40 protein-coding genes and 1 pseudogene (2 of these 41 running past the window's edge) are annotated in these 57,671 nt (G+C 67.6%); 24 read left to right on the top strand and 17 right to left on the bottom strand.

Annotated features, from left to right (window positions below):
• The 3 genes from ACZ6TD_RS37645 to ACZ6TD_RS37635 all read right to left on the bottom strand — a co-directional run.
• Window positions 1-328, bottom strand: the 5' portion of a protein-coding gene (locus tag ACZ6TD_RS37645) for a VOC family protein (protein WP_020867395.1). 59 nt of this gene lie to the left of the window's left edge; only the first 328 of its 387 coding nucleotides appear in the window; its start codon is at window positions 326-328; the stop codon falls past the left edge of the window.
• A 10-nt stretch (window positions 329-338) separates the two neighbouring features.
• Window positions 339-1,247, bottom strand: coding sequence for an LLM class flavin-dependent oxidoreductase (locus ACZ6TD_RS37640; protein ID WP_471345277.1), 909 nt, complete (start codon window positions 1,245-1,247; stop codon window positions 339-341).
• Window positions 1,248-1,387: 140 nt separating this feature from the next.
• Window positions 1,388-2,125, bottom strand: coding sequence for an SDR family oxidoreductase (locus tag ACZ6TD_RS37635; protein WP_471345275.1), 738 nt, complete (start codon window positions 2,123-2,125; stop codon window positions 1,388-1,390).
• Between the two features lie 147 nt (window positions 2,126-2,272).
• Between ACZ6TD_RS37635 and ACZ6TD_RS37630 the strand changes: the two genes are divergently transcribed.
• Together ACZ6TD_RS37630 and ACZ6TD_RS37625 are read left to right on the top strand one after the other, a co-directional pair.
• The gene (locus ACZ6TD_RS37630; RefSeq protein WP_471345273.1) at window positions 2,273-2,737 is read left to right on the top strand and encodes a MarR family winged helix-turn-helix transcriptional regulator; all 465 of its coding nucleotides are present in this window, start codon (window positions 2,273-2,275) and stop codon (window positions 2,735-2,737) included.
• A 590-nt stretch (window positions 2,738-3,327) separates the two neighbouring features.
• Window positions 3,328-3,972 carry an integrase core domain-containing protein gene (locus ACZ6TD_RS37625; protein ID WP_471345271.1) on the top strand — a complete coding sequence of 215 codons (645 nt, stop codon included), beginning with the start codon at window positions 3,328-3,330 and terminating at the stop codon, window positions 3,970-3,972.
• 154 nt (window positions 3,973-4,126) lie between these two features.
• Here the strand turns inward: ACZ6TD_RS37625 and ACZ6TD_RS37620 are convergent, their stop codons facing one another.
• Genes ACZ6TD_RS37620 through ACZ6TD_RS37605 form a run of 4 tightly spaced genes read right to left on the bottom strand, consistent with a single transcriptional unit; the run spans window position 4,127 to window position 18,538 of the window.
• Window positions 4,127-5,464, bottom strand: a complete 1,338-nt coding sequence (locus ACZ6TD_RS37620) for a condensation domain-containing protein (RefSeq protein WP_471345270.1) — start codon at window positions 5,462-5,464, stop codon at window positions 4,127-4,129.
• A complete protein-coding gene (locus ACZ6TD_RS37615; RefSeq protein ID WP_471345268.1) occupies window positions 5,461-10,635 on the bottom strand; it encodes an amino acid adenylation domain-containing protein in 5,175 nt (1,724 codons plus the stop codon). The genes ACZ6TD_RS37620 and ACZ6TD_RS37615 overlap by 4 nt, the downstream gene beginning before the upstream one ends.
• Entirely contained in the window at window positions 10,590-16,475 is a 5,886-nt protein-coding gene (locus ACZ6TD_RS37610) for an aminotransferase class III-fold pyridoxal phosphate-dependent enzyme (RefSeq protein WP_471345266.1), read from the bottom strand. Before ACZ6TD_RS37610 ends, ACZ6TD_RS37615 begins: the two co-directional genes overlap by 46 nt.
• A complete protein-coding gene (locus ACZ6TD_RS37605) occupies window positions 16,472-18,538 on the bottom strand; it encodes an AMP-binding protein (protein WP_471345264.1) in 2,067 nt (688 codons plus the stop codon). Before ACZ6TD_RS37605 ends, ACZ6TD_RS37610 begins: the two co-directional genes overlap by 4 nt.
• A gap of 388 nt (window positions 18,539-18,926) precedes the next feature.
• Here ACZ6TD_RS37605 and ACZ6TD_RS37600 point away from each other — a divergent pair, with 388 nt between their 5' ends.
• From ACZ6TD_RS37600 to ACZ6TD_RS37540, 13 genes are all read left to right on the top strand, one after another.
• Complete coding sequence (locus ACZ6TD_RS37600; protein ID WP_471345262.1) at window positions 18,927-20,783, top strand: non-ribosomal peptide synthetase; 1,857 nt, start codon at window positions 18,927-18,929, stop codon at window positions 20,781-20,783.
• 942 nt (window positions 20,784-21,725) lie between these two features.
• Window positions 21,726-21,995: a hypothetical protein gene (locus ACZ6TD_RS37595; protein ID WP_055558216.1), complete on the top strand. Its 270-nt coding sequence runs from the start codon at window positions 21,726-21,728 to the stop codon at window positions 21,993-21,995.
• Window positions 21,992-22,348 (top strand): hypothetical protein, encoded by a 357-nt coding sequence (locus ACZ6TD_RS37590; RefSeq protein ID WP_413810919.1) that lies wholly within the window; start codon window positions 21,992-21,994, stop codon window positions 22,346-22,348. Before ACZ6TD_RS37595 ends, ACZ6TD_RS37590 begins: the two co-directional genes overlap by 4 nt.
• A gap of 530 nt (window positions 22,349-22,878) precedes the next feature.
• A complete protein-coding gene (locus ACZ6TD_RS37585) occupies window positions 22,879-23,124 on the top strand; it encodes a hypothetical protein (RefSeq protein WP_471345259.1) in 246 nt (81 codons plus the stop codon).
• A gap of 455 nt (window positions 23,125-23,579) precedes the next feature.
• Window positions 23,580-23,924 carry an integrase core domain-containing protein gene (locus ACZ6TD_RS37580; RefSeq protein WP_471345257.1) on the top strand — a complete coding sequence of 115 codons (345 nt, stop codon included), beginning with the start codon at window positions 23,580-23,582 and terminating at the stop codon, window positions 23,922-23,924.
• A gap of 106 nt (window positions 23,925-24,030) precedes the next feature.
• Window positions 24,031-25,068: a LuxR C-terminal-related transcriptional regulator gene (locus ACZ6TD_RS37575; protein WP_471345255.1), complete on the top strand. Its 1,038-nt coding sequence runs from the start codon at window positions 24,031-24,033 to the stop codon at window positions 25,066-25,068.
• A 40-nt stretch (window positions 25,069-25,108) separates the two neighbouring features.
• Window positions 25,109-25,333, top strand: coding sequence for a hypothetical protein (locus ACZ6TD_RS37570; RefSeq protein ID WP_471358406.1), 225 nt, complete (start codon window positions 25,109-25,111; stop codon window positions 25,331-25,333).
• Between the two features lie 476 nt (window positions 25,334-25,809).
• Complete coding sequence (locus tag ACZ6TD_RS37565) at window positions 25,810-27,147, top strand: KamA family radical SAM protein (RefSeq protein ID WP_471345252.1); 1,338 nt, start codon at window positions 25,810-25,812, stop codon at window positions 27,145-27,147.
• Window positions 27,144-27,998 (top strand): N-acyl homoserine lactonase family protein, encoded by an 855-nt coding sequence (locus ACZ6TD_RS37560; protein WP_471345250.1) that lies wholly within the window; start codon window positions 27,144-27,146, stop codon window positions 27,996-27,998. Before ACZ6TD_RS37565 ends, ACZ6TD_RS37560 begins: the two co-directional genes overlap by 4 nt.
• Window positions 27,995-29,857 carry an FAD/NAD(P)-binding protein gene (locus ACZ6TD_RS37555; protein ID WP_471345248.1) on the top strand — a complete coding sequence of 621 codons (1,863 nt, stop codon included), beginning with the start codon at window positions 27,995-27,997 and terminating at the stop codon, window positions 29,855-29,857. The genes ACZ6TD_RS37560 and ACZ6TD_RS37555 overlap by 4 nt, the downstream gene beginning before the upstream one ends.
• The gene (locus ACZ6TD_RS37550) at window positions 29,820-30,293 is read left to right on the top strand and encodes a cupin domain-containing protein (protein ID WP_413810911.1); all 474 of its coding nucleotides are present in this window, start codon (window positions 29,820-29,822) and stop codon (window positions 30,291-30,293) included. The genes ACZ6TD_RS37555 and ACZ6TD_RS37550 overlap by 38 nt, the downstream gene beginning before the upstream one ends.
• Window positions 30,290-31,558, top strand: a complete 1,269-nt coding sequence (locus ACZ6TD_RS37545) for an MFS transporter (protein ID WP_471345247.1) — start codon at window positions 30,290-30,292, stop codon at window positions 31,556-31,558. Before ACZ6TD_RS37550 ends, ACZ6TD_RS37545 begins: the two co-directional genes overlap by 4 nt.
• Window positions 31,559-31,574: 16 nt before the next feature.
• On the top strand, window positions 31,575-31,994 hold the full coding sequence (locus tag ACZ6TD_RS37540) for a VOC family protein (protein WP_471345245.1): 420 nt from the start codon (window positions 31,575-31,577) through the stop codon (window positions 31,992-31,994).
• A 707-nt stretch (window positions 31,995-32,701) separates the two neighbouring features.
• Here ACZ6TD_RS37540 and ACZ6TD_RS37535 read toward each other — a convergent pair.
• Window positions 32,702-34,192 carry a long-chain-fatty-acid--CoA ligase gene (locus tag ACZ6TD_RS37535; RefSeq protein ID WP_471345243.1) on the bottom strand — a complete coding sequence of 497 codons (1,491 nt, stop codon included), beginning with the start codon at window positions 34,190-34,192 and terminating at the stop codon, window positions 32,702-32,704.
• Between the two features lie 513 nt (window positions 34,193-34,705).
• On the opposite strand from ACZ6TD_RS37535, the gene ACZ6TD_RS37530 reads away from it, so the two are divergent.
• From ACZ6TD_RS37530 to ACZ6TD_RS37500, 7 genes are all read left to right on the top strand, one after another.
• Window positions 34,706-35,728, top strand: a complete 1,023-nt coding sequence (locus ACZ6TD_RS37530) for an AraC family transcriptional regulator (protein ID WP_471345241.1) — start codon at window positions 34,706-34,708, stop codon at window positions 35,726-35,728.
• 404 nt (window positions 35,729-36,132) lie between these two features.
• Window positions 36,133-37,191, top strand: a complete 1,059-nt coding sequence (locus tag ACZ6TD_RS37525; RefSeq protein ID WP_471345239.1) for a beta-keto acid cleavage family enzyme — start codon at window positions 36,133-36,135, stop codon at window positions 37,189-37,191.
• A gap of 105 nt (window positions 37,192-37,296) precedes the next feature.
• On the top strand, window positions 37,297-38,268 hold the full coding sequence (locus ACZ6TD_RS37520; protein WP_471345237.1) for a quinone oxidoreductase family protein: 972 nt from the start codon (window positions 37,297-37,299) through the stop codon (window positions 38,266-38,268).
• Between the two features lie 39 nt (window positions 38,269-38,307).
• Window positions 38,308-39,228: a TauD/TfdA dioxygenase family protein gene (locus ACZ6TD_RS37515; protein ID WP_471345235.1), complete on the top strand. Its 921-nt coding sequence runs from the start codon at window positions 38,308-38,310 to the stop codon at window positions 39,226-39,228.
• A 111-nt stretch (window positions 39,229-39,339) separates the two neighbouring features.
• Window positions 39,340-40,590, top strand: coding sequence for an MFS transporter (locus ACZ6TD_RS37510; protein WP_471345233.1), 1,251 nt, complete (start codon window positions 39,340-39,342; stop codon window positions 40,588-40,590).
• A 249-nt stretch (window positions 40,591-40,839) separates the two neighbouring features.
• Complete coding sequence (locus ACZ6TD_RS37505; protein ID WP_471345231.1) at window positions 40,840-41,235, top strand: AMP-binding enzyme; 396 nt, start codon at window positions 40,840-40,842, stop codon at window positions 41,233-41,235.
• Between the two features lie 485 nt (window positions 41,236-41,720).
• Entirely contained in the window at window positions 41,721-41,834 is a 114-nt protein-coding gene (locus ACZ6TD_RS37500) for a hypothetical protein (RefSeq protein WP_471345229.1), read from the top strand.
• Between the two features lie 26 nt (window positions 41,835-41,860).
• On the opposite strand, the gene ACZ6TD_RS37495 is transcribed toward ACZ6TD_RS37500, so the two are convergent.
• The 5 genes from ACZ6TD_RS37495 to hisD form a co-directional block, all read right to left on the bottom strand.
• Window positions 41,861-42,868, bottom strand: coding sequence for a glycoside hydrolase family 3 N-terminal domain-containing protein (locus tag ACZ6TD_RS37495; RefSeq protein WP_471345227.1), 1,008 nt, complete (start codon window positions 42,866-42,868; stop codon window positions 41,861-41,863).
• Between the two features lie 480 nt (window positions 42,869-43,348).
• Window positions 43,349-45,136 carry a thiamine pyrophosphate-binding protein gene (locus tag ACZ6TD_RS37490; RefSeq protein ID WP_471345225.1) on the bottom strand — a complete coding sequence of 596 codons (1,788 nt, stop codon included), beginning with the start codon at window positions 45,134-45,136 and terminating at the stop codon, window positions 43,349-43,351.
• Between the two features lie 37 nt (window positions 45,137-45,173).
• On the bottom strand, window positions 45,174-45,842 hold the full coding sequence (locus ACZ6TD_RS37485) for a ThuA domain-containing protein (protein WP_471345223.1): 669 nt from the start codon (window positions 45,840-45,842) through the stop codon (window positions 45,174-45,176).
• Window positions 45,839-47,449: an APC family permease gene (locus tag ACZ6TD_RS37480; protein WP_471345221.1), complete on the bottom strand. Its 1,611-nt coding sequence runs from the start codon at window positions 47,447-47,449 to the stop codon at window positions 45,839-45,841. Before ACZ6TD_RS37480 ends, ACZ6TD_RS37485 begins: the two co-directional genes overlap by 4 nt.
• Before the next feature lie 95 nt (window positions 47,450-47,544).
• The gene (gene hisD / locus ACZ6TD_RS37475) at window positions 47,545-48,870 is read right to left on the bottom strand and encodes a histidinol dehydrogenase (RefSeq protein WP_471345219.1); all 1,326 of its coding nucleotides are present in this window, start codon (window positions 48,868-48,870) and stop codon (window positions 47,545-47,547) included.
• Between the two features lie 129 nt (window positions 48,871-48,999).
• Between hisD and ACZ6TD_RS37470 the strand changes: the two genes are divergently transcribed.
• A complete protein-coding gene (locus ACZ6TD_RS37470; RefSeq protein WP_471345217.1) occupies window positions 49,000-50,607 on the top strand; it encodes a PucR family transcriptional regulator in 1,608 nt (535 codons plus the stop codon).
• A gap of 13 nt (window positions 50,608-50,620) precedes the next feature.
• Here the strand turns inward: ACZ6TD_RS37470 and ACZ6TD_RS37465 are convergent, their stop codons facing one another.
• From ACZ6TD_RS37465 to ACZ6TD_RS37455, 3 genes are all read right to left on the bottom strand, one after another.
• Window positions 50,621-52,204 (bottom strand): GMC oxidoreductase, encoded by a 1,584-nt coding sequence (locus ACZ6TD_RS37465; protein WP_471345215.1) that lies wholly within the window; start codon window positions 52,202-52,204, stop codon window positions 50,621-50,623.
• A gap of 265 nt (window positions 52,205-52,469) precedes the next feature.
• On the bottom strand, window positions 52,470-54,050 hold the full coding sequence (locus ACZ6TD_RS37460) for a GMC family oxidoreductase (RefSeq protein ID WP_471345213.1): 1,581 nt from the start codon (window positions 54,048-54,050) through the stop codon (window positions 52,470-52,472).
• A gap of 681 nt (window positions 54,051-54,731) precedes the next feature.
• On the bottom strand, window positions 54,732-55,406 hold the full coding sequence (locus ACZ6TD_RS37455) for a lytic polysaccharide monooxygenase auxiliary activity family 9 protein (protein WP_471345212.1): 675 nt from the start codon (window positions 55,404-55,406) through the stop codon (window positions 54,732-54,734).
• A 375-nt stretch (window positions 55,407-55,781) separates the two neighbouring features.
• Between ACZ6TD_RS37455 and ACZ6TD_RS37450 the strand changes: the two are divergent.
• Window positions 55,782-56,660, top strand: a pseudogene (locus tag ACZ6TD_RS37450) (integrase core domain-containing protein).
• Window positions 56,661-56,671: 11 nt separating this feature from the next.
• On the opposite strand, the gene atzF reads toward ACZ6TD_RS37450, so the two are convergent.
• On the bottom strand, window positions 56,672-57,671 hold the 3' portion of the coding sequence (atzF, locus tag ACZ6TD_RS37445) for an allophanate hydrolase (RefSeq protein ID WP_471345210.1). It continues 704 nt past the right edge of the window; the window shows 1,000 of its 1,704 coding nt (coding positions 705-1,704); the start codon falls outside the window, past its right edge — the gene reads right to left on this strand; its stop codon occupies window positions 56,672-56,674.

Raw genomic sequence — 57,671 nt, 5'->3', positions numbered from 1 at the left:
ACAGGCCGCGCCCGCCGAATAGGTGGTTGATCTCGCCTTCGCGGATCTTGACCGGGTTCGGCCAGAAGGGGACGGAGTTCTTCTTGAGGCGGGCCAGGATCGCGTCGAACTCTTCGTCGGTTACGAGGAATGCGATGTGGCTTTCGTTGATGCGGTCGGCGGGGACCAAGTCGTCGGCGAAGTCGATGCCGACGTTGTTTGATGTGTTGACCTGCGTGAACCGGCCGTAGTCGAAGGGGGCGGGGGCGGCCATCAGGTCGGCCAGGAACGCAGCGGACTCTCGCCGGTTACGGCAGTGGACGATGAAGTGGTTCAACTCGTTCGGCATCTTGGTTCCTTCAATGTGCGCGGTCCGGCGCCCTGGTTGCGCTGTTCGGGGAGGTGAGTTTGTCCCCGAGGATGTCGGCGAGCAGGTCGATCTGCTTGGGGTCGGTGTCGTTGCCCACGAAGACGAGTTCGTCGAGTCCGGCTGCTTCGTGGGCGGTGACGGTTGCGTGGATCACGTCGGCGGTGGTGGCCGCTGTGTCGATGACGGTCCGGACGTAGTCGGGGCCGGCGAAGGCGTAGTAGTCGTTGACGGCGCGGGCGAGGGATCGGTGTGCGTGGCCGCCGAGGGCGAACATCGCCGTGGCCCTGGTGCGCGGACGTCCTTGCCTGCCGGCCTCCTTCCAGCGGCTGTGGAGGCGGGTGGCGAATGTGATGAACTCGTCGATGTCTCCGCCGGTTCCGGCGATCCATCCGGTGCCGTGGGAGGCGATACGCCGCAGCGTCGCCTGTGATGCGCCGCCGAACCACAGTGGCGGCCCTCCGGGGGTGACCGGGGCCGGACCCACCTCCTCTTCACCCCGCCAGATGGCGGTGACGCGTTCCACCAGTGTGTCCAGGGCACGCCCTCGAGTACTGAAGTCCAGGTGGCTCGCCCGGTAGTCGTCTTCGCGGGCTCCGGGAGCGAGACCGAGATGCAGCCGTCCGGCGCCCGCGATCCGGTCCAAGGTCGCCGCGGCCTTGGCGAACAATGCGGGGTTGGTGTGCAGCGGGGCCAGCAGCACGCTGGTGACCAACCGGATGCGTTCGGTGGCCCCGGCTGCCGCGGCCAGGGTGATCAGGGGTTCCGGAGTGGACCAGGCCAGGCGGTCGCTGGCGATCAGCGAGGCGAATCCCCGCTCCTCGGCCCGCCGCGCCCACGTCACCAACGTACGCTCCTCGACTCCGGTGACATGACCCGGCAGCCCTACGCCTATCTCCATGTGCCGTGTCTCTTCCTCGATAACGGACCGGGTGGTGCGTGTCCTTCCACCGCTGCCGCCGGTGCTTCGTCGACAGCAGCGGAAGGCGTTGCCCGCCCGGCCTCATGACGTGCGTCGGGGTATTTTCAGTTTTCGGTGGCTCAGCTTTTGAGCGTGCCGCCGTACTCCTCCGGGACGAGGTCGGCCTGCTCGGCGCCGCTCCTGATCAGATCGAGGATTGTGTCGGCGGCGCCCTCGGGCGACTGGGGTACCAAGCCGCTGGAGCCCTCCATTTTCAGCGCGCCTGCGACGTCGCCGCGAACCGTCCTGACGAACTCGGTCTCGGTGATCGACGGGAACATCATCGACACGGCGATGTTGTCGTCGGCGAGCTCGACGCGGGCGATAGCCGAGAGCTTGGCGAGGGCGGCCTTGGAGGCGGAGTATGCGCCGGATCCGGGCAGCGACGACCAGATGATCCCGGAGCCCACGTTCACGATGGCCCCGGCTCCCTGCTTGCGCATCTGCGGAAGGACGGCCTGCGTCGCGGTCAGGGGTGCGAGGAGGTTGAGTTCGAGGACGGCCCGGAAGTCCTCGGGGTCGATGGCGTCGACGGTCGCCTGCAGCCCCTGGCCCGCGTTGTTCACCAGGACGTCGATCCGCCCGAACTTCTCGATCGCGGCTTCTACGGCCGCCGCGACCTGGACCCGGTCCGTCACATCGCAGGGCACGGCCAGGGCCACGGACTCGCCGAGTTCCTTGGCGAGCTGTCGGATGCGTTCCTCGCGGCGAGCGAGGAGCACCACGCGCGCACCGGCGCGGGAGGCGGCGCGTGCGGTGGCCCCTCCGATGCCTGACGACGCTCCGGTCACGAGCACTACGGCTCCGCTGATGTCCATAGGGGATTCCTCATCCATGAGTCGGTGGATTGCCTGAGCAGCGCCACGGCCTTCGAGCAGCGCCACGGCCTTCGAGGCGCGGGGGCCGTCCGCCATTCAATGCTATCAATTGACAGCTATCAAGCAATAGGAATGTATCCTCGTGGCATGAGCGACGTCAAAGCCGCCAGTCTCCACGAGCTGGCCGACCTGGTCTTCGCCGTGGCGCGGCAGCTTCGGCCCCCGGCGGACCCCGCCTTCGAGCCGTGCACGCCGATCGAGATCAGCGTCATGCGGTTCATCCACCACCACCCCGGCACGTCCGCGCGAGCCGCGTCGGAGGCGACCCTGCTTCCGTCGAGCAACTTCAGCCGGGTACTGCGCGGCCTGGAGAAGAGGGGGCTCGTGGATCGCGTCGTGGACGACCGCAACGCCCGAGGCGTGCGCCTGTACCCCACCGAAAAGGCCCACCAGAATCACCAGATCCTCCGCGACAACTGGGACCGGACCCTCCGGGGCATCATCGACGACCCCGCCACCATCGAGATCGTCAATGCCACGCTCCGGCGAATCGAGGATGAACTCATAGCCCGGCGCAGCGGGACGGACGCCGATGGCGCTCAATCCGACTAGCCTCGGGCTTTCGCGCGCCCAGCAGACTGGAGGTCCTGATGTTGTAAGTGATCTTTGGTCGTAAGCTCGTTGTCGCCTGCCGATGGGAGTCCGGTCCGGGTAGCTGCCAGGAGGCCCGGTAGCGGACTGGCGGCCTGCGGACAGCTGCCGTCGGAAGCTGCGCGTCCTGTAACCGGGTGCACCCCGGGAACATGTTGAAGTAGGCCGTGGTCACTGACCTGGTGTTCCGACCTGATCGGCGCCCTTGTCCGCCTCGCCGGTGTGGACGTGACCGTGCACGCGCCGCGAGGCCGCCGGTGCATCAAGCCCAGCATCCCCGGACCCGGACGCCCGGCAGGCTCCCGCCATCCGCCGCGATCCTGACGAAAGCACCGAACACGGCAGGACGCTTGAAGATCGCCGACGGCGTACAGGTCAGACGAAAAGCTCGGGCAGGCTGACAAACCCCGTCGGAAATAGCGCCGGAGTGTGACAGCCGCACCGGGCTAGGGAAACGGCGGACACCCGGTCTGCCGTCCCAGGGCTCGCTGACGCAGAGTCAGTCGCCGTCGGGCGGCAGTGGCCCGTCGTACGCATTGAGGATCGCCGAGATGAATGCCCAGCTGGCCCGAGAACTGCTGGCCCGCGCCAACGCGACCGCCGTGCACGACCGGACCGAGGACGAGGACAGGATCGCGGGCGCCGCCGCCGACTTCGCGGGCGGCCAAGGCGGGCAAGTACGTCACCGCGTCCCAGCACCAGGAGATCGACCGCTGGGTAAAGCGTGCAGAACACGCACAGGCTGGCGCCCGCACCCGACCGCGGCCTGGACCACCCAGCAAGCCCGCAACCTCGCCACCGACCTCGGCATACGCATGGACTCACCGCGCTTCCTCATCCGAGACCACGACAGCGAGTACACCGACGCCTTCGACGCCGTATTCCAAGCCGAGGACATCGAGATCATCAAGACGCCGGTCCGCGCGCCGAAAGCCAACGCCCACTGCGAACGAGTGATCGGCACCCTCCGCCGAGAAGCCCTCGACCACATACTCATCCTCGACGAAGCTCACGCCCGCCATGTCCTGGCCGAATACCAGAGGCACTACAACGCACACCGCCCCCACCGAGCCCGACGCCAACTACCTCCCCAGGCCCACCAACAACCACCTCCGGTCCTGAAACCCACCAGCCGACGAGTCATGCGTACCCGCATCCTCGGCGGCGTGATCAACGAGTACAGCTATGCCGCTTGACCAGGAGCGACGATTATTCGAGCCCCACACCGTACACGGCGCGCACCTCCTCCCACCAGGACGGATGAGGTTTTCGGCAAGAGCACCGCCACACTCCGGCCAACCAGTGGAACTCGCAGGTCGGACAGCGAAATCCGGCTGGAATACGAGGAGTTCACTCAGGCCGCTTACTGATCGTCGGCGGGGTCAGGCGGGCGAGGATCGACACGTACTCGTCGGCCAGGGCCTCCACTGTGCTCGCATCGAACAGGTCCAGGGAGTATGTGATCCTCCCGGTCAGCCCGGACGCTGTCGTCCCGAGAGTGAACTCGATGTCGTGGCGGGTGGTTACGCGATCGAACGTCACGGCCGATGTGCGCAGGCCCGTCAACCGGGGAAGGCTCCCGGCGCCGCCGTGGACGGCGGAGACATCCATGATGCGATTTTGGAGCTCCAGCCCAGCGCGCAGCTTTGGGCGTGCGTCACCGTCCTCCGCGCGCAGCCGGGCGGCGATGTCGTCGAAGGAGACATCTTGATTGGCGAACGCGCCCAGAACGCTGGTGCGTACCTCGTCCAGCAGGTCGGGAAAGTCAGCGCCGGGCGCTGCGGCCGACCGGATGGCGAGCGTGTTGACCATGGAGGTCACCAGAGCCTCCCGCTCCGGTGTGGTCCGCCCCGAGACGATCGTGCCGACCGTGATGTCGCTGCGGCCCGACCAGGACCGCAGCAGCTGGTGGAAGCCGGCCATCAGCGTCATGAACCGGCTCGCTCCCCGCGCGCGTCCGTATTCCGTCAGGCGGGTCGTGAGGCTTTCGGGGAGAGCGAAGAGGTGTCGCCCGGCCCGCGCCGACCGATCCGGCGGCGCCGGGCGATCGCCGGGAAGCTCGTGCCAGTCGGCGCCGGTGAGCCGCTCCCGCCAGTAGCGGAATTGTTCGTCCCATGCGCCCTGCCGTAGCGCGCGTTGCTCGTCCCGGATCAGGTCACCGTAGTCGTACGGCAGCGGCGGCAGTATTCGCAGCGGATCCACGCCGCGCGTTGCCGCGGCGTATGCGACCTCCAGCTCACGCAGGAGCACTGCGACCGCCCAGTCGTCGAAGACCACATGGTGGCCGACGCAGATCAGGAGGTGCTCCTTGTCGTCGATCCGCAGCAGCGCGGCACGGAAGACCTCCGCCGTGAGGTCGAACGCGCGCCACGCGTACTCCTCGGCGTACGCACGCGCGCGCTCCGCGTCGCCGGTGAAGTCCTTCTCCTCGACGGCGAACTCCTCCGGCCGGTGCACGGTCCGGCGTACCTTCCCGTCCCGTCCCAGACCCAGCGAGGTGCGCAACGACTCGTGCCGGGACACGAGACACCTGATGGCTTCGCGTAGCGCCGCGGTGTCGAGCGCGCCGACCAGGCGCAGACCGATCGGAACGTTGTACGCCCCACCGCTGCCCGGCAATTGCTCCGCGATCCAGAGCCGTCGTTGGGACTCCGAGGCCAGTCGCTGGGTCACGCCGACGGCTGTCACTGTCGTTCTCCTTCAGCACCCGGACCGGAGCTCCCCACCCCGAGCCGGTCCGGCACCGACTCCGCGAGGCGAGTTACGTACGGCTTCCGCATCATCTCGTAGTGGTCGGCAGGAATGGCCCGGGTCGCCAAGTCCCCGCCCGTAAGGTCCCGCCACCACGCCGTCCGGCGGTGTCCGTCCTCGTCTGCGCTGTGGACGTACGTGATCGGGCCGGAGTAGGACGACGGCGACCAGCGTTCGAAGGCGCTCAGGTGGGCCCGGAAGAGCTGGAACTGACGTTCCAGCCGGTCGGAGCCGACATCAGCGAGAAGGCCGGCGGCGTCCTCGCCGGTGCTTCCCAGCAGGTCGTGCTCGAAGGCATCCCGGAGCAGCCTCTCTTCGGCCGGCCGGGAAGGATCACCCTCCGGTACGCCGCTGTCGACCACGACCAGCAGCTCCACCTCGTCACCAGCGGATTCCAGCTCGGCCGCCATCGTGTGGGCCACAGCGCCGCCGAAGGACCAGCCGAGCAGCCGGTAGGGGCCCTTGGGCTGCGCCTGTCGCAGGTCTGCCAGGTACCGCTCGGCGATCTCCGCGACGGTGGGCGAGTAGTCATCGGCGGCCCGCGAAGGGTCGGCCGCGAATCCGTACACCGGGTAACCGGTGGAGAGCTCCTCCAGGAGGGGTCGGTAACAGACCAGGTCGCCGCCTACGGGATGCACGAGGAACAGAGGAGTGCCGTCGCCGCCGGGGCGCATCGGCACCACCGCGCCGATCCGCTCCGGTTGGGCGGTCGTCCCGCTGAGGATCGCGGCCTGCTGGGCGATCGTCCGCGCTTCCAGCACCATCGGCAACGGCAGGTCCACGCCCAGCCGCGTGCGGATCTGCCCAACGAGTCGCAGCGCGAGCAGGGAGTGGCCGCCCAGTTCGAAGAAGTCGTCATGGACCCCGATGGGCCGTCCGGGAAACAGCCTCGTCCAGATGAGTGCCACGCGCTCCTCCGCATCGTCGCGGGGCGCGACGTGGTCTTTGGCGCGGCCGCCGAATTCCCGGCCGAACGCGGTCAGCCGTTTGCGATCGGTCTTTCCGCTGGGGGTGAGGGGCATCTCCGGAAGGGAACGCCAGACCGAGGGGATCATGTATTCCGGCAGCAATGGCAGGAGGTGCGAACGTAGGGTATCGGCGTCCGGCTCGTTGGCACCGGCCGGTACGACGTAGGCGACCAGGGTCTCGTCCTCCAGGAGTGCGGCGCATTCGCGGACGGCCTCGTGGGCACTGAGAACCTGCTCGATCTCGCCCAGCTCGATACGCATGCCGCGGATCTTGACCTGGGAGTCCTGACGTCCCCGGTATTCCAGGGCACCGTCGGGCCGCCTGCACACGAGGTCGCCGGTCCGGTAGAGGCGGACCTCGTGGCCGTCGGGATCCGTCCACACCGGGAACCGCTCGGCGGTGAGGCCGGGGCGGCCGTGGTACCCCTCGGCCAGCCCGACGCCGGCCAGGTGGAGCTCGCCTGTCACACCGACCGGGACGAGGGCCATCCGCTCGTCAAGGACGTAGGACCGGATGTTCGCGATCGGGTACCCGATGGGCACCGGGCCGTCGCCCGGCTCGGAGCAAGGCCACCACGTCACGTCCACCGCAGCCTCGGTGGGCCCGTACAGGTTGACCAGACCGGTCCGCCACCGGCTCAGCACGCGGTCGTGCAGATCGCGGGGAAGCGCCTCGCCACTGGAGAAGACCCGCGTGACGGGTGCCAGGTCTGGCAGATCCTCGCCTTCCGCATGGTCGAGGAACGCGCGCAGCATCGAGGGGACGAAGTGCACGACGCTGATGCGTTCCCGGCCGAGGACGTCCAGCAGGTATGCCGGGTCCCGGTGGCGGCCGGGCTCGGCCAGCACGACGACCCCGCCGTTGAGGAGTGGCCAGAACAGCTCCCAGACCGACACGTCGAACGTGGTCGGGGTCTTCTGCAACACCCGCTCACCGGGCTGGAGCGGATATTCGTCCTGCATCCAGAGCAGGCGGTTGACGATCGCCCGGTGCGAGACCACCACGCCCTTGGGCTGCCCGGTGGAGCCGGAGGTGAAGATCATGTACGCGGGATCGCCCGGCACGCAGCCGTCAGTCCCGGCTTCCGCTTCGGGTGCCTGGTCCACGTACGCCACCGTGACGGATGTGCCGGCGAATATCTGTGCCGCGTCCGGGGTGGTCAGCACCACGGCCGGGCCGGCCTCCTCCAGCAGGGCCCGTACTCGCTGGTCGGGGTCGTCGCGGGAGATGGGGACGTAGGCCGCGCCGCTTTTCAGGACGGCCAGCAGCGCGATCATCAGCTCCGCCGACCGGTCGAGGTGTACGCCTACGAACCGACCCCGGCCCGCGCCGAGCGAGCGCAGCCGGGAGGCGAGCCTGCCGGCCGCGCTGTCGAGTTCGCGGTACGTCAGAGTCTCGTCGCCGGCACGTACTGCCTCGGCGTGGGGCGAGCGACGCACCTGCTGGTCGATGAGGTGGTGCAGGACGTGGTCGCCAGGGTAGTCGCGGCGGGTGTCGTTCCAGCGTGCGAGGTCGGCGCGTTCGCGCTCGGGGAGCAGTGAAGTGTCGCGGAACGAGGACCCGGGGTGGTAAGCCATCGCCCGCAGCGCGGCGAGGTAGTAATCCGCGATCCGCTCGACCTGCTCGCCGGGAAACTCGGGCCCGTGCCGCAGCCCCATCATCAGCGTCTCCCGGGACTCGTCCAGCGAGAAATCCACCCCGAGGGCGAAGTCCGTGTTCGCCACCCATCGCTCGTCGAGGATCTCCATGCCCGCGAGCTGATCGTCGGCGCCGAGCACGGGGAAGTTGGTGTAGTTGAAGAAGCTCTCGAACATGGGACCGATGCCCAGCGACTGCTGGATGACGGCCATCGGGAACCGTCGGTGATCCTGGATGCGCATGTCGATGCCGGCGATCTGCTCGATCAGGTCTTCCCACGAGCCCTCCCCGAGACGGGCACGCACCGGCAAGGTGTTGAGGAAGACACCGAGGACGGCGTCGCCCTCGGTCTCCTCGACCCTGCCGTTGTAGACGACCCCGGTCAGTATGTCGTCGCTGCCACTCAGGACGCCGAGCACCCGGACGTGGGCCGCCAGCAACAGAATCCGGAGCGGCACCCCGAGCATGTCGGCGAGGAAGAGCAGCTCCTGCGACAACGCGTCCGGGACGGCGGTCTCTCGGAATCCCATCGCGGCCGGGTCTGCGGCGCCGGGCCATCGGGGAAGCCTGGTGGCTTCCGCCCCCGCCAGCTCGGCCTGCCAGAACTCGTGGTGTGCCGAGTCACGCAGCGCCGCCAGCTCGGCGGTGACATAGGTGCGAAACCTCGATCGCGGCGGCGCCTCGAACCGCGCCTCCCCACCTGACGCCGCCACGAGGTACCGATTCAGGAGCTCGGCGGTCATCGAGCGCTCGCTCCAGCCGTCGAGCACGGCGTGATGCGCGATCACGAACAGCTGGAAGACGTCGTCAGTCAGCCGCTGAAGGTGGAAGCGGATCAGCGGCGGGAGCCGGGGGTCGAACGGCCGGGCGAGTTCGGCAGTGAAGCGGGCGTTGGTCGCGAGCACATGGTCCTTATCGCTCAGGTCGCGCAGATCCTCCGTGCTGACCGGCAGGGGTACCGCGCGGTGGACGAGTTGGAGAGGCGTGTCGTAACAGTCGGTCTCGAACGACGTACGCAAGATCTCATGGCGTTCCAGCAATGAGGCGATCGTGTCGCGCCAGGCTGTCTCCGAGAAGGCCGCGTGGAGCCGGTAGCTGGACACGTTGTGATAAAGCTGGCCGCCCTGGCCGACGGCATCCGCGGTCAGGCGGCTCTCGTAGACCATGCCGAGCTGCAAGGAAGTCATGGGATAGGCGTCCACGACATCGTCCGGCAGCGCGGACAGGTCAATGTCGTCGAAGCCGGTGTCCGGATCCCGCGGCGCGTCCGCGCCGGTCTGCTCCGTGGGGACCAGGACCAACGGCGCGAGCTGCCGGACGGTCTGTGCGCGCAGGAGGTCGGCGACGGTGAACTCGTACCCCTCGTCGCGGGACCGCGCGACGATCCGGAGGCTCTGAATGGAGTCGCCGCCCAGCGCCCAGAAGTTGTCGTCCACGCCGATCCGGTCGCGGCCGAGAACCTCGGACCAGACACCGCAGAGCCAGCGCTCCACCTCGGACAGATACGCGGAATCCGTTGCGTCGGCGTCCATGCCTTCGGTGTCGGTCCGAAGCAGGTGCAGGTCCGTGGTGACCAGTCGCGGCTGGTTCCCGCCATACCGGAGGGACCACGCTCGCAGCGAGCTCATATCCGGCGCCTGCTGGCCGATGACGACGAGACGCAGGGTGTTCAGGGGATCTTCGGCCGCATCGACCTCGATCAGCTCGGCGAACGCGGACGGGGTCTGGCTGAGGACGGTGACACCCGTGTCCCGCAACAGCCGGTGAAACTCCGGGGTAACGCGGCTCGTTTCGGAGGGCACGACGACGAGTCGGCCGCCATGCATCAGGGCGCCCCAGATCTCCCAGACGGAGAAGTCGGACGCGTACGTGTGGAAAAGGGTCCAGACGTCGCGTTCGCTGAGCTCCAGCCATCGCGCGGTTGAGTCGAAGAGCCGGGTCAGGTTCCGGTGCTCGATCCTTACGCTCTTGGGCGTGCCGGTCGAGCCGAATGCGTGGATGACGCACGCAAGCCCGGTGCCGTCTACGCCGGTGGGCGGCGGGTCGTCGGACAGAGCCTTCAGGGCCGCCGCGTCGCGGACCAGGTCGACGACGAGACCGGGGAAACCGTCCGCGGCGCCCGTGCCGTCCGCGCACACCAGGTGGGTGAGGCCGGCATCCTCGGTCATGTGCGAGAGTCGCGTCGGCGGGTATACGGGATCCAACGGAACGTAAGCCGCCCCGGCCCGCATGATTCCCAGGATCCCCACCAGCAGGTCGGCCGTCCGGCGCATGCTGAGTCCGACCAGCTGCCCTGTACGGACGCCCTGCCCGCGCAGGTGCCGGGCGAGTTGTGCGCTCCTGCGGTCCAGATCGCCGTAGGTCAGAACGTCGTCGGAGTGGATGACGGCGACGGCGTCCGGGCGCGCGCCCGCCTGCTCGGCGAACCGCTCGAAGCACAGCTCGGAGAGGACACTCATCGGCGGCTGCTCCGGTCCGTCTTCGTCCCGGCATCGGTGCATGGAATCTCCTCACCGGTAAGGCCCTGTCCTACGTTCTCGCGCCAGCGTTCCCACAGTTGGTCCACGTCCGTCGTGGGGACCTCACCACGGTGAATGATGTCGACGCGTACGTCGCGTCCCGTGGGGATGATGTCGAAGAACAGGTCGTATTTCGCTTCCGGGACATCCGGGACGAAGAAGGTTCCGGTGGACGTGCCCAGTCGCGGCTCCGGCAGGGTGGGATTGAGGTTGAAGCAGACAGAAGTGAGCCTGGCGCGGGTCTGCCAGATGTCCGCGACCGCTCCCTCCGCCCGCAATGCCTCCAGCACCACGTCCAGCGGGGTGACGGCATGGCGGAGATCCTCGGTCAGGTCCCTGCGCGAGCGGTCGAGATGAGTTTCGAGGTCTCCCGCTGGGCCGGTGCTGCGAACCGGCACGTAGTTGACGAGGTGTCCGACCCAGGACGCCTCCTGCTCACTTGCGCGCTGGTCGACCGGGACGGCCACGATGAGGTCGTCACGCCCGGACACCTCGTGCAACGCCGCGGTGAACGCGCCGAAGGCGGCCACGAAGGGCGTGCACCGCAGGCCGGGGCAGCGCGCGGTGAAGTCCTCCCATTCGTCGCGCGCGAGCTGGTACGTACGCCGGACCGGCTCCGACCCGGCGGCACGGGTCTGCCAGACCGGGGACGGGGCGTGCCGCAGCCGTTCCCGCCAGTGGGCGATGTCGCCGTCCGCCGTCCGGGAGTCGTGACCGGGCTCGGGGCGCACGGCGTCGCCGCGCCACGGCTCACCGTTGTACGCCGCCGCCACATCGGCGATCACCGTTGCGATGGAGGTCCCATCGAGTGCCAGGTGGTGGCCCGAGACGACCAGGACGTGCCGGTCATGCGGCCGGCTCAGCAGCAGCGTACGGAACAGTTGGTCCCGCCCGAGGTCGAAGGGGAGCCGGGCGAGGGCGTCGATCTCCTTGCTGATTTCCGCGTCGCCGGTCACCGTGGTGTGGACAGTCGCCGCCGTGGCGTCCCCGACGATCAGCTCGGTGCCGTCGGGCGAGGGGACCGAGCGCAGGGCCGGGTGCCGCTCCCGCACTGCCGCGACGGCCTCGACCAGCCGCGGCGTGTCGATCGGCCCGCGGAATTCCAGGGCGAAGGTCTCGTTGTAGGCCACCGATCGCTTGCCCAGGTTCTGGCAGACCTGCCACAGCTCCTTCTGCTGGGCCGACATCGGCAGGCGTGCGGGCGCCGAAGCCGCCGAGTCCGGGCGGCCCGTGCTGCCCACCGGGAAGAAATCCGCCCGGGCCAGGGCGTCGAGGTTCCGGTCGACGGCTTCGAGGAAGAGTTCCACATCGCTGTCGGTGTGCTCCGTGGAGAGGAAGAAGGTCCTGCCCTCCCAGACGTAGAGTCCCTCGGCGAGGAGGCTGTGGTAAAGCATTTCAAGGGCCAGCGGCTGATAGAGGTTGGACATGCCGCCGTACTGGAAACGCCAGAGCGAACCAAAGGAGACCACGGAGTAGGGCAGACCGCGGCGGTTGAACAGGTCCTGCGCGGCCGCCGTGAGCCGGCCGGCTCGATCGTTCACGGTGCGGTAGAGCGCCTCGCCCTCGCTCTCGAGGTGGGTCAGCACCGCCTCCGCGGCGACCATGGCCAGCGGGTGTTTCTGGAAAGTCCCCCCGAAGAGGGTTGTCTCGGCGTAGGGGGCACTGTCGTCGCCGTATGTCCAGTTGCCGCCGTCGAAACCGTCCATGATGGACTCCCGCCCGGCGATCGCCGCGATCCCGAGACCACCGCCCAGGACCTTGCCGTACGTCGCGAGGTCGGGCTTGACCCCGAAGATGCCTTGCACACCACGGATGCCTGCCCGGAAGCCGGTGATCATCTCATCGAAGATGAGGACGGTTCCGATCGTCTCGGTGAGGTGACGCAGGCGACGCAGGAACTCCACCGGCTGGACCACGGGATTGCGCGCCTGGACCGGCTCGACCAGGACGGCCGCGATGTCCTGCGCGTGCGCTGCGATGTACTCCAGCGAACTGTCGTCGTCGTACGGCAGGATCACGACGTCCCCCAGCGCTCCCGTGGAGATGCCGGGCGAGATGGGCACCACGACCCCGGCCTCCCCGCTGCCCCGGCCGAGCATGCCGTCGGTGACCCCGTGGTATGACTTCTCGAAGTACACGACCTGCCGCCGCCCAGTGGACAAACGGGCGAGACGGACAGCGCCCATGACGGCTTCCGACCCGGTGTTGGTGAAGCTGACCCGGTCATGACCCGTCAGGCGGCAGAACTGCTCGGCCACCCGGTAGCTGACTTCCTGCTGCGGGCCGAGGGAGAGCGACCGGCGCACCTGCCGGGCGACGGCATCCTCGACGTACGGCGGGTTGTGACCGAGGAAGTGGGTGCCGAAGCCGAGACAGAAGTCCAGGTACTCGGTGCCGTCCGGATCCAGGAAGCGGGCGCCCCGGGCCCGGTCGACGACAATGGGGAAGTTGAGTTCCTTGAGCTCGGGACGGAAATTCGTCCATGTGCGGCTCTCCACCAGGTGCCGGCGGTACTGGCCGGCGAGTTGCTTCGACCGAGGGCTGCGCTTCTCGAGCCGACGCGCCATCTCGTTGATGTGGTCCTGCTGCGGCCGGCTCAACGTGCTGCCTGCCGGAACGGCACTGTAGCTGTGGCGGGGCCGGGATGCTTCTCGCGGTCCGTTCCGCTCCCGGGCCGCGACGGCGGCGGCCTGCGGGCCCGGGACTTCTCGTCGCGTTCCCGGGGCTGTTGCTCGCGGGTCTGAGAGCAGTGCGAGCTGCTGCCGCATGACCTCCAGCTGATCACGGATGACGGTGCCGACCAGTGAATTGTCCGAGGGGAGCGGGGCCACGGCCGGAAGCTCGATGTGCGGCTGAGCCTCCGGCTCCGGCTCCGGCACGGCGCGGGGCGGCTGAGACGCCGTCTCGGCGAGCGCTGCCGCGAGGTCGCCGACGGTGGCGTACTTCTCGAACAGGTCAGCGGCGCTGAACGACGTGCCGTACTGCTCGTTGAGGACGGTCACCAGGCGAAGCAGCAGGATGCTGTCGGCACCCAGTTCGAGAAAGCGCGACTCAGCGGAGACGGACTCCCGGGGATATTTCAGGGCCTCGCTGACCCGTTCGAGAATCGCGTTGTGCGCCCAGTCGTGACCTACAGCCATGAGCTGTCTCCCGCCCGATAGTGTGGCGTCCGATACGGCACCGGCGTCAGGCAGCGCCCAGAACCGTTGGTGGTGGAACGGGTAAGTGGGGGTGCCGGGGAAGAACGTCCCGCCGCCGCAGACGGCATCCCAGTCCAGGTCGGCGCCGCGCTGGTAGAGCTGCGCGACCACGCCGCGCGGGCCCGAAGCGGGCTCGTCCGGCGGATATGCCCCGTGTACGACGTCGGCCTCCGCGAGGGTGGCGCTGACCGGCGCCCGCAGAGTCGGGTGCAAACCGATCTCCAGAAAGTTCACCAGCCCCCAGCCGGCGGCGGACTCGACGGCCTGGCGGAAACGCACGGGACCCGCGATGCCTGCCGCCCAGTGGGCCGTGTCGAGCCGAGCCGTCGGCAGCATGCCGCCGACGATGGAGGAGAAGAAGGGTACGCCGCCGGCTCCCGTCGCCATTCCGGTGCCGCTGCGCGCGAACGCCGCAGCCGCGCCGGCCATGGCCGGACTATGGAACGCGAAGGAGTCGTGCACCGAGCGTACGTGATGGTCGTCTGCCGTCAGCGCGCCGGTCAAGCGCTCCACCGCGTCGGACGGGCCCGAGACGACAACGCTGCGTGGGCCGTTCTCGACGGCCACCACCACGTCGCCGGATCCCTCGGTGAGGTAGGGAGCAAGGTCCTCGGGCGCGGCGGCCACCGCGATCATGCTCCCGGGGGCCGGGTCCTTCTGCATGGCGCCGCCGCGCGCCAGGACCAGGGCCGTGGCCGCGTCGAAGTCCAGCAACCCGGCGACGTGCGCGGCGGCGGCCTCACCGGCGCTGTGCCCCACCACCGCGGCCGGCTTGATCCCGAAGGACTGCCACAACCGGGCCAACGCGGTCTGAACGGCAAAGAGGGCCGCCTGCGCCACATCGGTCCGGTTCAGGACGGCGGAACCCGGCTCCGGCCCGTTCCTCAGCAAGCCGTTCAGGGAGATGCCCAACGCCGTGTCGAACACCAGGGCGCACCGGTCGAGCTGCTCGACGGCCACTGGCTCGTCGTAGAGTGCCGGAAAGCCGCCGGATAAGTCCTGGCCCTGGCCGGAGAAGACGAAAACGGTGTCGCGCCAGGGCGACTTGCGGTTTCCCGCGTACGGCGTGCCGGTGAACGTCGCCAGCTGATTCCGGAGGTCTCCCGGGTCGGCCGCCAGGAACGCGGCGCGCACCGGGTGATGCTGCCGCCGGGCCGCCGCGCTGTAACACAGGTCGTGCACGCGACCGGGTGAGCCTGCCAACTCGTCGACCGAGTGCAGGTAGCGCTCCACCACCCGGCTCAGCCTTTCGTCGGTCCGGGCCGACAACGGGAGGAGATACCGGGCCGGGCGGGTCGCAGGGCCGGCCGGCCCGGCCGGGCGTCCTTCCTCGACGATCACGTGCGCGTTGGTACCGCCGAAGCCGAACGAGCTGACGGCGCCGATCCGGCGGCCGGCCGGCTCCCAGCGGTGCGGCTCCTGGGCGATGACGAGCCGAGTGCCCGCCAGGGGAAGGAGCGGGTTCAACTCCTCGGCGTGCAACGTACGGGGCACCCGCTGCTCGCGGAGGCACAACAGCAGCCGGATGAGCCCCGCCATCCCGGCCGCCGCCTCGGCATGCCCCAGGTTCGACTTCACTGAGCCGACGAGGCAGTGGCCCGCGTCATCCGACGGCCGGCCGTATGTGGCGGCCAGCGCGCCGATCTCGATGGGATCGCCGAGTGGGGTGCCCGTACCGTGCGCCTCGACGTAGCCCACCTCGGCCGGGTCGACACCGGCGTCGGCGAGCGCCTGCCGGATGACCGCCTCCTGGGCCGGTCCGCTCGGCGCCGTCAGCCCGTTGCTGCCGCTGCCGTCCTGGTTGACGGCGGTGCCGCGGATGATGCCGACGATCTCGTCGCCGTCCCGTTCCGCACCGGCCATCGTCTTGAGCACCAGGACGCCGCAGCCGTCGCTGCGCACGTATCCGTCGGCGTCTCTCCCGAAGGTGCGGCACCGGCCGGTTGGCGACATCATGCCGGCCTTGGAGACCGAAACCCACATGTCGGCCGCGAGTACGAGGTTGACGCCCGCGGCGATCGCGACATCGCTCTCGCCCGTTCGCAGGCTGCGGACCGCGAGGTGAACCGCGACCAGGGAGGACGAGCACGCGGTGTCGACGGCCATGCTGGGGCCGCTCATGCCGAACAGGTACGAGAGCCGGTTGGCCACGATCGAGGCGGCCTGACCCGTGGCGAAGTGTGCGTCGACTCGATCGAGGTCCCGGCCGACCATCCTGCCGTAGTCGCTGCCGCTGACGCCGACGAAGACCGCGCCGCGGGCCAGCCGGGGGCTGTGCCGGAACAGCCCGGCGTGCTCCAGCGCCTCGTGCGCCGTCTCCAGCAGAAGACGTTGCTGCGGGTCGATCTGTTCGGCCTCGTGCGGCGTGATACCGAAGTAGTCGGCGTCGAATCCGTCGATCTGGTCGAGCACGCCCGCCCAGCGCGTCGCGATCTTGCCCGGTTGCCCGGGATCCGGCGAGTACAGCTCGGCGGTGTTCCACCGGGATGCGGGCACGTCGCCCACGGCGTCGGTCCCCTCCTGGCAGAGCCGCCACAGGTCGTCGGGGCTTGCGACACCGCCCGGGAACCGGCAGGCCATGGCCACGACCGCGATGTCGTGCTCTCCGGCATCGCCGGTCATGCTTCGGGCTCCGCCCGGGAGATGGCCGTCGCCAGCTTGTCCACAGTGGGGTGGTTGAGGATCACCGAGACCGCCACCGGCCGGCCGACTATTGCCTCCGCCGCCTGGGCCAGCTGCTGTGCGCCCACCGAGTCGAGGTTGTAGTGCGAGAAGGGCTGGTCGTCGCTGATACTGTCCGCCGCGGTACCCACGACGCGTGCCAAAACCATGCGGAGAGCGGGCTTCAGCAGCTCCGCCGGGATCGAGGGTTCCAAGCTGGGCTGCTCGGCGGCAGCGGTCGTGGCCGACTGACGCAGGGCCGCCAGGGTGACTTTGTCATACGTGCCCTCGGAATAGCGTCCACGGCACTCGCGGCGCTGGATCTTCCCGCTCGACGTCTTCGCCAGCGTCCCCCGGCGGAGTACGACCACGTCGTGCACCGAGATCTGGTGCGCCGCCCAGACCGCGTCCCGGACTTGCTCGGCGAAGGGCCCGGCGCCCGGATCCCGCAGCACCGGCCCGCCCACCTCGACCATGAGTACCAGCTTCTCTTCGTCCTCGTGCTCTACCGAGAACGCGGCGGCGCAACCGCTGGTCAGCGAGGGGTGCATCATCTCGACGAGGTATTCGAGGTCCTGGGGATAGTGATTCTCTCCCCGGATGATGATGAGGTCCTTCGCCCGCCCGGTCACATGCAGCTGTCCTTCGTGGAGGAAGCCCAGGTCGCCGGTCCGCAGGTATTGCCCGCGCTCCTCATGCCCGTCGATGACGGCATGGAACGTCTCGCGCGTCTCGTCCGGCCGGTTCCAATAGCCCTGCGCCACGCAGGGTCCATTGATCCAGATTTCGCCGATCTCGTCCGCTCCGAGCAGCCGCCTGCTGACCGGATCCACGATGCGCACGTCGGTGGTCGGTTGCGGCGACCCGCAGCCGACGGAGCTGACGGCGCCAGGCGCCTGTGGATCGACGTGTACCACCTTTCCCGCCAGCAGGTCGGCTCCGGAGAGCCACCTCGTCGGGGGCAGGAAGCTGGGGCGCGCGGCGGTCGCGAAGAGTGTGGCCTCGGCCAGGCCGTATCCCGGATAGGCCGCCTCGGGGCGGAATCCCGCAGGTTCGAAGGTCTCGGCGAAGCGCCGCACGGTGCTGAGCCGGACTGGTTCGGCACCATTGAGGGCCAAACGCAGGCTGGACAGGTCCAGACCGTCGATATCTTTGACGGTTCGTATCATCAACTCGTAACTGAAATTCGGGCCCACCGTGTATGCCGCACGGTAACGAGTAATGACCTCCAGTAACCGCCGCGGGCGCCGGATGAACGCCTCGGGCGGCATGAGATAGGCCGGCGCGTCCAGCGTGAAAGGCATGACGACGCTCAGCACGAGTCCGAGGTCGTGGAAGAATGGAACCCAGGAAGCGATTCCGCCACCCTTTTCAGGTTGCATGACGGCAATCAATTCGTCCGAGAATCGCAGCAGGTTACGATGCGACACCATCACGCCTTTGGGGCGGCCGGTCGATCCGGAGGTGAATTGCAGCAGCGCGAGGTGTTCCTCGTCGATGACCGGTGGCGTCCAGCCGTCGCCGGCTCCCTCGTCGACCGAGTCGGTCTCAATGAAGGTGAGACCGCGCAGTTGCTCGGCGGCGGAGAGCTTGAGTAACTGCTCGTGCGCCGCCCGAGACGTCAGGACGGTGGTGGTGCCCGCAGCCTCGGCCACCAGAAGTAGCCGGTCGACGTCGTGCCTGCTCTGCGGGAATTTGACGGGACCACCCACGACCCCGGCGTAGAGGCAGGCCGCGAAGCCGCGGATGAACTCCGGCTCGTACGGGTAGGCGAGTACCACGACCTGCTCCGCCAGCCCGGCCCGGGTCAGGAACGCGGCCCGATCACGGGCCGCGCGGTCCAGGTCGCGGAACGTGGTCCGCTCATCCACCCGCTCGCCGTCGTGCATGAACTCGAAGACCAGCCCATCGGGTTCGCATAATGCCCTGGTCTGTACTGCCTCGGCGAGGGAACGAAATGGGATAGACGTTTCGTCGCGCCGCCCGGGTGACTTCAACTCCATGGCCGAGTGCGAGGCATTCATGTCGCTGCCAACCTAACGTGAGGGTGCCGTGGAGAGGTAAGTCGTCGTCCATCGACGAGGGGCACCGTTGATGTCGGCAACCCTATACGCCCGAACCTATTGATCCGCAGCGGTAAGTGTTCTGGGTCGTTGATCCCAGTGTGGGTGAACTGGTGGGGAATACAGGCAAGTTGTCTCCTGTCGGCGCAGGAGCGCTTCGGCTGCGGGCGGCGGTCGCGTTGGTGGCGGGCCGGCAAGCATCAGGTTCTCGATGGGGTGGAGCAGCAGGCGATCCGGCAGGCCGTGCTGGAGCACCGCCCCTGTATCGTTCCGTTGTCCGCTGGCCGAAGGTGTTCATGGGCTGCGGGCGGACGAGTTTCGTACTGCCGCCGATTGGAGAAGCAGCGCCATGAAATCAGGAATGATGCCGAGCGACGAATTAGACGGGCTGTTGAACCACGCCGACGCGGATTCCGCCATCATCTCGGACCACGGCGTACTGTCCTACGCTCAGCTACGCGAACGCGTCGGCCGCATTGCTGAGGTCTTCTCCCTCGCCGGCGCGGACGGCGGCGCGACGCTGGCGATCAGCCTGGAGCACGGCCCGGACGCCGTGGCGGTCATTCTGGCCGCCGTCGAGACCGGCGCGGCATTCGTCGTCCTGGACCGGGATCAACCCGCGCTGCGCAACCGTACGATTGTCGAGGACTGCGGTGCGCGCTACCTGGTGACTCATCCGGGCCCTGCCGGGGACCGGCTCGTCGCGGAGCTGTCGGGCCTGGGGCTCGGTGACATCCGTGTGGACGAGCGGACGTCGACCGCCACTATCGCCCACCTCAGCATGCTGCCGCACCGGGATGTCGTCCCGGCGGACACTGCCGTGATCGTCTACACCTCGGGATCGACCGGAGCACCCAAGGGCATTGTGCAGCGGCGCCGCAACCTGGACGCTTTCGCCAGGTGGTTTGTGGGCCAGACCGACCTTTCGCGGGGATCGCGGCTGTTCCAGTGGGCGCAGCACACGTACGACGCCGCGTACGCGGAGATCTTCGCCGCCTTGCGGGCAGGCGCCGCGCTGGTCATTCCGCCGACGCTGGTGAAGAACGACGTGACCAGGGTCGTCGAGTGGATCCGGGACCACGGCGTCACGCACGTCCAGACAGCGCCGAGCCTGTGGGGAGCGCTTCTGGACGCGGTGAGGAACCGCGCCCCGGAGGGCTTGACCGGGGTGACCGCCGTGACCAGCATGGGCGAGCAGCTCCACCCAAGCCTGGCGGAGAAAATGATGGCCGGCTTCCCCAACGCACGCGTGTTCAACATGTACGGCCCCACCGAGTGCATCATCGCGACCTGCCACGAAGTGACGGCGGAGGACGCGGCGAAGAGCACGCCCATCTCCATCGGCCGACCCATACCCGGGCGTGAGGTCATCCTTTGCGACGAAAACGGCGAACCTGTGCCCACCGGTCGGAGGGGTGAGGTCCGTGTGCGCAGCGAATTCCTCGCGTACGGCTACCTCAACAACGCGGAGCTGACCGCCTCGGTCTTCTTGCGCGACCCCCGCGGTGAACCTGGATTCCGGGTCTATCGCACGGGAGACCTGGCTCGGGAAGAAGGGGGAGCGCTGTACTTCGAGGGCCGCGCCGACGACCAGATCAAGATCCGGGGCGTACGGATTGAGATCGGCGAGATCGAAGCCGCCCTGGCCGCAGTGCCGGGCGTTATGCGCGCCGCTGTTCTGCCGCTGACGGAGGACTCCGCCGCGCCTCTTCGCCTTGTCGGCTACGTGCAGCCGGTCTCCGGAGAATTCCTCACGACGGTGATGCTCCGATCTGAACTTGCCGAACGGCTGCCCCTGAGCATGCACCCCACCCAGCTGTTCGTCGTCGACGACATGCCGATGACAACTACCGGTAAAATCGACCGGAAGCGGCTGCAGCCGCCCACGCCGCAGGACTCCGCGACCGCGGGCTTTACTCATTCGACGGCGGCGCAGCTCGCGGATATCTGGTTCCAGATCCTCGGCAGCCGGGCCGCGGACGAGGACGCGGATTTCCTCGCTCTGGGGGGTGACTCACTCTCTGTTCCGCGTGTACGCGAAGCAGTGGAGAACGTCTTCGGTGTCGCCCTGCCGCTGTCCGACTTCTTTGCCAAGCCTCGGCTTGGCGACCTCGCCGCTGTTATCGACGCCGCGATCGGCGAACGGCAGAGCGCCTCTGGGGGGCAAGGGGCCGCAGGTTCAAATCCTGTCATACCGACGGTGTGACCAGCCGGTTTGCCAGTAATGGCAGACCCGCTGACTGGCGTGGTGTGGTACTCGTTGCGTAGTCCACCGAGTACCTGGCGGCGCCTGATTGTGCCAGCAGGTAGGGGGATGATGTTCGGGTCGTCGTCCGGGGCTCGTAGGTCCAGGCTGCGGTGGGGCCGTCCCACGTTGTAGTGCTCGGCATACGTGGTGAGGACGGTGCGCAGATGTCGTTCGCCGGTGATCAGGAGCCGGTCGGTGCACTCGGTGCGGACTGTGCGTATCCATCGTTCGGCCGGACGCCAAGGGGCTTTGCCACGCCTTGACGCAGACCCTCCACGACGACCAGGACACCCGCGTGCGGACTGCGTGCGGAAACCGGCCCGGAGAGATCACCAGTGGTCATCCCCACCCCTGTCGCATGGGGAGCACAGTGCCGTGCTCCCACCCCGAAAGAGGGTCGGGAGCCGACAAGGGGTTCTTATGCCTCTCGATGCAGAGAGCATCCGGATCGATGGGGTGGCCTCAGGGGCCTACGGTTGACGACGGCACGCAGGGGCTCGGTACGGCGCCGGAGGTCCACCGGATCGGGTGACGGACGAATCGGACATCGTTGACACGTCCGCGAGTTGGGAGCACGAGGGCTCCCAGAGGGCTCCCCATCGCCCCTGCCCAGACACGGCAAAGGCCGCTTCCGCTACCTGCAGAAACGGCCTCCGACCTGCGAAAACGCTGGTCGGGACGACAGGATTTGAACCTGCGACCCCTTGACCCTCAGCCGCACGGCAACTCTCCGCGACGAGCCGTACCACTCTGTAGCAGAGTACTCGGGGTGTACACCGCCGTACGGAGCAAGAGGATACCGCTCCCTGCGCCCCTCCCGAGCAGGCCCATCCTGCTGCCACTCCTATATTCTGGCTCCTGTCGATTCCGGGTGCCCGAAAGCGCTAGGGAGGATGAGCCGTGAGGCCGGCCACCACCGCAAAGCTCCGCGCCAATGCCACGACCATTCGCCAGCTCGGACGTCGGCATGGCCTGCACTCCTTCGCCTTGAGCACCGAGCCCGGGGAACTTGTCGCCACCCTGGACGCCGACCGCTCCTACTTCGACATCACCAGCTTCGAATCAGACCTGTCCAGCATCCTCGGCGCCCTCGTGGAAGTCGTCCCACGCGGCCCCGGAGTGGAAGTCGAAGAAACCGAACCTCTGAACGACCTGCGTGGGGCGGCGTGACCAACACACGCACGGACCGGGAGAACCGGGAGCTGCTACGCCTGACCGATGCAACGGCAGCACTCGACCAAGCGCGCTCAATCCTCCGCGACGGAACACCCAAGCCGGGGAATGAGCGCCTCCTCGCCCTGGCCTACTGCATGCTCACCTTCGGCGAAATGCTCAAACAGGCATCTCACGGCACCGTGACACAGGCATACAGCGGCCCCATCGCACTGCGCGACAAACTCGCTCACGTCCCACACCGCAAGCTCAACGCCGAAGTACTCGCCACCTCCGTCGAACGAGCCACGAGCGAGATCCTTCCCCTGATACAAGCCCGCATCCAGGACCTGACCAACACCACCTCCTGAGTGGACGTTAAGTCCGTTTCTGGTAGCCGGCCTCGTCCAGGCTGGGTGAGGAAACCTTGGCGGGTGAGTCGTCCGAGGCGGCTGCGGGTGATGTTGACGGTCGCTTCGTCGGTGGGCATGCCGAGGAGTTCGTGCAGCGCACGGGCCCTGAATGCCCGGCCGGGGTGCTGGTTGAAGGCGTTCACGATGGCCTGGAGGGCGGTGCCCGTCTCGGGCGGGTCCGGTTCGGTTCCTGCCGGTACGGCCCCCGAGATGACCTTTTGGGCGGTGGCCAGCTCCGCGAGTCGGGCCTCGGTTTCGACCAAGGCGGCAGTGAGGTGTTCGATCTGGCTGCGCAGTTCCCCTGTGGGTGCACCCGCCACGTCCTGGCCGAATACCAGAGGCATTACAACGCGCACCCCCCACCGGGCTGGATGCCAACTACCTCCCCAGGCACACGAACAGCCACCTCCAGTCCTTGGGCCGACCAGTCGCCAAGTCCTGCGCTCACGCGTCCTCGGCGGCGTGATCAACGAGTACAGGTATGCCGCTTGACCAGGAGCAATAATTATTCGAGCCCCACAGGCGACGAGTTCCGGTTCGGCGTCGAGCAGGTCCAGCAGCGTCTCGCGCTCGTCGGCTTTCGCGGATGTGTCGGTGGCCAGCAGCCAGGTGATTCGGCGGAGCAGCTCGGTGGCCTTGCGCAGGCGCTTGTTGTAGCCGTGTACGTGCCAGAAACCTCATCCGTGCTGGTCACGACGAGCGAGCGCTGCGGTGGGTCGGCCGGTCAACCGTGACCGTAGAGGCCCCCGTTGCCGACCTAGCCTCCCCACACCAGCATCGTGGAGTGCTGCTGCGACTGCTCTACCTGACCTTGACGAGCATGCTCACCCTGGTACGGCTCCTACCGAAGAGTGACCGCGACAAGGAGGCAGAGATTCTGACGCTGCGCCGCCAACTCGCCGTGCTGCAGCGACAGACCGACAAACCAAAGTTCGCCTGGCCAGACCGCGCCCTGCTGGCCGCTCCCCCGCATCGCCTCCCTCCGGGCACGTCCAGGCCATCCTCGCCGCAGACTTCTTCGAGACCAAGACCCTGACAGGGGCCAGGCTGTACGTCCTCGCGGTGATCGAGCACGCCACCCGCCGCGTGCGAGTCCTCGGCGCGACCGCACATCCCACCGCCGACTTAGGTCACCCAGCTCGCCGTCCTGCGAGCCGAGGGCATCAAGGTCATTCAGACCGGTGTCCAGATGCCGCGCATGAACGCGATCATGGAGCGTTGGGTCCGGTCCTGCCGAACCGAGCTCCTCGACCGCACCCTCATCTGGAACCAGACCCACCTCCTCCGCGCGCTGCGTGAGTACGAGGCGTTCCACAACGAGCACAGGCCCCACCGCACTCTCGCAAGCGCCGCACCGCTCCACCCACTGCCCGAACCTGTCACCACCCCCGACCAGCTCGCCGATGCGATCAATGGCCGCCTCGAGCACCTCCGCGGCTCAGCGTTGGGCTTCCGGAACCTGACGCACTACATCGCGAGAAGCATTCTCGAAGTCGGAGGATTCAGACCCCACCTACACCCTCAAATGCGATGAGCCCGTTTTGTAAGTGACGGTTTCGCGCTCTTGCGCCGTTAGTGGCTGTTGGTGATCTTGTTGGCTTATTAGGACGGTCTTCAATTCCCGAAAGGGGAACATAGTCATGTCCACGTGCCCCACAAACCTGGAAGCCGACAAAACCGCCAACGCTGACAGTCGTCTGATGGTCGCCCTGTATGCCCTCGCGGCAGCCCGGGAAAGCGTCTCCCGCAACGAACTCTTGCAACTTGCGGACGCTTCGCCGGATGAGGCCGGACAGGCGATCGACAGGCTGCTCCAGCTCAAGGTGCTCACCGGCAAGCCCGGAGACCCCGTTCGCCTCGTACCCGTGGCGCCAGCCACCGCCTTCACCCAACTTCTTTTGCCGGCGATCCGGGAACTGCGCGAACGGCAGACGACGATCAACGAAGTGAGCGCGCAACTGGTGGATCTGCTTCCCGTCTACGAGAAAAGCGTCATGAAAGAGGTAAGGGAACACTCATTGCACCGTCTCGACAATGTGGATGCCGTCCGCCTGACCGTGTCCGAACTCTCGGCCCGCGCTACCAGGGAGATCCTCGTCTCTCAACCTGGCGGCCCTCGCCCCGAACCCGTCCTCAAGGAGGCAACGGACCGTGCCGTAGGCGTGCTTGAGCGTGGTGTACGCACGCGTACGCTCTATCCGTACGCGGCGCAGTTTCATCAGCCCACTGTCGACCACGTCTCGCCGCTTGTCGAGCACGGCGCCGAAGTCCGCGTTGTTACACAAGTGTTCATGCAGCTCATCGTCTTCGACCGCGAAGTCGCCCTCGTCGAGCTGGTTGGAAACCCCAAAGGCGCCTTGCTCATACGTGACCTGAGCGTCATCCACTTCCTGATCGGCGCCTTCGAGCGGGCTTGGGACAAAGCCCTGCCATTCCCGCTCGCCTATGAGCGGGAACAGATGCTGTTCAGCTCGGAGGAGATGAAGACGGCGATCGTGGAACTCCTCGTCGAGGGCTACGACGACAAGGTTGTCGCCAAGCGTCTCGGTATCTCCCTACGCACCTTCCAGCGCCACCTGGCCGCAGTTCTGCGCCGTATCGGGGCCCACAACCGGCTGCACGCCGGCTACCTGCTACGCGATCTCGGCATCCTCCACGAGAAGCGCGCCCAACAGTAAATTCGGCGATTCGCACGGTAGTTGCCTGTTGGCGTCGACCATGTCGCAATGCGTCGAAGTTCGAGACCGTGGCCCGCGTCTTCGGCGAGCGACTCGATGGCACCGGCTCGCCACGTGGACACGGCCGAATGGCGGCTACCTCCTCGCTCTCGGCGTCCTCGACGGCAGCGCCCGCGCCGTGGTGCGCCTGGCCACCGGGGCCGGCCTCGCCGTCGCGCCGGCCAGGGCCACTCCCCCTATGGCAGCGATCCGAACGACACCGTGATCCGCATCGGCCCCACTTACCGCTGAACCAGCGATCACATTCGACAACGAGCGCAACAAGGCCGGGCCACGCCCGGCCTTGTTGTATTTACGTTGAGGTCGGTGGACCGATTGGTACCGAATTACTCCTTTTGCCCTATGGCGGGCTTACGCCAGTCGCACGCACGATCACCTGCGACCGCGACAGGTGTCTCATTGTTCAAGCAGGATCGTGGTGCGCCGGACGGTATGCCTGGTGACCAACTTCGCCCATAAGTGCGACCTGAGGATGGTCGTGCATAAAACCGCAATAGCAATCGTCGGCATGGCATGTGCGGCAGTAGCTGTGACCTGAGTTGCCGCCACTGCTCCCGACGTGGTGAACCCTCAAGCAGCGCACGCTTCCGGAACCGCGGAGGATGATCTCGGCCGGGGGCGGAGGGTTCGGTTTGATGCTCGCCCACACCGCTCGGTTTCGAACAGGGAAAGGGACTCGAATTGAGTGTCGGCAAGTTCACGCCCTACAATGAAAAAACAATTCAACGCGCCCCGCAATGGGGGCGGGTGCCTGGGGAACTCCGCGAGGCCGTCACTGTGGTCTCCCAGGTTCTTCCGTTCCGCACCAATCAGTACGTGCTCGACGAACTCATCAACTGGGACAACATCCCGGACGACCCCATCTTCCGGCTGAACTTCCCCCACCGGGCCATGCTGGACGACACCGACTACGCCACCCTGCGGGATGTCATCGCCGCTGGCGACAAGGGGCAGATCGCGCTTCACGCGGGGAAGCTCCGCCAGCAGATGAACCCCCACCCGGCCGGCCAGCAAACCCACAACGTACCTGAGTTGGACGGCAAGGAAATGTCAGGGATGCAGCACAAATACTCCCAGACAGTACTGTTATTCCCTCAACACGGGCAGACCTGCCATGCCTACTGCACGTTCTGCTTCCGCTGGCCGCAGTTCGTCGGCGACGGCGAACTCGCCTTCGCCGCCAAGGATGCCCAGGGCCTGACCGCCTACCTCGCTCGCCACCGGGAGGTCACCGACGTCCTGATCACCGGCGGCGACCCGCTGATCATGCGGACAAACACTCTCGCCCGCTATATCGAACCACTCCTGACACCGGAGTTCGAACACATCCAGAACATCCGGATCGGCACCAAATCGGTCGCCTATTGGCCCCAAAGGTTCGTCACCGACCGGGATGCCGACGAACTCATCCGGCTGTTCGAGCGGGTCGTCACCGCTGGTAAGCACCTGGCGATCATGGGCCACTACAACCACCCCGCCGAGCTGCGCCCTGACATCGCACAGACCGCCCTGAAGCGGATCACGGCCACAGGTGCGAACATGCGCCTCCAGTCGCCGATGCTGAGGCACATCAACGACAACGCCGAGGCGTGGCGGGAGCTGTGGACGACCGGGGTGCGGCTGGGCGCCATCCCGTACTACATGTTCGTCGAACGCGATACCGGCGCCCGCTCCTACTTCGAGATTCCCCTGGTGAGGGCGTACGAGATCTTCCGCGACGCATACCAGAGGGTCTCCGGCCTCGCCCGCACCGTGCGCGGCCCGTCGATGAGCGCGTTTCCGGGCAAGGTTCTCATCGACGGCACCCCCACCATCCACGGCGAGAAGGTGTTCGCCCTTCAGCTCCTTCAGGGACGTCATGCGGACTGGGCGCGTCGGCCGTTCTACGCCGCGTACGATCCGGACGCGACCTGGTTCGACCAGCTCGTCCCGGCGTTCGGGGCGGAGAAGTTCTTCTTCGAGGACGAACTGCCGCTCCCGGCGCCCGAGGCTCGCGAACTGACGGTGGTGGGCGCATGAACCGGCCGCCGACCCACGAACTTCTCGCGCTCAGGTTCGGGACTCAGACGGGGCGACTCGCGCGGGAGAACTTCCTGTTCGCCGACGACCCCTGCGCCACCGACACTCCGGCCGGCTTCGACTTCTACATCTGGGTCATCCGAGGTCAGAATCAGGTGATCGTCGTCGATACCGGGTTTACCGCGCACACGGGTGCGCGGCGTGGCCGCGACCAACTTCACCACCCCGTCGAGGCCCTGGCCGGTCTCGGCATGGATCCCACCGACGTGTCGCATCTGCTGATCACGCACATGCACTGGGACCATGCCGGTCACCTCGCCGCCTTCCCCACGGCTCGCGTTCATCTCCAAGAGCCGGAACTCGCGTTCTGCACCAGCCGCGCCATGCGCCAAGCCGCACCCCGCCGCCCCTTCGAGGCGGAAGATGTGAACGCGGCGATTCGGCTGCTGTTCGACGAGCGCCTCACCCTGCACCAGGGCCCGGCTACGATTGTGCCCGGCGTCGAGGTGCACCCGGCCCCTGGACATACCCCCGGCCTTCAAGTAGTACGCGTTCACACGAAGCGCGGCTGGGTCGTGTTGGCGAGCGATTCGTCGCACCTGTGGGCAAACATCCGTCGCCGGGCCCCGTTCCCGATCCTCGACCACCTCGCCTCCATGGTCGAGGCGTACGAGACCGTCGAAGATCTGGCGGACGGCGTCGACCACATCATCCCCGGTCATGATCCTCAGGTCGCCACCCGCTTCCCCCAGGTAGAGGACGACCCCCGCTGGGTGCGGTTGCACGAGGAGCCCATAGCCCCGTACACCGACCCGGCGGCGCCGGCCCTGCGCGAGCGGGTGATCTCTTGAGGGCTGTTCAGGTCACGATCGTCGGGCTGGGGCCGCGCGGCCTCGGCATCCTCCAGCACATCGCCCAGCGAGCCCACCAGCTCCCCGAGGGCGTTGAGCTGAACGTCCACCTTGTCGACCCCGGCGACACCGGGCAAGGAGCACACTCCAACCGGCAGCCCGACCATCTGCTCACCAACACGCTCGCCAGCCAGCTCACCATGTTCCCCGGCGGTGGCGGCCCGTCGTTCACCGATTGGGCCCAGCAGGTTGGCTACCGCCGCTTCTCAGGTGGCTACTACCGCACGGGCGCGGCAGGCGGGGAGCCGATCGGGCCGCACGACTACCTGCCGCGCAGCTTGCTCGGTGAGTATCTCTCCTTCGCGTCCGACCACACCCTCAGCTCGCTGCCCACGAGCGTGCGAGTGGTGCACCACCGGGCTCGCGCCATCGACATGGAGGAGCTCTCCCCGTCCGGCAGGTACGTGGTGCGGACCGAGAACGGCTACGAGATTCCCTCCGATTTCCTGTTCCTCGCCACCGGGCACTCCCGACGCACCCCCACCGACGAGGACATCCGGTTCGAGAATTTCGTCAGCGAACACCAAGGCCGCAATGACCGCCTCGCCTACCTGGCCGACTGCTACCCGGTCGACAAGCTTGGGCGCATCGCTCCCGGGGCCACGGTGGCCGTGCAGGGTTTCGGGCTGACCGCCCACGACGTCATCGCTCACCTCACCATCGGCAGGGGCGGACGTTTCGAGGGCGACGGCCACGACATGCGCTACATACCGTGCGGGCGTGAGCCGAGCATCCTGTTGTTCTCCCGTCAGTGCCTGCCCGCCGCCGCACGCGGCATCAACCAGAAGGGCCTCGCCGGCGCCTACCAGCCGCGCTTCTTCACCCTCGAGGCCATACGCGGATTGCGTGAGCACGCGAGGCGGAAGCGCGGCAGCGCGCAGATCGACTTCGAGGCGGAAGCCGTGCCGCTCCTACGTCGGGAAATGGGCTACGTTTACCGCTCCACGCTGGAGCAACGTCATATCCGGCCCAGCCAGTACGAATTCACAGCGGCCGATCAGGCCGCCGTCGACGCCATCGTCGACCCGCTGGCCGGCAAGAGCTTCAGGAATCTGGACGCCTTCCGCGCCTTCTTCACGGCGTTCGTCACCGAGGACCTGGAGCATGCCGAGGAAGGCAACCGGACGAGCCCTGTCAAAGCCGCCACCGACGCCATCCGGGACATCCGCGCCAGCCTGCGCGAGGCCGTCGAGTTCTCCGGCCTGACACCGGATTCGCATCGGGTGTTCAACACCCGATGGGTGCCGCTCATGAACAGGATCTCGTTCGGGCCACCCCGCCGCCGTAACTACGAACTTCTCGCCCTGATGAACGCTGGTGTGGTCGATCTGGCCGGAGGACCGGGCTGCCGTATCATCCCCGACCCTGAGACGGCCCGGTTCACCGTTGAAACCCATTTCACCGACGGCCCTACCGTCCGATACGCCGACGCCTTAGTGGCGGCGCGCCTGGACTTGTTCCACCCCGAGACGGACAGTTCCCCGCTGACCGCCCGCCTGCTGGCACGCGGTTTGATCCGTCCCTATCGCAACGGCTCCTACGAGCCGGGCGGTGTGGACATTACGCCCAGCGGCCGCGTCATCGCCAAGGCCGGGACGCCGCTCACAGGTGTATGGGCTGTCGGATACCCCGTCGAAGGGCCGCGGTACTACACGTACTACCTGCCCAGGGACGGGCAGAAGTCGCGATTCACGGACGAGGCGAACGCCGCCGTGTGCGACATGTGGCAGCAACTCACGATCCTCGAGGAGGATGATTCCCGTGCCGATCGGCAGCGGCAGTCAGTTTCCATACCCTGACTTCAAAAAGCGCTACGACACCCTGCTGCCCGAGCCGGTGATGTGGCGGTGGGCGGACACCGCCGGCCGGCTCAGCGACACAGAGCACCCCGAACGCGGCACGCTCGCCCTGTCTCTGCCGAACGGCAGCGCCGAAATCATCCGTGATGTCGCCGTCGCCTACCAGGTCATCCCCGCCGGGAAGAACACCACCCCGCACGCGCATACCTGGTATCACCTGTTCGTCGTGCAAGCCGGCACCGGCACTGTCACCTTCCACGACACCAGCGAGACAACCGATCTGAGCCTCGGGGACCTTCTGCTCGTCCCGGCCTGGTCGCTGCACCACTTCGACAACCCCACGAGCCAGAACCTCGTCCTGCTGAACCTGATGAACATCCCGCTGTTGGCCGAGCTGGGGAACCTGGCCTCCAGGCAGTCGGAGCCCGGCGCGTGACCGCGCAAGAGGTCGGCGAGGTGGCACCCGCCGCGCGAGCTGCCCACTCAGCGGGCTCGTACAAGTGGGTCGTGCTCGCCGTCGCCGTTACCGCGCTGACTTCCGGCTCGATCGTCTACTCCGGCGTCAGTGTCCTGCTGCCGTTCTGGAAGAACACCTACCACCTGTCCGCGGCCACCGCCGCTCTCGCAGCCACGGCGATCCAGGCCGGGCCGATCGCCTCGATGCTGATCATCGGGCGGGCCATCGACCGCTACGGAGAGCGCTGGGTCGTCTCTCTTACAATGATCGCCATGGGCGTCACGGCGTTCATCGCCGCGGCCGCGGGTCGCCATTACCCTGTGCTGCTGCTGTGCATCCTGGTGATGGGCGCCTTCTACGGATCTATTCTGCCTGGCGGGCAGCGAGCCATCACCCGATGGTTCGAACCCGGCCTACGAGGTATGGCCACCGGTATACGCCAAGCCGGTCTGCCCATCGGCGCCTCCATCGCCGGGGCGATCCTGCCCGCCGTCGCCCTGCACCGCAGCTGGACCGCAGCCATGATCGTCCAGGGAGCGGCCGGCATCCTCGGGGGCGTGGTCTTCGCCACCTTCTACCGCCAGACGGGTGACGCCACGACGAGTGCGCGAAAGGCGCCGGTGAACCTGCGCCGCTTGATCCTCGGCCTCGTGCGCGACAGGGCTGTCCGCTCGCTTCTCATCGCCGGACTCGCCTTGGCCGCGTTCCAGTACGTGTTCTCCGTGCAGATCTTGATCTTCCTCAACGATCACCTACGCATCCCGATTGTCACGGCCGGCTTCATGTACTCGGTGGCCCAGGCTGCCGGGATCGCCGGCCGGATCGGTCTCGCCTGGATCAGTGACCGTTTCTGGCCCGGCATGCGGATGCGCTCGCTGAAGTGGCTTCTCGCCTTCTCCACGATCCCGATCACCGCGCTCAGCACGTTGACCCCCGGCTCGCCTCGCGTGCTTGCTTACACGCTCTGCACGCTGCTGGGCCTGCTCAGCGTCGGCTGGTACCCGCTCTACCTCGTACAGATCACCGACATCGCCCCCCAGCATGCGGTCGCCTCCACCATCAGCTTCGCGATCACCCTGAATCAGGTCATCGCCGCCACCATGCCACCGTTGTTCGGCGCGCTCGTCGGCGCCACCGGCTACACGGTCGGCTGGCTCTTCCTGGTGGTCATTCTGATTCTGACGGCTACCCAACTGCACCGCACTCAGGCCGCCCCGAACCCCATCGCTTCGCAGACCTCCTGAAGGGACCCATACGCTCATGCTCAAGCGCATTGACCATATCGGTGTCGTGGTCCACGACCTGCTCCGCGCGAAGAAATTCCTTGAAAGCCTCGGTCTCAACCTCGAGTTCGAACGCGAGCTGCCCGAACGCAATGTAAAAGCCGCGTTCTACCGGGTGGGTGACGGGGCTCGTATCGAGCTCATCGAACCCACCACCAGCGAGGCCCGTCGACGCCGTCTCGGCGACCGCGCCGGCGACAAGGCTCGCATCGAGCACATCGCAGTCGAGGTCGACGACAGCATCACCAAGATCATGCAGACGCTTCGTGGCCTCGGCGTCGAATTCGTCGCTCCTCAGCCCGTGGCGATCGACGGCAACCTCAATGCTTTTTCCCGGCCCGACACCTCGGAGGGGATTCAGTTTCAGCTCGTCGAGCGCGACGCCGCAACGGCCTGACTCTCCTGCGGAGCGGGTCCAGCGTCAACACCGTTGATTTCGCTCCTTTGGCCTGGCCGTTGACCTCGATCCTTCGTGACGGCCCGTCGGATTGCCCGGCGGGCCGTTTCGGCTGTCCGGCCTGGCCGCAGGCAGGTTGGAGGCCCGGCTGTCGCGCCGGGTGGGTGCCAGGTTCCCGGGCTCCGGCGGGCGTGAGCCTCGTTCGTGTAGCCGCCGGGTGCCGTGCTCTCGAGGAACGCCAGCGCGTACAACCGCCTGCCGAGGGCAATCGGTGGGCGTCGGGTCACCTGGTACAACAAGGACACGATCACGGAAGGCATCATCCCAGCGAACTGCCTGCTGCCGCGTCGGTGCACTCTGCGCGGGCTGTGCGTATCCATCGTTCGGCGAACGCGTTGGACCGTGGGCTTTGCGGCGGAGTCGGGATGACGGCCAGTCACAGGCGAGCAGCGTGTGAGTCTGGGAGCGCAGGAAGGAGCGCCAGGTCTGCTGGGCGGTCGATCGGCCCAGCAGAAGGAAGCAGCCCAGTAGCCGGCAGAAGATCAGGTAGAGCAATCGCAGACCCACGATCACTGATCATTCGCCCATACTTGGACTATCGCAAAGCCCCAGGTCAAGCACCGTACGGCAATAAAGACACTCTTCAGGGTTCCCCGGCTGCGGTGCTCGCGGCCGGGGCGACCCGACGTTTTCCATCCCCGGGAAACCTACGGCTTGACGACAATCTCCCGCTTGAGGATTTTGCCCGTTGCTCCCTTGGGGAGTCCATCGGTGAATGTGACGATTCGTGGGTACTTGTAGGCGGCAACCCGCTGCTTGACGTACTCACCTAGCTGACCCGGTGTGGCCAGTGCCCCGTCCTTAAGCGTTACGACGGCGGCCACCTCCTCCCCGTGGATCTCGTGCGGCACGCCCACGACAGCGGCTTCGGCGACGGCGGGGTGTTCGTAGAGCACCTCCTCGATCTCCCGTGGATAGACGTTGTATCCGCCACGGATGATGAGGTCCTTCTTCCGATCGACGATGAAGTAGTAGCCGTCCTCGTCGACACGGGCGAGATCGCCGCTGTGAAGCCATCCGTCCCGGATGGCTTCCGCGGTCGCGTCCGGACGGTTCCAGTAGCCCTTCATGACGTTCTCGCCGCGGATCGCGATTTCGCCGACCTCACCCGCGCTCACGGGAGCGCCGTCGTCCGCGAGCAGTGTGAGTTCGACTCCGCGGATGGGAAGACCGATCGAGCCGGCCTTGCGCAACCGGTCCGGAGGGTTGAAGGCGGCGACCGGCGAGGTCTCCGAGAGTCCGTAGCCCTCAAGTACCGTCAGGCAGAATTCCTCTTCGAAGCGATGGAGTATTTCGACCGGCAAGGAAGCTCCGCCTGACACGGCCAAGTTCAGCCGGGAGAGATCGTAGTCATCGGGGATTCCGGCGTTCAGCAGTGCCGTGTACATCGTGGGGACGCCGAGGAAGACGGTGACCCTGTCCCGGTGCATGATCTCCAGCGCTTTGGCAGGCTCGAACCGCGGCAGCAAGGTCAGACTCGCCCCCGCGGTGATCGCCGTGTTGAGGGCACAGGTCTGGCCGAAGGCGTGGAACAGCGGCAGGCCCCCGAACAGGATGTCGTCCGGCCCGACGTTCAGCAAGGTCTCGGCCGCGGTGGCCGCGTTGCTCATCAGGTTGCGGTGGGTCAGCTCGGCGCCCTTCGGGGTCCCGGTTGTGCCGGAGGTGTACAGGATGACGGCTGTGTCATCCTCCGCCCGGTCGACAATCGGCGGCATGGGGCCGGTGCCCTGCACCAGGGGGGCGAACTCCGTCGAGGTCATCACCAGGCATTCGGCCCCGGCCTCTGCCGCCGCGGCGGCGACCTCGTCCGCGAAGGGCGGCGCCGCCAGCGCGATCCGGGATTCGGAGTCCCGCAGCGCGAACGCTATTTCACGGGCCTTCAGCAGCGGATTCAGCGGTACGACGACGCCCCCGGCGCGCAGGATGCCGTAGTACATGACCGGGAAGTAGATGATATTGGGCATGACCAGGGTCACGCGATCACCCGGCCGGACACCCTTGGCCTGCAACAGCGCGGCGATCCGGGCGCTGGTGTCGTTCAACTGGGGGTAGGTGAGGGTTAGATCGTCCTGGCGAACCGCTATCCGGTCGCGCTCGGCCCATGCCGACTCCGCCAGGAGTGTGGCCAGATTGTTCATTCGGTCTCCCTTTGGGTTCGGGTCGGTGACGGTCCGCGAAGGGTGGCGAGAGTCGCCAAGGGCGGTGAGGGTCGCCAAGGGCCATGGGATCTGCGGCAGGCCCCAGACGTGTTCCGCTACCTCAGCCAGGCCCACCGCATCGGCAAGGTCGGACTGCTATGTCGCGATCACATCGCGGGGGGTGATTCCGCCGCGACCGGGACCGCCACCGGAATCGAAAACCGCGCGCACGCCCCTTCTCCTCTCCTCACGGAGGAACCCCGTGACCTTTGACTCGGACATTGCCGCCCGAATCCATTGATTCGAATCGAGATTCCCTGCCGCTTTCTCATACTGGTCAATGCCCGGACCCTTTGGCATGGTGTTCTCCGTCGAATGTCCGGTCGGCCGGGACCTGAATCCAGACGGCGGGCTCCATTGCGGTGGTGTAACGCTAGGTCATGACCCGGCACATCGCTTGATCTGGCGTGACATCTGACTTATCAATTGGGGACAGCCCTCTGGAGTGCGCCCATGAAACCCCTTGTCCGCAACGCAGCGCTGAACAGCTACGTCGAGGTCAGCCAGTCGCTGGGCATCGACCCGCGGTCCCTGATGAAGCGAGTGGGCCTGGACCCCGTCGGCCTCGCGGTCCAGGACAGATGGATCTCCGGTGTGGCCGTGGTCCAGTTGCTCGAGCTCTCGGCGGCGGTTGCCCAGCGTGGGGACTTCGGGCTGCTCCTCGCCGAACGCCGCCGCTTCTCCAACCTCGGCCGGATCAGCCTGGTCATCCGCGAGGAGCCCGATGTCCGCAGCGTGCTCGAACTCCTGGCCCGCCATGAGTACATGTACAACGAGATGCTCCGCAGCCGGCTCTCCGAGGCGCACGGCCTGGCCAACCTCAAGGTGAGCCTGGACATGGGTGAGGCGATGGCGGCCCGCCAGGCCGTGGAGCTGGCAGTGGGCGCTTACCACCAGGTCCTCCGTACGTTCCTCGGCGCCCGGTGGCAGGCGGTGTCCGTATGTTTCACGCACAGCGCTCCCGCGGACACCGGAACCCACCGGCGCGTCTTCGGACCCGTCGTGGAATTTGACCGGGAGTTCAACGGGATCGTCTTCTACGCCGGCGACCTATACGTTCCCAACCCTATGTCCGACCCGCTGCTGCGGACTTACGCGCGGCAGTATTTCGAGTCCATCGCCGTCTCGCGGGACACGACCGTGCAGGACCGGGTGCGCGAGCTGATCGAGGTCCTGCTGCCGACCGGACGCTGTTCGATCGAGCAGGTCGCCTCCAGCCTCGGCGTCGACCGGCGGACCGTCCACCGGCACCTGTCGGCCTCGGGCGAGACCTTCTCGTCCCTGCTCGACGCGACGCGTACCCAGCTCGCCGAGCAGTTGGTGGCTAACCCGGGGCGCTCATTGACGGAGATCTCCCGGTTGCTGGGATTCTCCGTCCCCAGCGCCTTCTCGCGCTGGTTCAGCGGGCGGTTCGGCTGCAGCCCCCGGGAGTGGCGCCGCCGGAGGACCAGGCAGCAACCCTTCGTCCAGGAATGACCGTTGACGATCAGCCGCTGCCGAGAACGCGACCGCGGACGCGGTCTCGGCAGCGGTCTCGGCTGAGCTTTTGAGTCTGACGGCGCGAACCGGGGGGGGATGGGTCCCCAAGTGATAAGTCAGATGTCACGCGTGGTCAAGCATTTCAGGTAACCGGCCCTTAACGTGGCATTACCGCAAGGGACACTGTCCGCCCCACAAGGGCGAGCAGGGCCCTGCCCACACCGCAGGTCTCGCCTGCCCCGCAGGTCCCTGCCGGGCCCCACCGATCCTATCCGAGCCACCTGGTGAGCCCGGGAAACCGTCTGCAATCTCACTTCGCTCCTCGCCGAACCCCCCGGTCCGCGTATCGCGGGCAGTTATGCGTACGGCGAGTGGCGCCCCATCCTCAAAGGAGATGGATCGTGCACTTCTTCGACGACTCCCTGTACCCGGAGAACCAGGAGAAGCTGGTCATCCAAGCCGCGCCCTATGGGCCGGAGTGGCTGCCCGGTGACGCCGACGACCTCCCGCTCACCATGGATGAGCACGTGCAGGCGGCGGTCGACTGCTACAACGCCGGCGCCAGGGTTCTGCACATCCACGTGCGCGAGCTGGACGGCCACGGTTCCAAGCGCATGTCGATGTTCAACGAGCTGATGGCCCGGCTGCGCGAGGCCGTGCCGGACATGGTCCTGCAGATCGGCGGGTCGATCTCCTTCGCCCCCGAGGACGAGGGTGGCGACGCCAAGTGGCTCAGCTACGACACCCGCCACATGCTGGCCGACATCACCCCCCATCCGGACCAGGTCACGATCGCGATCAACACCAACCAGATGAATATCGTCGAGCTCTTCGACGATGAGGACATCGAGGGCACCTCGATCGCCAAGCCGTCGTACTACCAGGCATACCGGGACATGGTGGTCGAGGCCGGACCGGAGTTCTACCTCGAGCACCTCAAGCGGCTCCGGGCCAACGGCATTCAGCCGCACTTCCAGCTCGCCAACCTGTCCCAGCTGGAGACCGTGGAGCGGCTGATCCGCAAGGGCATCTATCACGGCCCGCTGGTGCTCAACCTCGTCGCCATCGGCGGTGGGTTCACCGGCCGGCACCCGGCCGACCTGATCGAGTTCATCCGCCGCGTCCCGGACGGCGCCGTGCTCACCGTCGAGGCATCCATGCGGGCGGTGGCGCCGATGAACGCGATCGGTATCGCCTTGGGCACACATGTGCGGGTGGGCAACGAGGACAACCTGTGGCGCCACAAGGGCGAGCGGATCTCGTCCGTGGAGCAGGTCGAGCAGATGGTCCAGATCGCGAACGCGCTCGGCCGGGAGATCGCCACCGGACAGGAGGCGAAGAAGATCTACAAGATCGGCGAGTGGTACTCGGACACCGACGAGACCCTGGCCCGGCTCGGCATGGTGCCCAACCGCCGTCCCGGGCAGCGCGGCTTCATGCTGCGCGACACCAAGAACTGACCCAACCCGTCAGCGGCGGTCGCGGAACCAGCACGGTATCCGTCCCGGGCGATTCCGCCCTCGGCCCGTGACCGCCACCCCGCACATAAGTAGACGGAGCAACTTATGGCACATGCCATTCGCTTCCACGAGACCGGTGGACCGGACGTCCTGAAGTGGGAAGAGGTCCCCGTCGGTGACCCGGGCCCGGACGAGGTCCGGATCCGGCACATCGCCGTCGGACTCAACTTCGCCGACACCTACTTCCGTACCGGCCTGTACCCGTCGCCGCTGCCCGCGGGGCTCGGCGTGGAGGCTTCCGGTGTGATCGAGGCAGTGGGCCGGGACGTCACACATGTCGCCGTAGGCGATCGCGTGACCTACACCGGCAGCCCGCTGGGCGCGTACAGCACGGAGCGGGTCATGCCAGCGGACTCGCTGATCAAGCTGCCGGACGAGATCAGCTGCGAGACCGCCGCCGCGATGACCATGCGCGGCCTCACCTCGTCCTACCTGCTGCGCCGGATCCATCCCTTGAAGTCCGGCGACACCGTACTGCTCCACGCGGCGGCCGGCGGCGTCGGCCTGATCTTCTCCCAGTGGGCCAAGCTGCTCGGTATCACCGTGATCGGCACGGTCTCCAGCGAGGAAAAAGCCGAGATCGCCCGCGCCCACGGCTGCGACCACATCATCTACTACCGCCGCGAGAACGTGGCCGAGCGGGTGCGCGAGCTGACCGGCGGCAAGGGTGTCCCGGTCGTCTTCGACAGCATCGGCAAGGACACCGTCGCCGGATCCATGGCCTCGCTGCAGCGCCGCGGCCTGCTGGTGTGCTTCGGCACGGCCTCCGGTGTCCCGCCGCTGGACGCCATGCAACTGGCCATCCATGGCTCGCTGTTCGTGACCCGGCCCGCACTGGCCGACTACATCGCCGAACCCGCCGAACGGGCCGCCCTGGCGGGTGAGCTGTTCGGACATGTCGCGTCCGGCCGCATCAAGATCGAGATCAATCAGCGTTACGCCCTCCAGGACGCGGTGCAGGCACACCGCGACATGGAGGCGGGACGAACTACGGGATCTTCCATCTTCGTCCTCTGAGCACACCGCACCCTCTCAGCCATTCCAGGAGTGAGCACCATGCCCCAGACCACCCCCACGGCGAAGGACGACGCGCCGGCCCTGGTGCGCCCGAGCGTCCTCCGCACCTCCCTCACCGTTGAGCCGCTGACCTGCACCATCGGCGCCGAACTCTTCGGCGTGAACCTCGGCGACGCCGCACGCGACGGCGACCTGTTCGCCGAGATCAGGAATCTGCTGCTGCGGCACAAGGTCCTGTTCGTCCGCGACCAGGACATCACCCGCGCCGAGCACGTCGCCTTCGCCTCGCGCTTCGGCCCGCTGGAGGACCACCCGGTGCTCGGCAGCGACCCGGACAACCCCGGTCTGGTCCGCATCTACAAGGACCTGAGCAGCAAGCCCGAGCACTACGAGAATGCGCTCCACTGCGACGCGACCTGGCGGGAGGCCCCGCCCATGGGAGCCGTGCTGCGCTGTGTCGAGGGGCCCGAGGTGGGCGGCGACACGATCTGGGTCAACATGGCCGAGGCGTATCGCAGGCTGCCCGAGCAGGTCAAGACGCAGATCGCCGACCTGCGCGCACGGCACAGCATCGAAGCGACCTTCGGTGCTTGCATGCCGATGGAGCGGCGCCACCAACTGAAGGCCCAGTACCCGGACCCGGAGCACCCGGTGGTGCGTACCCACCCCGAGACCGGCGAGAAGATCCTCTTCGTCAACGCCTTCACCACGCACCTCGTGAACTACCACACGCCCGAGAACGTGCGCTTCGGCCAGGACTACGCGCCCGGGGCGAGCCATCTCCTGAACTATCTGATCAGCCAGGCGGCTGTCCCCGAGTACCAGGTGCGCTGGCGCTGGCAGAACAACAGCTTCGCCATCTGGGACAACCGCTCCACGCAGCACTACGCCGTTCAAGACTACTGGCCCGCCGTCCGCAAGATGGAGCGCGCCGGAATTGTTGGTGACCGGACCTTCTGAGTCCCCGCCCATGACGGAAAGGTGACGCCCATGGGACTGCACGCGACTGCCACGAAGGCGACAGAAACGTCTCCCGTCACACCGGCCGTATCCCGAGGCTATGCCTGGCTGGTGTTCGCCCTGAGTTTCGGGCTCCTGCTGTCCGACTACATGTCACGGCAGGTCCTCAACGCCGTCTTTCCTCAGCTGAAGGCCGAATGGCTGCTCTCCGACTCCGAGTTGGGGTCGCTCAGCGGCATCGTGGCCCTTATGGTCGGTGTGCTCACCTTCCCCCTGTCGCTCCTCGCGGACCGGTGGGGCAGGGTCAAGAGCCTGGTGATCGCCGCGGTGGTGTGGAGTCTGGCGACCTTGGGCTGCGCTGTTTCCGCCGGCTACGGTCAGATGTTCGTGGGCCGGTTCATCGTGGGCGTCGGAGAGGCGGCCTACGGGAGTGTCGGTATCGCGGTGGTCCTCAGCGTCTTCCCCGTCCGTCTGCGGGCCACGCTCTCCGGCGCGTTCATGGCGGGAGGGTCGTTCGGATCCGTGCTGGGCGTCTCGATCGGCGGCGTCATAGGCCAGGCGTACGGCTGGCGCTGGGCGTTCGGTGTCATGGGGGGCTTCGGGCTGGTGCTGGCCGTGGCCTACGGTCTCGTGGTCACCGAGAAGCGGCTCGGGTCGGCTGTGAGCGAGTACGGCGGCCGCTCCGGTGAACGTGCTCCCCTCGGGCCTCAGCTGCGGCGGCTGTTCTCCTCGGTCTCCGTCATCTGCGCCTACATCGGCAGCGGAGCCCAGATGTTCATCACGATGGCCCTGCTGGCCTGGATGCCCAGCTTCCTCAACCGCTACTACGACATGGCCACCGCGAAGGCCGGACTGGCTGCCGGGGGCTTTGCGCTGATCAGCGGCACTGGAATGATCCTCTGCGGGGTCGTCGCGGACCGCCTCAGCAAGAGGGACGGGATCCGCAAGTGGACCGTTGCGATCGCCTGCAGCCTCGGGTCGCTCGTTCTGCTGATGACCGCATTCCAGCTGCCGGCCTGCCCGCTTCAGCTCGTACTGATCGCTGCCGGGACCCTGATGGTCGGCGGCACGGCCGGCCCGGCGGCCGCCATGGTGGCGAGGCTGACCCCGGCCGCCATCGCGGCGACGGCCATGGCCACACTCACCCTGGCCAACAGTCTGCTCGGGCTTGCCCCAGGGCCTGCGGTGACCGGCATGCTCGCGGACCGCTGGGGTCTGCTCGGCGCGCTGCGGGTGGTCCCGCTGGTCGCGCTCGCCGGCGGCGTGGCCTTCGCCATCGGCAGGTTCGCCTACGAAAAAGATCTACGCCGTCTGGGGCTGCTCCCCGACCTGGCGTTCACCACCCCGGAGTATTCATCATGAGCCTCAGCCCGTCGCCGACGATCGTGATAGTTCCCGGACTGCGTGATCATGTACCGGACCACTGGCAGACCATTCTCGCCAACAAGATCGAAAACTGCCGCACGGTGCCGCCGTTGGAGACGGGCACGGCGCTATCTGGCGAGCTACTTCGACGTCTACCCAGGAGTCTGGCGTCATGGGGACTGGGTCACGGTCAACCCGGACCTGTCAATCGCGGTGCGGGGACGCTCCGACTCAACACTCAACCGCATGGGTGTGCGGATGGGATCCGCCGACATCTACGCCGTAGTCGAGCAACTCCCGCAGATCGCGGACAGCCTTGTCATCGGCGCCGAATTGCCGGACGGCAGGTACTTCATGCCACTGTTCGTGGTCCTCGCCGAAGGAGTACTCCTCGACGATGCGCTCCGGAACAGCATAGCCATGTCCATCAAGCGAGAGCTTTCGCCTCGGCATGTACCGGACGCCGTTGTGCCGATAGCCGCCGTACCGCGCACCCTGACCGGCAAGAAACTGGAGGTGCCCGTCAAGCGCATCATCCAAGGCGCTCCCATCGCCGAAGTGAGTGCCGAGGGTGCCATCACCCACCCCGAGATGCTGACCTGGTTCGCCGACTTCGCGACCGGACTTCCGGTCGGACGCTGACCCTGCCTGGGGGGAGGGGATCCCTTACACCGCGTTCGTCAGGTCGTGCGTGAGGTGGTGCAGGCGCAGTGCGCTGGCCCGGTCAAACGCCGGACCTTTCAAGGGCAGTCGGCAGGGGCGATCTGGCGGGGCAGGAGTGCCGTGTCGAGGAAGGCGCCGTAGGCGCGGGGGCGTTCGGTGACCTGTTCGGCGATGCCTTGCCTGGCCAGGGTGGCCAGGGCGTGCCAGGGGCCCGCTGCACGTGCTGCGCGTCATCGCTGGACAGGGATGACTGACAACCGCTCGCTATTTGCTCCCCGGTCTGCCTCATGGCCGTATCGCGCTGCCCTCAGGCTGTGGAGCCGTCCTCCGGGTGCGCCGAGGTCCATGGAGCGCCCTCGCCCGGCAACGGCCCCCATACCAGTGCGCCCCGGTGAAACCCGGGGGACGCGGCACAAAGCGTCCTCGATCCGTTCTGCCGCAGCCACGACGTCGAAAACCTCTGGGTGACCGACTCCTCGTTCTTCCCGTCCTCCGCGGCGCTCAATCCGGCCCTGACGGTCGGGGCGAACGCGCTTCGCGTCGCCCCTGCTCTCGCGCGGGCGACCAAGGGCGGCTGAACCGCCGGGGGCGCGCCACGGGCCGGTCACCTCGCCGAACGCTGCCGGCCGGCCAGGGCGCGGACGCGTTCGGCCGCGCCGTGGAGGGTGTGGGCGAAGGCGGTGTCGCCTTCGGCGGTCTCGATCAGGGCGGCGGCGACGTCGCCGAGGTGTCCGTCCTCGGGCGCGAGCAGGAGGTGCACACCGGCGCGGATGGCGGCCACCGCGGTCCGGGGGGCGGTGCGCCCCCGGAGGGTGGCGGGGGCATCGAGGTCGTCGCTGACGATCAGGCCGTCGAAGCCCAGGTCCCGAAGGAGCGCGACCGTGGCGGGGGAAGCGAGGGCGGCTTCGTCGCCGTCGAGCCCGGCGACGGGGGCCGGGCCCATCATGACGGCTCGTGTGCCGGCCCGGACGCAGGCGGCGAAGGGGATGAGGGCGCTTTCGGTCCAGCGACCTTCGGGAACGTGTGCCACGTCCAGAGCAGGATCCGCGGTGACCTCTGGAAAGCCGGGGAAGTGCTTGGTGACGGCTGTGACACCTGCGCGCTGCACGCCGGTGACGAAGGCTGCCGCCAGTTCTCCGATACGGGCCGGAGGGAGATCCAGGGTGCGCCCCCGCAGCCAGGGGTTGTCTCCCGTCAGGCGGTCGCACACAGGGGACAAGAAGGTGTTGACGCCCAGTCGCAGGGCGGCACGGCCCAGTTCGTGGGCGGAACGCTCCACGTCCGCCGGGTCGGTGTCCGGTCCGAAGTCGGGCAGGCCGGGGACGAGGCGGTGCAGCCGCTTGGTCCCCCAGGGCTCCTGGTCGACGGCGACGAGCACGCTCGCGCCGGCGATGGTACGCAGCCGTGTGGTGAAGTCGATGAACTGCTGCGGGGTCTCGGTTGTCTGCCGCTCCTCGGTCATGGCACGGGCTACGTACTCGGCGCGGGACTCTCCGATGATCACGGAGCGGGTGCCGGAGGCGAGCAGTGAGGCCAAGGAGTCGGGGATGGTGAATCCGTCGACCGCGGGCAGCAGGACGGCGTGAGCGTCCTGCGTGATGGTGGTGGTCATGTTGGGCAAGTCCTTACTCGGTTCGCGGTGCGGTGCGCCCCGCGCGGTGGCCTCGTCAGAAGGTTTTGACGACGGTGCCGGCCTCTTCCAGCCGGCCACCTCATCGGCGGGCGCCGTCGTGTCGGTGACGAGGGTGTGCACGAGCGCGGAGGGGCCGACGTGGGCGTGGGCGGTGCGGGGCCGTCCGCCCGGCACCATCAGGGTGGTCGGGTTCGGAGAGCCGCCGAGGGCGGCTCCTCGCCCCTGAGCAGCGGAGTGGCGTGGCCTGGCACCGCTTCCTCGCCTTCCCGAACATCTGGTTCAAGCGCGACGCCACCGGTGGGGCAACCCCGACGTGCCCGACCTCAACGCCGGCTGCGAAGCCATGGTCCACATCGCTTCGATCGACAACCTCGCCAAGCGGGTAACGGACGAGACCATACCCGCCTGGCGAGGGACTGCCAGCATTTAAGGGGTAATCCACCTACGTCAAACGCCCTCTCAGAGGTGCTGTTCCGTGGCCCTGGTCCGCTGGTACTCGTCCTGCCGCTCGTCCGTGATGTACGCCGGCACCGGGAAGTCCCACCAGCCGGGCACCCAGGGGCCGGCGGCGTCGCGGTCCGTCGGTACCTCGACCAGGGCCGGGGCGCCCGACTGGACGGCCTTGTGCAGGGTCTCTTCCAGCGACGCGGCGTCGTTGACCTTCCACGACTCGATCCCGAAGGACCGGCCCATGGCGGCGAAGTCGGGACTGTACGGCGAGCCGTCGGGGTGCGAGAACTCGACGCCGATGTGCCGTGAGGTCTGCTTGCGCTGGCCGCCGCGGATCGACATGTAGCCGGCGTTGTTCTGCACGACGAAGACCACCGGGGCGCCGGCGGTGACGCTCAGGGCGATCTCCTGGGCAGTCATGAGGAAGTCGCCGTCGCCGAGCACGCACACCACGGGGCTCTCCGGCCGGGCCAGTTTCGCGCCAATGGCGGCCGGTACGGCCCAGCCCATGGAGGAGAAGCCGCCGGAGGTGAGGTGCGTGCGCGGCGAGTAGACCGGGAAGGTCTGCTTGACCGCGCCCTGGGTGTTGCCCGAACCGGCAACGATGATCGCATCGCGCGGGAGGACGGAGCGCAGGGCGCCCAGCGGGCGCTGCGAGGTGAACGGGAAGCGGTCGCTGTCGCGGCGGCCGGCGAGCTTCTCCTCCCACTGCTCCTTGAGCGCGGCGAGTTCGGCCAGGTACTCGGTGCGGTCGGCGCCCTTGGCGGGCAGCGAGTCCACGATCGCGGCGACCGCCCGTTGCGCGTCCGCGACGATGCCGACCTCGGCCGGGTAGTTCTTGCCGATCTCGTGCGGGTCGATGTCGATGTGGATCAGCTTCGCGGGCGGGATGGAGAAGGTGACGCCCTTGGCGTAGCTGGAGGCGGACCAGTCGGTGAAGCGACAGCCGACGGAGACGACGACGTCGGCGGAGCCGGCGATGGCGTTGCCGGTCATGGTTCCGGTCTGGCCGACGCTGCCCGCGAACAGTTCGTGGTCCTCCGGGAAGGCGCCCTTCCCGTTCCATGTGGTGACGACCGGGATCTTCCACCGCTCGGCGAGGGCGAGGACCTGGTCGGACGCCTCGGAGGTGATCGCACCGCCGCCGACCACGATGACCGGCCGGGTGGCCGCGCGCAGCACGTCGACAGCGCGTTCCACGGCCTCCGGGTCGGGGTGCTGGCGACCGACGGGGAGGCGCCGTTCGAGGTCGTGGAGCTCCACGTGCGCGGCCTCGGCCTGCACGTCCATCGGGACTTCGAGGTGCACTGGGCCCGGACGGCCGGTCAGCATGGAGTTGAAACAGCGGTGCAGGACGAAGGGAAGCTCCTCGACACGGGTGACAACCCAGTGCCGTTTGCTGACGGCTTCGGCCACCTTGGGGAAGTCGTTGGCCGTGTAGCGGTCGAGCTCCTGGAGCAGTCCGTGACCGCGCATATGGGTCGGCGGGCCGCCGGTGATGACCAGGACGCTGGTGGAGTCGGTGAAGGCGGTGCCCATGCCGATGACGGTGTTGCTGGCGCCGGCACCGATGGAGGTCACCGCGGCCTGAGGACGGCCGGTGACCCGGTAGTAGCCGTCCGCGAGGTGGACGGCGCTCTGCTCGTGGAAGGTCTGGATGAAGGGGATCTTGGATTCGTCGTCGAGGAAGGCGTCGGTCAGCGACCAGATGCCGTGGCCGGGAATGCCGGCGACGTAGTCGACTCCGTAGTTGCGCAGGGTCCGCGCGACGATCTGGCCTCCGGTGAGGACAGGCATGGGGTGCTCCCAGTCGGGTCGGTTCGGGTGGTGGGGGTCAGGCGCCCCGGCGGGCGGCCCAGGCGAAGCCCTGCGCGCACAGCCGGGTGACATCCGGGTTCCGCAGGTCGTCGAGGTCGTGTCCGACCGCGCTGTAGAAGACACGGCCCTGTCCCCAGGTGCGGGTCCATGCCTGCGGGATGGTCCGGTCCTCCAGCCAGGGCAGGTGCTCGCCGGTGAAGGTGGTCTCCGCGAGGACGTGGTTGTTGGGGTCGACGGACATGTAGTACTGCTCGGAGGCGACGTGGAAATCCTTCACGCCGTCGGTGATCGGGTGGCCGGTGTCCGTGACGGTGACCTGGTAGGGGTACTTCACGCCTTCGCCCGCGGGGTGTTCGAGAAAGCTGCCGCCGATCAGCCAGTGGTACTTCAGGCTCATCCGGAACGCGGCGGCAGCGCCGTGCCAGGCGGCGATCCCGGTGCCGGCCTCCACTGCCCCCAGCAGACTCGCCTCCTGGGCGGCTGTCAGCCCCTCGGACAGGAGGGCGTTGTTCCAGTTGAGCGCGATGAGGTCGTAGCCGGTGAGGTCGGCGTCGAGCGCGAAGATGTCGTTGGCCTCGTCGACGTCGAAGCCCAGGTCCCTGAAGATCGGCATGGCCCATTCCTGGGCGACCTGGTAGGGCTTGTGCCCCGGCCAGCCTCCGTACAGGTACAGAACGCGGGTCATGCGATGTTCCCTTCGGTGGTGGGCGTGAGGGCCGCGGCGCGGGCGCGCAGTTGCTCGGCGATCTCCAGGGCGTCACCTTCCGGTGCGGTGGACTTGCGCTCGGGCTTCGCGGCCAGCAAGTAGACGAGGCCCACGGCCGAGACGACGAGGAAGCCGATCAGCGCGATCCACCGGTCCAGGAGCGGAGTTCCGGCTTCGCCGGTGGGCCATGCGAGCAGAACCATCCCGAGGACGCCGTAGGCCAGGGCCGCCACGTTCACCACGAATCCCCAGCGGCCGAGGGTCCAGGCTCCGGCGGGACGCCATCCCTTCAGGCGCATCCGCAGCGCGGCGAGCACCACCATCATGAAGGCCGCGTATCCGGCCAGCATCTGGAAGGCCACGATCTTGGTGAGCGAATCGGGCGAGTAGTACACGAACACGAAGATCGCCAGTGGAACGACGTTCACGGCCAGCAGTGCGTTCAGGGGGACACGGTGCTTGCGGGAGATCCGCGAGAAGACCCGGGAGCCCGGGAACATGTCGTCGCGGGCGAAGGAGAAGACGATCCGGCTCGCAGCGGCCTGCTGGCTCATGACGCCCGCGATGAAGGAGGTGATGCTGACCATGAGCACCGCCTTCGTGCCCACGGTGCCGACCGAGCTCTGCAGGATCGAGGGGATCGGGTTGGCGTCCTTGCCCGAGAGGATCGAGGGCAGGTCGGGGGCGGCGAGCGCGTAGCCGACGAACGCGAGGAGCGCGGCCACTCCGCCGACGGCCACGGTCAGCTGCATGGCCCGGGGGATGCTGCGGGAGGGGTTGGGGACCTCTTCGGCGATCTCGCCGCATGCCTCGAAGCCGTAGAAGAGGAACAGCCCGACGAGTGAGGCGGCGATGAAAGCCATGAAGTAGTTGTCGTGGGTGGAGCTGCTGGTCTCGAAGAAGATCGAGACGGAGTTGCGCCGCTCGAAGATCAGCAGGTACAGGCCCATGAGAACGATGCCGATCAGCTCAGCGGCGAGCCCGATCTTGGAGATCAGGGCCAGTGTCCTGGTGCCGAAGCAGTTGCAGACCAGACAGACGACGGTCATGCCGATCGCGATCCAGAGGCGCTCGGTGGGGGTGGAACTGATGCCCGGCTCATCGGCGGTCCCGCCGAAGAGGCTGGCCACGAAGTCCGAGCTGAACAGCGCGGTACTGGTGATGCCGATGGTGATGCAGCAGATGTAGGTCCACGCGTTGAACCAGGCGTAGCGCCCGTTCCAGAGCCTTCGGACCCACTGGTAGAGCCCGCCGGCGAGCGGGAACTGCGAGACGACCTCCCCGAAGACCAGCGCGACGAGGAACTGCCCGGCTCCGACGATGGCTATCCAGAAGATGGACGGCCCGCCGGCGGTCGACAGACCGAGTGCGAAGAGGGACACGACGCCCACGAGGGGCGAGAGGTACACGAAGCCGAGGGCGAAGTTCGCCCACAGGCTGACCTTGCGGTCGAAGCGCTGCTCGTAGCCCAGCGCGGCGAGCAGTTCCGCGTCCTCGGCCGAGGAGACAAGGCCCGGGGTCCCGCCCGAGGGGGGGACGCGGTGGGATCTGGGCGCCGTGTGCGCCTCGTTCTCTGTTGCTGACATGGCGATCTCCGGGGGTCGAGGGTGAGGTGCTCCTTGTGGAACGGATACCGCGCCGCGCCTGCGGTCCGGTGTAAGCCCTGGTCCGTCATCGCGGGTCAGGCCCGGTCGAGGGCGTAATCGGCCCAGCCCAGCGGGGCTGATCCGTACCGCGCGGCGCGGACGTCAGCCGAGCGCGCGTGTCCCTCGAAGTTCTCGATGCGGGACGCCCTGCCGCATATCTCGCCGAGCCGGGCACTGGACCCGGCGTCCCTGATCTCCTGGTAGGTCACCGTCTTGAGGTACTTGCCGACCCAGAGACCGCCGGTGTAACGGGCCGCCCCCAGGGTGGGCAGTACGTGATTGGTGCCGATGACTTTGTCACCGTATGCGACACATGTCTTGTCGCCAAGGAAGAGGGCGCCGTAGTTGCGCATCCGGTGCAGGGCCTCGCGGGGCTCGGCCGTGAGGATCTGGACGTGCTCGCTGGCGTACCGGTCGGCGAGTTCGTAGGCGGTGGTGAGGGTGGGAACCACGATGACCTCGCCGTGGTCGCGCCAGGCCCGCCCGGCGACCTCGCCGGTGGGCAGGTCCGGCAGCAGTTTCTCCACCCAGGCGATGGTTCGCGTGGCCACGTCCTCGGAGGTGGTGATGAGGACCGCGGGAGAGTCCGGCCCATGCTCGGCCTGGGACAGCAGGTCGGTGGCCACCACGAACGGGTCGGCGGTGTGGTCCGCGACGATCAGTACTTCCGTGGGGCCGGCGAACAGGTCGATCCCGACCTCACCGAAGAGCTGGCGCTTGGCTTCGGCCACGTAGGCGTTGCCGGGGCCGGCGAGCATGTCGACCGGGTCGATCGTCTCGGTGCCCAGGGCCAGGGCCGCCACGGCCTGGACACCGCCCATGACGTAGATCTCGTCCGCGCCGGCCAGGTGCATCGCGGCGATGCTGACGGGCGGCGGGGCGCCGCGGTCCGGCGGGGTCGTCGCGGCGACCCGCTCCACACCGGCGGCCTTGGCCGTCAGGACGGTCATGTGGGCCGACGCGGTGAGCGGATAGCGGCCGCCGGGCACATACGCGCCGGACGCACCGACGGGGATGTTGCGCTGGCCCAGGAACACCCCGGGCAGGGTCTCGACCTCGAAGTCGGTGAGCGAGTCCCGCTGCGCCTGGGCGAAACCGCGGACCTGCTGCTGGGCGAACCGCAGATCGTCGAGGACCGTCTCCGGGACGGAGGAGACCACAGCGACGATCTCGTCGGGGCCCAGCCGGAAGGACGGCGGACTCCACTGGTCGAACTTCTGCGACCAGCGGCGCACGGCGGCATCGCCGCCTGCGCGCACGTCGGCGATGACCTCCGCGACGGTCTCGACGATGTCCGGACGGCTGGTCCGTGTCGGCTCCGAGGCTGCCGGAGCCTTGATGATTTCGCGTGATGAGGACACTCTGCACTCCTTGTAGGCGGTCGTGCCTGCGGGCTCGACCTGAAGTCTGGGTAAACGCAGGGGTGGGGCGACAGGCACAGGGTGTGCAATATTGGCCGTAGATCCTGCACACTTTGAGGTAATGCGCACATGACTGATGTCCTGACGGTTCGCGCCGCACTGCAACTTGAGGTGTTCACCCGCACCGAGGTGCGCGTCTACGCCGGAGGGCGGAATCTCGACCGCCCCGTGCGCTGGGTGCACACCGGGGAGATCCCGGACATCCACCGCTTCCTCACGGGCCAGGAGATGCTGCTGACGGCCGGCCTCGGCATGGGCGACACGGCACTTCAGCAGCGGGCCTTCGTCCGGCGGGTCGCGGACGCCCACGCGGCCGTCCTCGTCGTCGAGCTGGCCGGGCGCATGTTCGACACCATGCCGCAGGCCGCTGTCGAGGAGGCCGAGGCGGTCGGCCTGCCCTTGGTGGGACTGGCCGACGAGATCCCCTTCGTCGAGACATCGGCCCAGGTCCACGAGGTGCTGGTCGGCATGCGCGTCAAGCAGCTGATCGCCGAGGAGGCCACCAGCCAGGCGTTCATGGACCTGCTGCTGGCCGACGAGGACTACGTGGGCGTGGTCAGGGAACTGGCCCGCAAAACCGGGCGGCCCGTGGTGCTGGAGGACGTCGCCCACCAGATGCTCGCGTACGGAGGCGCCACCCCGGAGGCCGACCGGCTCGTCGACGAGTGGAGCGCGCACTCCCGGGCCATCCACGAACGCCACCACTCCCTCGTGACGCACGGCCGCGAGGTCCCCAACGCGCCGGCGGCGTCGTTCCGCGAAGTCGTGCCCTGCGCCCGCCAGCCGGTGATCCTGCGGGGCGAGTCATGGGGCTGGCTGCACCTGCTGCACGGCGGAGTGCAGCCGAGCCCGGCCGAGTTGCGCACGCTGGAGCGGGCCGCCGCGGCCGTGGCGATCACGCTGGTGAGTGAACGCGAGAGCGGCGCGCGGGCCTCCCAGCGCCAGACGGCGCTGCTGAACCGGTTGCTGCTCGGGGACATCACGGGTGAGAAGTTCGTGAGCCTCGGCCTGGCGCTCGGGCAGGATCTGCGCGGCCGGGACCTGATCGTCGTCACCGCCTGCTCGGGGGACGACGAACCGGACCAGGACCACGCCCTGGCCCGGCTGCTGTGGGAGACGGGCCGGCCTGCCATCGTGGGCGACACCGGGGACTTCGACATGGCGGTCGTCGGCCTGTCCGGACCCGGTGACGCGGCCGACGTGCGCACCGTCCTGGCCGAGCACGGTCTGCGCGGCGGCATCAGCAGGGTCGTGGAGCCCGCGGCGCTGCCGCTGGCGCTGCGCCAGAGCCGAAGCGCCGCCTCTGTCGCGGCGGCGGCCACCACCGCGGAGGTGCGCCACTTCGACGACCTGGGGGCGCTGCGGCTGCTCGTGGCGCTCTCCGAGGGCCCCGAGCTCAGACGTTACGTCGAGGACGAGCTGGGCCCGCTGCTGGAACACGACGCACTGGTGAAGAACCCGCTGCTGCCCACCCTGCGCACCTTCCTCGACTGCGGTGGCAACAAGGCGCGCGCGGCCGACGCACTCTTCGTCCAGCGACGCACCCTCTACCATCGCCTCGAACGGCTCTCCGAGATCCTCGGCCTCGACCTCACCCGGGTCGACAACCAGCAGCGGCTGCAACTGGCCGTACGCGGCCACGACCTGCTGCGCAGGCCGACCCTGCGACGGACGTGACCGCCTTGCGGCGTCAGCTCTTCGTCGCCTTGGCCAGGGCCGGCGCGATACGCAGAGCGTTCGCCCCGATCGTCAGGGCCGGGTTGAGGGCCGCGGAGGACGGGAAGAACGACGAATCGGCCACCCAGAGGTTCTCGATGTCGTGACTGCGGCACATCGGATCGAGCACGCTCGACCCCGGGTCGTGACCGGCAGCGGCCGTTCCGCACATGTGGGAGTTGGTCTCGATACCCATCCGCTGGGTGAAGATCAGCGGATAGCCGGACTTGCGGACCGCCCTGGTCACCCGGCGCACGAGTTCGTGGTGGGGGGCGAGGTTGGTCGGGGTCCAGTCGATGATGACGCGGTCGCCATCCACCCGTACCCGGTTGTCCAGGGAGGGCAGGTCCTCGGTCGTCAGATAGATGTCGATGCTTCTGGCCGACATGAACTTCAGGGCCCAGTTCGGTGCCCACGGGCGCGCGGGCTTGAGCATCGGGGCCTGGAGCTTGCCCAGCATCTGGAGGTTGCCCAGCGGGAAGGGTGTTCCCGGGCCGGCTTCGTAGAAGTCGTTGATGCCGAGGGTCTTCTGCCACTTCGTGGGGTTGGTCCGCAGCGGATTGACACCGACGAAGAACGTGCTGTTGTGGACCATGTAGTTGCGGCCCAGCAGCCCGGTGGAGTTACCGAGGCCGCGCGGATGCCGGTCGTCGGCCGAGCGCAGCAGCAGCGCGGCCGAGTTGACGGCACCGCCGGCCACGGCGAAGGTCTTGGCGTGGATACGGACGGTACGGCCCGCGTGCCGTGCCTCGGCGGCTACGATCTTGTGGCCGTCCGGCGAGGTGATCAGGCGGGTGACCTGCGCACCGGTGAGGATCTTCACGCCGTCGCGCAGCGCGGGGAGCAGGATTCTGTTCTCGGCGTCGGACTTCATACCGGTCTCGTCCGGACAGCCGTCGGCCGTTGTCACCGCGGCACGGTCGGCCTGTGTCTCCACGTTCAGGGCGTTGGGCGTGTGGAACGGATGCAGGCCCTGGCCGCGTAGCGATCGGGCGAACCGCTCGATCTCCGGTTCATGGTCGAGTGCGGGACAGGGGTACGGCTTGGAGCGCGGCGGCTCGGTCGGGTCCTCGCCGGTCTGCCCGTGCACCTGGAGCAGACCCTCCATGGTGTTGTAGAAGGGCTCCAGGTCGTCGTAGCTGAACGGCCAGGCGCGCGAGACGCCCTCCTGGTGTTCCACCTCGGTGAAATCGCTGCATCGGAACCGGGGCAGCATGGCGCCGTAGAAACGGGTGTTTCCACCCACCCAGTAGTACACACCCGGCGCGAACGGCTTGCCGGAGCCGCCGTCGTACCAATAACCGGCGTTCTTGTACCGGCCCCGGATGTACATCTCGGTCGGCTGGGAGTTCTCGGGCTCACGCGGAAGGAAATTGCCCCGTTCCACGACGAGTACCTCAAGGCCGGAGTCCTTCAGTGCCCAGGCCAGAGCGGAACCGCCCATGCCGGAGCCGATGATCAGGACATCAGTGCTGATCTCTGCGGCGGCATCTACTGAGACGAGGGCATCGGGCCGAAGCTCCGGAGGTGTGTAGTCCTTTCGGACCGGGCTGGACATGAAACAGAACTCCCTCACATGCGTTGTGTGCGCTGAGCAGTTTGTCGAAGTTGGCCGGCGGGTTCCACACCCATCAGTGGCGCGGCGGGCGCGCTGACCGTCCACCGTGCGTCCTGCACACGCGAACGCCGCGGCGGCCCTGCGTGGCACCACTGCAACGTTCACCGGGACGTATCGGAATCTCCGTGAGCGGGTAATTCTGGCGGACCGGATTACCCATGGGTCAGCCCCTCTCAAGGCTTATGAGGAGATTCCATAAATGCTTTCAGCCGGTCGACGCCCGAATGAATGAGGCGGCCTTTTCTCCCGTCATGATGGCTGGAGCATTTGTGTTTCCGGTGACGAGTGTCGGCATGATCGATGTGTCTGCCACGCGGACGTTCTCGAGCCCGTACACACGAAGTTCATGGTCGACGACCTTGCCCATCATGCAGGTGCCGGACGGGTGGTAGAAGGAGAACGATTGAGTGCGAATGAAGTCGTCGATATCCTGGTCGCTGTCCGACACCGGGGCGAGTCCGGCGTTGGCGGCCGCCCGCAGGTCCGATTCCAGCATGGCTGTCAGCCGCGGTTCACGGGCGATGCGCATGCACAGACGGACGCCCTCTCGCAGCCGCCGGCGGTCGTCAGCGTCGTCGAGGTAATTGTGAAAGATGCGCGGCTTGGCGTAGGGGTGGGAATGCCGCAGCCGCACCGAGCCGCGGCTCGCAGGCCGTGCAACGTAAGGACCGAATGACATTCCAGGCTCGAGTGGCGCGGCAAGACCTTCGTCACGGACGATGCCCAGTGCCGCATGAACTTGGATGTCAGGGGCGGGGACATCGTCGCTGGAGCTGAAGAAGCCGCCGACCTCGTTCCAGGCCATCGGGCCGGTACCGTGCCGGCGCAAGAGTTGTTCTTCCCGCGAGGTGTCCGGTCCCAGGATCGGCTCGGTTCGGCTGAAGAAGCTGATGAAGCACCCGGTGTGATCCTGCATGTTCCTGCCGACATCAGGCAGGTTGTGCAGGGGGGTGATTCCCCCTGCGGAGAGTTCGTCAGCCGGCCCAACGCCGGACTGGAGCAGCAGGTGGGGCGAGTTGTAGGCCCCTAGGGACAGCACGATTTCACGGTTGACACGGATTGTCCGGACGGTTCCCAGGTGGTCGACTTCCAGGCCGACCGCCTGGCTGCCGTCGAAACAGATGCGCAGAGCGGTCGTCGAGGGCAGAACGGTGAGGTTTGCGCGACCTGCGGCCGGCTCCAGGAACGCTGCGGCGCTACTGCAGCGCAGGCCGTTTCGCTGCGTGACCTGGTGGTAGCCAACGCCCTCCTGCTCGGGTCCGTTGAAGTCCGGGTTGTGTTTGTGCCCCGCATCCTGAGCCGCCTCGACCCACGCCGTCAGAAGAGGATGAACCGAAATGGGGTCGCTGACCGCGAGGGGGCCACCGACACCGTGGAAGTCGTCGGCTCCGCGCTCGTTGTCCTCGGACTTCTTGAAGAACGGCAGGACATCGTCATAGCCCCAGCCCGGGTTGCCGAGTCGCTCCCATGTGTCGTAGTCATGGCGGTGACCGCGAACGTAGAGCATCGTGTTCATCGAGCTGGTTCCGCCGATCACCCGGCCGCGCGGCAGGTAGGCTCGGCGCCCTCCGAGCCGGGGCTCGGGTTCCGTCTCGAAGTCCCAGTCGAATGCGGTCTTGAGCTGCTGCGAGAAAAGCGCGGGGATCTCGAAGAGGCGGCCTCGGGCGGGCGGCCCTGCTTCAATCAGCGCGACCGTGACGTTCGGATCCTCGGACAGGCGGGCCGCAACCGTGCAGCCGGCCGAGCCGGCCCCGACGACGATGTAGTCATACGATTCCGCGTTCATTCCGCCTCCATGGAAATCCAGCCTCGACGACCTGCGTCATCGCCATCCGCGTGCCGGGAAGAAACGAGTGTTGGGTGGGGAGCTGGGCGTCAGGCCGGAGCGGCCTTGCCCTGCACTGGTTCCTGAAGAGGCTAGATAGGTCAGACGTACTCAGCACATGCACGAGGTGGGCAATATTCACCCGCGTGAGTACACACTGTGAGGCACGTTGCGAATCGTGGCCGCACCTGTGAAGAAGACGAGGCACACAGCCAAGAGATCAGCAAGAGGTTCGCCCGCCCCGTGCCCGAGTGGCACTGCCCCACACCGAGCCAACCGCCCGTAGCCACCGACCCCACCCCCCTCGTGCGCGGTGAGCCGTACCAGGCGGCATCGTCCGGAGCCCGAACGCTCGTCACTCGCGCCGAACAGCCGTCCCCGGTCCCGGATCAGGAACCGGAAGCACCCGGCCCTGTCGCCGCGATCCATGCGCCCGTCGGGCGGGCGGTGACGCCCACAACGTGGACACGCCGAGTCTTGATCTCCATGACGGAGAAGACGTGGAGACGCCTGAGGGAGCGAAGGGAGCCCCGTCGGGGCAGGGTGACCAAATGGGTCCCCTGCCCCGACGGAGCTGGGCCGGCCGGGCGGCGGGTTACCGGCGCCCGGCAGAGACCGGTGCCGTGTGCGGCGCTCCCCTGCTCAGCCGAAGTTCACATCGCTGCACCACATGTAGGCCTGGTCGAGGTGCGAGGCCTGCCAGATCACGAACAGGATGTGGTGTCCGGTGTAGCCGGAGGTGCTGACGTTGAACGTGTAGTCCGTCGCCGGGCCGAAGCGGCCGGTCTGCGTGATGAAGTCGAGGTTGCCCCAGCCCAGGGTCTGGGTCTTGGGGTCGAAGCCCTGCTTGCTCACGTAGACCTTGAAGTAGTCGGCACCGTGGGACGCCTGGTCGTGCACGTGGACCGAGAAGTTGTTGCCGACGGTGGTCGTCTTCCACTGTCCGGGCTTGTTCAGACTGTCGTTCCTCGAGAGGTTGTTGCTGCAGAGCGTCCCGTTGGGGGTCTGCGACTGGAACTGGCCACCGAGGCCGTCGCGGAGCGCGCTCATCCAGTTCCACATGGTGTCGGGGTTGGCCTGGAAGGCCTGCCAACACATGGGGTCTTCGGTCTGCATGGCCGGGTTCATGTGGTCGTTACCCCACCTTTCCCAGCAGTGGTACGCGCGGGAGGCGGGGCCGACGACGGAGCCGTGAGCCTGGGCGGGGGCCGACCAGGTCAGTGCGCCGACAACCACGGCGAACAGCATGGCGAGCGCCTGGAGAGGCCGGCGGAGGGCCGACCGGGAACGCCCGGTTAATGGGCTCTGTTTGCGCATGTGGGGGGAAACTCCTTCCAGTTGAAAGGCACCATGGGAGCGCTCCCAACGTACGACTTCTGAGTGAAATGTCAATGAAACCAACGGAGTTGATTACAGGGGTGGGCGGCGATCAGGGAATCTGCCGTGAGCCGGGAGTCACGGGAGGCATCGGCGACTTCGGTGGCACGACAGTCAGACCCCTTCCCGAAACCGGAAAGCGAGGGTGCGGCCTGCCTGCGTTCCGCGTAATTCGGAGCTCAGAGAGCCACGACACTGCGGGTGCCGATGAATCATCCACGCAGCTCGGGAGCCTGATCACGGATCTTCGGCTCTCCTCGACATTCGCCCCGGGGTCTTCACCTGCGCAGGGACCCGGCGGCATCATGGCCTGTCGTGCTGCTGCGCCTGGCCTACCTCGCCACGACCAACGCCCTGGCATTCCTACGCCTCCTGCCGATGAGCGGCAGACAGAAGGACGTCGAGATCCCTCGTACTCCGGGCACCAACTGCTGATCCTGCGGCGTCAGGTCGGCAAGCCGACCCTCACTGACAGCGACCGTGCCATCCTCGCCGGCCTGCTCCGCCACCTCCCCAAAGACAGACTCCGGCACCTTCTGCTGCTGGTCCGCCCCGACACAGTCTCGCGCTGGCATCGCGCCCTGCTCAAGCGGCGCCATGCCGCGACCGGCGTACCCAGGCGACGCGGACGCCCACGCACCATCCAATCGATACCCGCCCTGATCCTGCGCCTGGCCAGCGCGCCTGTACGTCTTCGCCGTCATCGAGCACACCGCCAGGCGCATCCGGGTCCTCGGCGCCACCCCACACCCCACCGCAGAGTGGATGGTGCAGCTCGGACGCAACCTCCTCATGGAGCTCGAAGACGCACGCAGCAAGGCGAAGTTCCTCATCCGCGACCGCGACTCGAAATTCACAGCCGCCTTCGACACCCTGATGACCGATGCCGGTCTCAAAGTCGTCACCACCGGCATTCGGATACCACGGATGAACTCACTCTTAGAGCGCTGGATACAGACCTGCCGACGCGAGCTCCTGGACCGCACCCTGATCTGGAACCAGAGCCACCTCCTCCACGCGCTCCGCGAGTTCGAAACCCACTACAACGGGCATTCATCACACCGAGCCCTGGGCCAATCCGCACCGCTCCGCCCACTCCCCCACCCGATCGACGCACCAGGGGAGAGCAGACACCTGGACGTCCGCCGTGGCGTGGACGTGCGAATGGGCGAAGGGGGACTGCACCGGGAATAGGGCGGTGACCTTCAGAGAGCCGTGGCTTTCAGGTAGGCGCGCCAGCCTCCGTGGCCGGTGATGTCGGTGCCGGAGGCGGCAGTGTGCGGGTCGCACTGGAAGCCCAGGATCCAGGTGTCGTCGGAGAGTTCGATCCGGCCCAGGGACATGGGGGCGGGCAGTGCGGAGAGGAAGCGGCCGAGGGCGGCCGGGGAGAGGGTCCAGCGTTCTCCGGCGATTTCGGCGCCGGTTTCCGGGCCGACTCGGATCAGGCCGGGTTTGGCGGGGGCGGTGTCGAGTGCGGTGAGGCTGTAGGCGGCGGCTGTGGTGACCTCGCCCGAGTATCGTGCTCCCGCGCCGGTGAGCTGGGAGTTGAGCGGCTGGCCGCGCAGGTGGGCGCCGAAGACGGCGAGGTCGACTCCCGTGCTGGGGAGGGGGGTTGGTGCCTGCTCGCCGGTGAGCAGGGCGGCGATGTCGAGGGCCGGCTGGTCCTCGAAGGCGCGGGTGATGATGCTGACGCCGAAGGGGCTGCCGTCGGCCTCGCCGGCGGGGACGGCGACGGCGGCCATGTCCAGAAGGTTCACGAAGTTGGTGTAGGTGCCCAGGCGTTTGTTGATGCCGATCGGATCGGCTTGGACGGCGGCGATGTCGGGGTGCTCGGTGGTGGTGGGCAGGAGCAGGGCGTCGAAGCCGGACAGCAGGCGGTGAGCGGTCGTCTTGTGGTGGTCCAGGCGTTCCTGGTCCGTGGCCAGGGCATGGGCGGGGATGTCCGCGGCGGCCAGGATGATGGCGGCCACCGTCGGGTCGGCCACCGAGGGGTTCCGGGTGATGAAGTTGCCGACGGCGGCGTGGCGTTCGGCGACCAGTGCTCCGTCGTACAGCAGCTTGGCGGCCTCGAGCAGGGGCGAGATGTCGACGGTCGTGGTGTCGGCGCCGGCGGCTTCCAGGCGCTTCACTGTCTTCTGGAACGCGGCCCGTGCTTCTGTCGAGAGCGGAGTGAGGTCCTCGTCCCCCGGGATCGCGATGCGCGGG

This window comes from Streptomyces yongxingensis (assembly GCF_055597465.1).
This window is presented reverse-complemented; position numbering and strand designations above follow the sequence as displayed.

Coding starts and splice junctions, on each gene's coding strand:
- ACZ6TD_RS37470 (WP_471345217.1), top strand. CDS start 49,000: ATGACTGATGTCCTGACGGTTCGCGCCGCACTGCAACTTGAGGTGTTC.
- ACZ6TD_RS37495 (WP_471345227.1), bottom strand. CDS start 42,868: ATGACCACCACCATCACGCAGGACGCTCACGCCGTCCTGCTGCCCGCG.
- ACZ6TD_RS37605 (WP_471345264.1), bottom strand. CDS start 18,538: ATGAATGCCTCGCACTCGGCCATGGAGTTGAAGTCACCCGGGCGGCGC.
- ACZ6TD_RS37465 (WP_471345215.1), bottom strand. CDS start 52,204: ATGTCCAGCCCGGTCCGAAAGGACTACACACCTCCGGAGCTTCGGCCC.
- ACZ6TD_RS37625 (WP_471345271.1), top strand. CDS start 3,328: ATGAATGCCCAGCTGGCCCGAGAACTGCTGGCCCGCGCCAACGCGACC.
- ACZ6TD_RS37615 (WP_471345268.1), bottom strand. CDS start 10,635: ATGCACCGATGCCGGGACGAAGACGGACCGGAGCAGCCGCCGATGAGT.
- ACZ6TD_RS37455 (WP_471345212.1), bottom strand. CDS start 55,406: ATGCGCAAACAGAGCCCATTAACCGGGCGTTCCCGGTCGGCCCTCCGC.
- ACZ6TD_RS37505 (WP_471345231.1), top strand. CDS start 40,840: ATGGGTGTGCGGATGGGATCCGCCGACATCTACGCCGTAGTCGAGCAA.
- ACZ6TD_RS37515 (WP_471345235.1), top strand. CDS start 38,308: ATGCCCCAGACCACCCCCACGGCGAAGGACGACGCGCCGGCCCTGGTG.
- ACZ6TD_RS37570 (WP_471358406.1), top strand. CDS start 25,109: ATGTCGCAATGCGTCGAAGTTCGAGACCGTGGCCCGCGTCTTCGGCGA.
- ACZ6TD_RS37460 (WP_471345213.1), bottom strand. CDS start 54,050: ATGAACGCGGAATCGTATGACTACATCGTCGTCGGGGCCGGCTCGGCC.
- ACZ6TD_RS37580 (WP_471345257.1), top strand. CDS start 23,580: ATGCCGCGCATGAACGCGATCATGGAGCGTTGGGTCCGGTCCTGCCGA.
- ACZ6TD_RS37560 (WP_471345250.1), top strand. CDS start 27,144: ATGAACCGGCCGCCGACCCACGAACTTCTCGCGCTCAGGTTCGGGACT.
- ACZ6TD_RS37490 (WP_471345225.1), bottom strand. CDS start 45,136: ATGCCTGTCCTCACCGGAGGCCAGATCGTCGCGCGGACCCTGCGCAAC.
- ACZ6TD_RS37540 (WP_471345245.1), top strand. CDS start 31,575: ATGCTCAAGCGCATTGACCATATCGGTGTCGTGGTCCACGACCTGCTC.
- ACZ6TD_RS37485 (WP_471345223.1), bottom strand. CDS start 45,842: ATGACCCGCGTTCTGTACCTGTACGGAGGCTGGCCGGGGCACAAGCCC.
- ACZ6TD_RS37600 (WP_471345262.1), top strand. CDS start 18,927: ATGAAATCAGGAATGATGCCGAGCGACGAATTAGACGGGCTGTTGAAC.
- ACZ6TD_RS37635 (WP_471345275.1), bottom strand. CDS start 2,125: ATGGACATCAGCGGAGCCGTAGTGCTCGTGACCGGAGCGTCGTCAGGC.
- ACZ6TD_RS37630 (WP_471345273.1), top strand. CDS start 2,273: ATGAGCGACGTCAAAGCCGCCAGTCTCCACGAGCTGGCCGACCTGGTC.
- ACZ6TD_RS37640 (WP_471345277.1), bottom strand. CDS start 1,247: ATGGAGATAGGCGTAGGGCTGCCGGGTCATGTCACCGGAGTCGAGGAG.
- ACZ6TD_RS37520 (WP_471345237.1), top strand. CDS start 37,297: ATGGCACATGCCATTCGCTTCCACGAGACCGGTGGACCGGACGTCCTG.
- ACZ6TD_RS37480 (WP_471345221.1), bottom strand. CDS start 47,449: ATGTCAGCAACAGAGAACGAGGCGCACACGGCGCCCAGATCCCACCGC.
- ACZ6TD_RS37535 (WP_471345243.1), bottom strand. CDS start 34,192: ATGAACAATCTGGCCACACTCCTGGCGGAGTCGGCATGGGCCGAGCGC.
- ACZ6TD_RS37575 (WP_471345255.1), top strand. CDS start 24,031: ATGTCCACGTGCCCCACAAACCTGGAAGCCGACAAAACCGCCAACGCT.
- ACZ6TD_RS37610 (WP_471345266.1), bottom strand. CDS start 16,475: ATGACCGGCGATGCCGGAGAGCACGACATCGCGGTCGTGGCCATGGCC.
- ACZ6TD_RS37530 (WP_471345241.1), top strand. CDS start 34,706: ATGAAACCCCTTGTCCGCAACGCAGCGCTGAACAGCTACGTCGAGGTC.